The following is a 57,151-nucleotide window of genomic DNA, read 5'->3' as shown; positions in this document are numbered from 1 at the left end:
TTACGTTTCGGGCCGATTGAAGCGGACCATCTGCTGAACGATGTACTCGGGCTGGGCTTGGCCCCCAAGGACATTCAACTGTTGCACCGACGCACTGAAGGGTGGGTTGCCGGCCTCTACCTTGCCGCCCTCTCGCTTGCCGGGCGTGCTGATACCGCCACGTTCATCAGGACGTTCGCAGGCGATAACCGTCATATCGTTGATTACTTGATGGCCGAGGTGCTCGACGGTCAGCCACCGCAGCTGCGCAGCTTCCTGCTACATACGTCGGTCTTGGGACGACTATGCGGTGCGCTGTGCGACGCGGTGCTGCAAACGTCCGGCTCGACCTCGGTCTTGCAGAAGATAGAGCGCGAAAACCTGTTTGTGGTACCACTGGACACGTCGCGTCACTGGTATCGCTATCACCAGCTATTCGGAGAGTTGCTGCGCACCGAGCTGCGCCGCACCGAGCCCGATCTCGTCGCCGACCTGCACCGACGAGCCGCGACGTGGTTCGAGGCCGAGGGGCTCATCGATGAGGCGGTGCGTCACCTGCTCGCTGCCGGTGACATCGCGCGCAGTGCTGATCTGATCGCCGCGGACTGGGTCGACGAATTCAACGGGGGCGGCGTATCCACCATCTCCGGCTATCTCGATCTGCTTCCCGAGGAGACCGTTTTACAGGATCCGCGGCTGAGCGTGGCCCGGGCCTGGATCACCTTAAGCGTCGGTCAACTCGATGACACCGCCGAGTGGATCGAGGCAGTCGAGGCCCGATCCGAGACCGACACCGCAGAGGGTCGCGCTATCAGCGCTCAAGTCGTCGTGTTGCGCGCAATTCACTCGTTCAAGACGGCTGACGTCGCCGGGGCGCTTGAGACAGCGCGCCGGGCAATCACCCTCGATCTCGGCGAAGCGCCGCTCGGCCGATCCAGCGCCTACTGCATCTATGGTTCCGCACTGTACTTTTCGGGCAACACCGCCGAGGCGCAAGCCGCCTTCCGGCGCGCCGTAGAGCTGGCCGAAAAGGTGGACGATCGTCGCGCCCGCATCTACGCGTTAGGCCATCTGGCGCTGATTTCGGCCGAGCATGGCCAGCTCGCAGACGCCGAACGTCAAATCCGCCGGGCTTCCGGCAGCTCCCGGGATCTCGCGGATGCGGAACACCTCGTGGACGTGATGGTCTCGCTTACCACGGCCAAAGTCCTCCGTATGCGCGGTGACACGAACGCAGCGGCGTCTGCCGCCGACATGGCCGTCATGTCGGCGCGCCAAGGTGGAGCAATCCTCGAGGTGGCCAAAACGCTGTTGGTCAGAGCGGAGATCTTCGAGGACCTCGGCGACCACGAGAACGCAAAGGCGAGTCTCGCAGAGGTCGCGACGCTGGTACGCGGTTGCGCCGATGCCGGCATCGCCCCGACGCTCCTCGCTGCGGCGCAGCGGAGCGCAGGCGTCGCGGCGAGTTCGCGCAACGAGAGTTGCTTGGTCGGTGAGGAACTGACCCCCAAGGAGCTTGAGGTTCTTCGCCTGCTCGCCACCCGGTTGTCGCGACGTGAAATCGGTGAGCGGCTCTACGTCTCGCTCAATACGGTGAAGACCCACCAGCGCGCCGTGTACCGCAAGCTCCGCGTTGAGCACCGTGGCGCGGCGGTGAGCCGGGCGCGAGAACTCGGCCTTTTGTAGTTCGCATGCCTCGTGGCTGTCGGCACCCTTGCCAGGTGTTACCCGTCACGAATCATCGTGTCTGAGAATGCCTTCCATTGATCACCCGGGCGAACAGACGATCGGGGCGATGACGACTCACCCAACGGAGGCAGCCTTAGCTGCGCAGCAGCGTGCGGTTGTAGCAGCACGAAGGCAGGCTGGCAGGCCGAATAAAACCTTGCAGTTACGAAAGGGAGACGGCGCGATGGGGATTTCCGAATTCGATGATGTGCAGGCCCATCTGCTCGAACCAGAGGAAAGCCTGGACTCAGAACAGACTGGCATCGACCTGGACGAAGGCTACTCACCCCCGGAAAGTCCGCGGGAATTGCGGGCCTGGGGTCTCACTGCGAGGGAAGCGCATACGCATGAAAGTCTGGCGCGACGACTGGCCCGTGAGGTGCCCGACGTGACCGACCAGTGGGACGGCGACGGGATCGGTGACAGCGCCGATAGCGATGGCGAGCCAATCGACGACCAGGTCGGCGGCATGCGCGCGGGTCGGCTCGTCGCCGTCGACATCGACCCCACGGATCCAGGTACGGATTACCTCGCCCACGACATCGGCATTGATGGCGGCGCCGCCTCGGCTGAGGAGGCCGCCATGCATGTCGTCGTCGACGAAGACACTAGCGCCGGTGAGGGATGGCGCCTCTGGTGACCTCACCCGGGTGAATGGTGGTGAGGGTGATGACAGCTGAATCGGATTCGGGTCATGCTCAGAACATTGCTTGCCATCGACCTGCCGGGCATGAGTTACGGATCAACGCGGTTGCGCCCCGGGGCGGGTGAAAGCATCGCCCCTGCGAAGAACCCAATAACGGAGGACGTGTGATTACAAGGCAGTCCTTCACGGGACAACCGCGAGCCGGACCACTACAGGGAGCGCCAATGAGTAACGTCAGCAAGGACGTTCGCGGACACGTGGAAGCCATCGCCGCCATCAGGGGCGAAACACCAAACCCACCGGCAGGCAATGAGCACTGGCTGATCGGTGCAGAAGACGTCGATGACTTTTGGGTGCCACACCCACTGGGCGCAGACAACGCTAGGAGCCGAATGGTTGAGCATCGTCACGTTGAATGGGACGCCGACACGCGGCGCATCAGCACCCCCCGGCTGGCGTTGCGGCCATGGCGGCTCGATGACGATCTCGCCGCACATGGCATCTACGGTGCGCCCGAAGTGACGCGTTGGCTCTGTCCGGCTTTGTCCCCCATCGTCGATGGGGTCGAAATGCGACGCGTACTGGCGGCGTGGATCGCCGAAAGCGACCCGACCGGGCTGCCGTTGGGCCGATGGGCGATCACCGCCAGAGACTCCGGCGAGGTGATCGGGGGCGTGGCCCTGCTTCCATTGCCGCCGGGCGGCACGGATCTAGAAATCGGGTGGCAGCTGTCTCCGAAGGCCTGGGGCTACGGGTACGGCGCGGAAGCGGGTCACGCGGTCGCCCATCGGGCATTCGAAAACATCGGTGTCAGTGAGGTCTTCGCAGTCGTGCGACCGGACAATCGCCGTGGTGTGGCCACCGCCCGACGGGTGGGAATGGAATGGGTCGGCGAGACCGACAAGTACTACAACCTCACGCTACAGGTCTACCGTCTGACGAAGGCCGACCTGGACCTACCGGAGCCGGCGTGCGCGGGATGAACCCGGACGGAAGGGCGTCGTAGCGCACCCGTTGCCGGTCGGCGTCGCTGTCTGACTAACAGACGATTCCGACGCGATACGTGGTGACCAGGAGGTGTCACCTCCAGGGCCGAACGACGCTGCCGACAACGGCATATCGCCCTCTCACCCGGGTGAATTGCACCGGAGGATGAGGACAACTCACCCTCGGCGCAGAGATAGTGGTCGCTGACCTCAGCGGCAACCGAAACCGCCTGAATCACCGTGTCGATCAACTGCGCCGCCAACGAACGCCGCGCCGAGTCCGGCAGCAGCCACGCGGTGAAGCACATACACACAGAACGGAGACCACATGTCACAGAGTGAGGCCACCGCCGTGATCACCGATGGGCCAGGAAAGTCTCGAACGACCGACATTGCGCCTCTTGTCGCACGCTATGGTCTGGTTATAGTCCTGGCCTGGTTCGGTGCCATGAAGTTTACTCACTATGAATCCCACGGTATTTCGCATTGGGTGGCCAACAGCCCCTTCTTGGGTTGGGTCTACGAGAACATGTCCATCGATGCCTTTGGTCGATTGAACGGATCAATAGAATTGATCACCGCAGCACTGCTGGCGGTCAAGCCATGGTTTCCCAAGGCTTCCGTGGTGGGCGGCATATTCGCCTCGCTGTTCTTCGTGACCACGTTGAGTTTCATGATCACGACCCCCGGGGTCGGCGAGGCGTCTGCTGGTGGCTTCCCCGTTTTATCCGCCGACGGGGAGTTCTTGATGAAGGACATTGCGCTTATCGGCTTAGCGCTGTGGCTGCTGGCGGACGCGATCGACGCAACCCGCAGACAGGCGACGCTCGCCAAACGGACTGACACATCGCGCTGATGAAGTCGCGCGCGGCGAGGAGTCGACCCGATGCATTCGGAAAAGGGTGGCGATGACTGAGGCTTATGTTTTGGGTGGCGTACGAACCCCGTTCACCCGCTATGGCGGCCCACTGTCGGGTATTCGGGCCGATGACTTGCTGGGTATGACGATGAAGGGCGCGTGTGACCGGCTCGGTGTGCCGCTTGGTGCCGTGGAAGACATCCTGGCGGGTTGCGTGAACCCCGCTCACGAGGGCATGGGCGATGTCGCCCGCTGGGCGGCATTGGCTGCCGGATTTCCTGACACCGCGGCCGGGGCCACCGTGAACAGATTTTGCGGATCATCACTAACCGCGGCGGTGACCATTAGCCACGCGATCAAAGCCGGCGACCTCGGCCTGGGTATCGCCTGTGGAGTCGAGTCGATGTCGCGATCGGGGTGGGCGCTGATGAAGGGCGACGCCGCTTTCAGTCCCCGGGGTCCGGTCCTCATGCTCGACACCATGTGGAGCGGCGCTGGAGGACCGCCCAACCCGGTTCTGTTGGCCCGCAACGCTTACATCAGCATGATCGAGACCGCGCAAAATGTTGCCGACCGCTACTCACTGGACCGTGAAGAGATCGATGCTTTCGCACTCCGGTCCCAGCAACATGCTAAGTCTGCGCGTGATCGAGGTCGGCTAGCCAAAGAGATTATGCCCGTGCCGATTCCGGCGACAAAAAAGACACCTGCCAGGCTGGCAGAACATGACGAGTTCATCCGCGATGACACCACCGCCGAGGCGCTGGCGGCTTTACCGGCCCAGCCCGGAACGACTCAAATGACGGCGGCCAACTCCTCGCCTTTAAGTGATGGTGCCAGTGCCGTAGTCATCGCTTCCGGGGAGCGAGCCAGCGAGCTCGGCATCCAGCCGTTAGCCCGAGTGGTATCGAGTGCGGTCTATGGCATCGACCCCCTCATTATGGGCGTGGCCCCTGCATGGGCGATCCCGGCCGCGATCCGCCGGGCAGGACTCAGCCCCGAGCAGATCGACGTGTGGGAGGTGCACGAGGCATTCAGCGCCCAGGCGCTAGGCGTGCTACGGGAATTGCCGAACCAGCTCGACGGTTTCGTGGTGCCCGATGACAAGCTGACACCCAATGGTGGCGCCGTCGCGATCGGACATCCCTTCGGGGCTACGGGAACTCGCTATTTGTTGACGCTGGCGACCGAATTGCGTGAAAGAGCCGCCCATTATGGGGTGATTGGGGTCTGTATCGGCTCTGGTCAGGCAGTAGCAGTGGTTTTGGAAAACACTGGCGCAGAATAGAAGACGCGTACACCGCATGGCCCACAGCACGTTTTTGAGCTGGGTCTATCACATCATGTCGGCCAGTGCGTTCGGTCGATTGCTGGGACCGGCCCAACCTCTACAACACCGGAGGCAGGCACGCTTTGACGCACGACGCTCTAGACCGGGCCCACGCCGATTGACGCCGACACAAACCGGATTCGTGATGTCATCGTTGTCGGGTCAGGTCCAGCCGGATACACCGCGGCGATCTATTCGGCTCGGGCCGGACTGGACACCCTGGTCATCGAAGGCCACCAGCCCGGCGGTGCGCTCTTGGCTGCCGGGCAGGTAGACAACTACCCCGGTGTCGCACCATTCGTCGCGGGTCCCGCGCTGGCGGCCGCGATGCGACGGCAAGCTCAGCAGTTCGGCGCCGAGCTCCACCCCTGCTACGTCGACAGATTCGATCTCGCCGGCGCGCTCAAGACGGTCGGCGTGCGCGATACCCAATACCACGGCCGCGCAATCATTCTCGCGATGGGCTCAGCGGGCCGGCCCCTCAACGTGGCGGGCGAACGCGAGCTCCTCGGCCGCGGCGTGAGCACCAGCGCGAAACGCGACGGCGCACAGTTCGCCGGTCGTGACGTCGCCGTCATCGGCGGCGGCGACGGTGCCGTTGAAGAGGCGCTTCACCTTGTGCCGCTGGCCCGCCGCGTCACCCTCATCCACCATCGCCCCCGACTACGGGCATCAGCCATCGCCGTTGATCGCCTGCGTGCACATCCCAACGTCGCGATCCTGACAAACACCGAAGTGCTGGCCGTACACGGCGCCCAACATGTCACCGGGCTGCGCATACGCGACACGCGCAACGATTGCGATTCCACCATCGCGCTCGCAGCCGTCTTCGTCGCTGTCGGCCAGAAACCGTGCTCGGGTCTCTTGATCGGACTCGTCGACCTCGATGCCGGTGGCCACATCGTGACCAATGGCGATACGACCTCTACCTCCCTGGAGGGCGTATTCGCCGCCGGCGACCTGACCGACCGCCGCTACCGCCAAGCAGTCACTGCCGCAGCCAGCGGATGCGCGGCCGCACTCGATGCCCAGCGCTGGCTGAGCCAACCACACTGTCCCCTATTGGATTCCATTGCCAGGCAATCAGCGGAGTAAGTGGGATGCGGGCGCCGACCGAACTCGAGAACCCTGGCGATTCACCCGCTCCCATTCATTAACAGAACGGAAATCGCGCCTTTGGCTTCGAAGACCGCGAGGTGAATACGATCGGAGCTTTCGTGTCCGTGCTGTCGTAGCACAGCTTCGAGATCGGCAATGGTTAGTCCGCACCGACGCAGGTTGCGTCGGTCGACGTGTCCGTTGCGGATCAGCACTTTCAGAGGCGGATCGATGAAACGCCGAATCGCCGGAATGAACCGCAATCTGGCTAGTACCGCGTGGGTGACGAGAAGACAAATGAGCGCCGCGGTTGCGTTGAGCCACGAGGTATCGGTGGCGGTAGCAGCCCGACCGACGATGGCTCCGGCGGCGACCGCCGCGATCCAGTCGAAGGGAGCGAATTCGGCGAGGGTGCGGCGCTCCATGAAGCGAAAGAGCATCGCAGCCGTGAGGAACAGCGCCGAGGTTTTGATGGCGGCATCGACGGCACCGGTCGGGTCTCCGATCAGGACATGAAGTATTCGGTCCACGGGTGCCTCCGTTTCAGGGATGAGTCATCGACTTTTGCGGCCTTTTGCCGCCGTCCGGTCCGGTACGGGATCAGGTAATCATCATGTGTAGACGGCGATAACCATTGTCAATCAACCCAATTCACCTGAGAGGGGCGCGGCGGGGCAGCTTGGTCGGGCTTACTGGACGATGGCGACGACCTCGATCTCGATGCGCTGGCCCGGCAATGCGAGCGCCTCGACGCCCAACGCGGTCCATAGCGGCAGACTTTTGCCGAACCTCTTGCGGAACTGGTCCACCATCACCGACATGTGTTCATTACCAATGGAATCATCGGCCGTAGGGACGTGGTAGGAGTGGATGTTCACGACGTCGCGCCAGCCGGCGCCCGCCTCGGCGAGGGTCTTTTCCACGTTGTCGCACGCCTTGACGATCTCCTCCTCCAGGGATGTGGCCGTCAAGGTGAAGTCCGCGTCCCAGCCGCCTTGGCCGGAGATCTCGATGCGATCGCCCATGCGTAGGGCTTGCCGGTAGTTGTTGCGGGTGCGGGCGATCTCGCCGTATCCGGGGGTGTCGAAGAATTCGATCTTGTCCATGCGGGGGGTTCCTCTCGTCGTTGATTGTTAGACCATGGTTGTTGCGATTGATGCGTTGTCCGAGAAGCGCGGTCGCGGAGGGCGCAAAAGCTGGGTGCGCCAGCGGCAGGCCCGTCAGTTCTCATTGCCTCCCGGTGTGGTTGGGGTTTCGCCTCGGATGGTGGCTATGGCCTCCGCGTCCTCTACCGCGACTTGGTTGGCGGTGCGTAGTACGGCGCGCACGTCGCCCGCGGGTATGACGGCGGCGCCGGAGACGTCTGCGAAGACGTAGTCGCCGGGACGGACCGCCACCCCGGCGACCACGACCGGACGGTTCGCCTCGTACGGGGTGACGACGTCGCCGCCCCACCGCGTTGTTTCGCCTCGGCAATAGATGGCGAGATCGTAGAGTTCGAGCTCGGCGAAGTCACGCAGCCGCCCGTCCGCGAGAATGCCGGCGAGCCGATGGTTTCGGACACGCGACAGCTTTGTCGCACCGCCCAGTGACGCATCGGTATAGCCGTTGCTGGCCAAGACCAGCACGTGCCCGTCGGCGCCGCCTTCGATGGCGTCGTAGAACAACCTCTTGAAGTTGTAGCGCTCGGCGGGCAGAGCGGCCCGGCACGCCGGGAAATAGGAGATGGTCACGGCAGGGCCAAACAACCGGCGGCCGGGTGTCGGACTCACCAAGTCGAGGAGATGACACCGATGTTGGTGCCCTCGCCCCATGGCGTCCACGATGTCGGCGGTGCGTACGCGACCGGCGAGCGCGTCGAGGGACTCCATCAGCGGGCGGAGATCGGGACACGCCAGGACTGGGCGCCGCGGAAGTCGAGCCACACATCGGTGGGCGTGTGCACCAGCCGGGCCAGGACGTCTCCGCAGCACGCGCAGCGCACCACGATGCCGGGCCCGCGGTGATAGACGTGACTTTCGGCGAAAGCTCGGGCGCGACAACATTTCCCGCAGGTCAACATCGCGGTGGTCACATCGAATCCCAGCACTTCCGCGAAGGCACCGGCGGCCGCGTTACCGTCGACGTGCAGTGGTTCGCTCATCATTCCTCGTTCCTGGATTAGTTGCTCGGTCCGAACCGCTCGGTGCGGATGGCTGACGGCTGATGCCCCTGCTCGATCAGCTTCGCGGTCACCGATTCCACAAATCCTGTTGGACCGCAAACGTAGACGCGTGTGCGACGGTCGGGGATCCACCCGGTCGGCGCGAGGTCAGAGGAGCCGACCCGACCGGGCGGCCGAGCGGTTTGTGATGCGGCCGCGCGGGTGTAGACCAGCGCGACCTGCAGCCAGCCACATTCGCGCTCGAGCTCGCCCAACTCTTGGGCGTAATACACATCGGCGGGACTGCGCACCGAATAGACCAGCCGAAAGTCGGCGCTGCCCGCCACTATCCGCTGTCGCAGCATGGCCATCAACGGCACGATCCCCGACCCGCCGCCGACGAGCAGAACCCGAGCCTCCTCGTCCGGGCGCCAGACGAACCAGCCGCCGATGGGTCCGCGGAGTTCGATCTCGTCGCCGGCGGCAAGCCCGACGAGGTAGGGCGAGACCTCCCCGTCGTCGGTCCGCTGCACGGTGAGTTCTATGCGCTCGCCGTCGACCGGTCTGCCCAGTGAGTAGCTGCGTTGCGCGCTGTACCCGTCCTCAGCGGTCAGCTTGAGATCGATGTGCTGGCCGGCCAAGTGGCCGCCCCAGCCCGGCACGTTCAGCCCGATCGTTTGCGCAGACTCGGTCTCGGGTTCAGAGTCCACTACGCGCGCGACCCGCCAGCGCAACTTCGGTTCCATGTCGCAGCCGTCGTCAATCCCCGGCATAGCGTTGTTCTCGCCACGGGTCCCCGTAGTTGTGGTAGCCCAACCGTTCCCAGAATCCAGGTGCATCGCTGTCGCGTAGCTGAATGGATCTAACCCACTTCGCGGACTTCCAGAAATACAGGTGCGGCACCAGCAGCCGCGCCGGGCCGCCGTGCACCGCGGTAAGCGGTGCACCCTGGTACGCGTAGACGATCCAAGCCTTCCCACCGAGAAGGTCGCCCAACGGAAGATTGGTGGTGTAGCCGCCGTAAGAACCGACCAGTGCGAATCCGGCAGCGGTGTCGATCGATTCGAAAAGTGTGTCCAGAGAAACGCCTTCCCACTTGGTATTCAGCTTCGACCAGGTGGTGACGCAGTGAATGTCCACCTCGAGCCGCTCGCTGGGCAGGAGCTTGAGCTGGCTCCAGGTCCACTCGTGTTGGGTGCCGAGCTCGTCGTGAATGGTGAATCGCCAGTCATCGAGATCGATCCGCGGAGTCGGCCCTGCTTGCAGGACAGGGAAGTCCGCGGTCAGATGTTGACCGGGCGGCAGCTCGAGGGCCGATTCGACGCGGCGGCCCCGAAAGCCTTTGTTGACGATACTCATTCTGCCCCTGCCGCCTTTGGTAGCTGGAAGACTTCGCTGGCCGTGAATTGGGCGTGGGCACCGCAAACGAATCCCATTGACAACACCGTGCGGGGGAAGAAGACGTCGGTGAGATATGCAAGTGCGACCGCCCAGCGGTTGACGAGCCGGGGAAGCGCGTAGAGGTGGTAGGCGCGGGCGATGAGCTTCGCGGGATAGCCCGATAGGTGCACGCCTAGCGGGTTGGCGACGGCGTAGCGCGGACCCAAGTCGACGACCAAACCTTTGTCGCTGTGCCGGTAGTTTTTCCGCTCGCCGTACCCGAGACTTGCGGCGACGTTGCGGGCCAAAGTCTTACCTTGTCGGGTCGCGTGCTGGGCGGTGGGCGGTGCGATCTTGCCCGGCTGGGTTAGGTCCGGAACGGCGGCGGCGTCGCCCCCGGCGAACACTTCGGGGTGACCTGGCACCTGCAAATCGGCCTGTACCGTCAGCCGGCCCCGCTCTGTTTCCAATCCCAGTGTGGCGATCAGCGGTGACGGGGTCACGCCAGCCACCCACGCTACCGTGCAAGTGTCGATGCGCGAATCATCGGTGAGCACAACATGGTCGGCGTGAACCTCCTTCAGGGTGGTGCCCAACCGCACATCGATTCCGCGAGAGCGCAGCACACGCATCGCCGCGTCGCCGAGCCTCTGCCCCACCTCGGGCATGACGTGGTCGGCCAGGTCCAGCAGCACAAATCGCACCGAGGCCCGATCGAAGCCCATCTGCTTCGCCGCTGCGTCGGCGAGTGCGCGCAGCTGCGCGGTCAATTCGGAACCGGAATACGAGGCCCCGACAACGACAATCGTGCGCCGCGCGGCTGCGCGGGCCTCGTTTTCGTCGACGTGGGCCAGTTCGAACTGTTCGATCACATGATCACGCAGATACAGCGCCTCGGCGGTCGACTTCAGCCCGTGCGCGTGGGTGGCCAAACCGGGCGTATCGAACAGGCGGGTCACCGAGCCTGGTGTCAAGACCAGCCGATCCCACGATAGCGTCCCTACCCGACCCTCCGGATCGGTGAACGAGAGCCTCTGCCTATCGAAGTCAACCTGGTCGACTCGGCCGCGGACCGCCTGCACGCCCTTGAGCGTTCCGGCCAGCGGAACACAGACAAACCGCGGGTCGACCAGCCCACCGGCAACATCAGCCAGCAATGGCGAGTACTGCATGTAATCGACCGGCGAAACAATGGTCACCCTCACATCCGAGGCGCGCGCCCTGTTTAACCGTCTTGCCAGTCCGCGCGCGCATTCGAAAGCGGCGAACCCGCTCCCGACGATCACAACCGAGGTGGCCGGTTCCTCCTTCTCCGGTTGACGGTGAAGTGGGACCGCGTTCATATTTCTTCTCCTGTTTGGTATTCGGGTATCCACATGAGGTTCGCGGATTAATCGCACGAGGCCGTGGTGTTCATTGGTGACCACGGCGTCCTGGACTGCGGCGTGCTAGACGGCTGTAGCCAGCTCGGACATCGGGATCAGATAGTGAGCATCGCCCGACTCAGGTCCACCTGTCATCACCCCTCATCACGATTCACCCGGGTGATAACGCTCAAGCTGCGACCGCCGCCCCGGATGGACTGCCCGAGCAACTGACTGACGCGCTCACTTCAAGGAACCGCCGGCCCAATTAGTCCGTGCATCAGTTCAGATCATCGCGGGCTATGAGCCGGCGGGCCGCCTCGGTGACCGAACCGGACAGCGACGGATAGATCGCAAGCGTCTGCGCCAAATCGTCGACGGTGATCCTGTTTTGAACAGCCATCGCGATCGGGAGTATCAATTCCGAAGCGATCGGAGCGACCACCACGCCACCGATCACCACGCCGCTGTCCTGCCGGCAAAATAGTTTGACGAAACCCCGCGTCAGCTCCGACATCTTGGCCCGCGCATTGGTTTTCAGCGGAAGGATGATGACACGAGCCTGGACCGAGCCGTTGTCGATCGCGGTCTGCCCGATGCCGACCGCCGCAACCTCGGGGTGGGTGAACACCGTCGCCGCGACGGTGCGCAACTGAAGTGGATTAACGGCTTCACCCAGGGCGTGATACATCGCGATCCGGCCCTGCATCGCGGCAACCGAGGCTAACGGCAAAACACCGGTGCAGTCCCCCGCAGCGTATATGCCCGGAACCGATGTGCGTGAAACACGGTCGACAGCAATGTAGTTGCCACGTGCGAGGTCGATGCCCACGCGTTGTAGACCCAGGCCGCCGGTGTTGGGAACTGACCCAACTGTCATCAATGCGTGGCTGCCCTCGACGGTACGGCCGTCGGTCATTATCACCAGCACCCCGTCGTCGGTGCGCCTGACCGATTGTGCCCTGGCATTTTTGACCAGTTTGACCCCGCGTTCGGCGAAGGACTCTTCCAGCACCCACGCAGCATCGGCGTCCTCGTACGGCAACACCCGGTCGCGGCTGGCCACCACTGTTACCGCCGCACCCAGTTCCGTGTAAGCGTTAGCGAATTCGGCACCAGTCACACCGCTTCCCACCACAACAAGGTGCTCGGGCAGCGAGTTCAGTTCATAGAGCTGGCGCCAGGTCAGGATGCGCTGGCCGTCGGGGCGCGCCGACGGCAGGATCCGGGGGCTGGCCCCAGTGGCGATCAATACCACATCGGCCTCGCGCATCGTGGAGCTGCCGTCGCGTGCGGTCACCTTGACACAGTGACGTACCAGGCCGGGAGTCGTATCAACCAGTTCGCCCCGGCCCGCCACGAGCTCCACACCTGAGTCGAGCAGTTGCTCGGTGATATCGGCCGACTGCTCGCTAGCCAGCATCTTCACCCGCTGGTGGATTTCCGGAAGAGAGATCTTGGCGTCGTCGATGTCGATGTCGAAACCCAGGCGGGTTGCCCGTCGCAGTTCGGTGCGCAGCCCCGTGGAGGCGATAAAGGTTTTCGACGGCACGCAATCGCAGAGGACAGCAGCACCGCCGACCCCGCCGGAGTTGACCAGTGTGACCTGAGCCGCGGCGGGATCCCGTCCGGCGGCGACCAATGCTGCCTCATAACCGGCCGGACCGCCGCCGAGGATTACGATTCGGGTCGTCACGGAACTGCTTGCCTGCCTCAGCCGAGCGCCTCGACAAGGTCACGGCAGGCCCGTTCACAGCGACGGCAGACGTCGGCGCACACCCGGCAATGCTCGTGTTTCGGCGCATGTTTGTCGCACTCGTCTGCGCTTGTCTTACAGGCGGTGGCGCACGTTTGGAGCACCGTCCTAGTCAAGTTGGCGTCGTAGTCCGTGTGCCGGGACAAGACGCGGCCGGTCGTCGCGCAGACATCCGAGCAGTCAAGGCATGTGCGTATACATTTGGTTAAGTGATATACGTCGTCTTCACTCAGGCAGGCGTCTGCACATGCTGTGCAGGCTTGGTCGCATTCGATACAGGCGTCAATACATGCGACCAGCTTGGCTCTATCGATCCGACCTAGATCTCGTGGATAGGTCTCCAACATTTCCTTGGCGGCGCTCACTGTAGTAGTCCTCGTTCAGGGCGATGGCTGTCTCTTCTGTCCTAGCCTTCTCCACGCAAGGTAACGCTCGGGGCCGTGAATCTCTGCTGTGCTTCTTACACAACAGAACACGGCTGCGCGGGTGTAGACATTAAGAGCATCGCGCAAAGGGGGATGGACTGTCGTCACCCACCCACATCATTCACCCGGGTGATAGTTGAACACGAGCAGTGGTGCGCGGGCGACTGCCACAGCCCGAGCGGCCAACTTGAACACTGGTGGCGCGAGCCATCACCCGGATGAATTGCCTCGGCGGGTGATGACCACTCACCCCGCGGCGGTGGATGCTGGCCGAAGAATGGCAAGCGGAGGTTCGGTGAAGCAAGCAAATACCTCACCTATGGTATCGCTGCGTCAGGTGGCGACCCCCCTGGAAGGAATGCACTTGAACGGGCAGTCAATACTTTTCACGATGACAGGAACATAGCGTGGGTCGCGTGCGCGGGGAATGTACAAAGGTGCCAGACAACCTGTTGAGCGCTCAATTTGAAAGCGCCGTCATCCCGCTCCTTGAGCCTCTCTATCGGCAAGCTCTTCGGATGACCTCCAATCGAACGGACGCGGAGGATCTGGTGCAAGAAACCTTGCTCAACGCTTATGCCGGTCTCCGGGCATTCGAACCAGGAACGAATCTCAATGCATGGCTGCGGCGGATCATGACCAACACCTACATCAACACCTATCGGAGGCAAAAGCGCCGTCCCACCCAATATCCGACTGGTGAGATCACTGATCGACAGCTCGTCGCCGGTGCCCCACGCGAGCCCGGGGGCCTGCGGTCGGCCGAAGATCAGGCGCTCGAAATGCTGCCAAACCCCAACCTCAAGGCGGCGATGATGGGCCTGCCTGAGCAGTTTCGCATGGCCGTCTATTTTGCCGACATCGCGGGATACTCCTACAAGGAGATCGCAGCCATGATGGGCACCCAGCAAGGAACCGTCAGTTCGAGGATCAACCGCGGACGAAAACAGTTGCGCGATTTACTATTCGACCCGTCGGATAACCATGCCGCCCCCAGTCCGAGTCGCCAATTGTGCAACGCACCGACCTACGTCGGGGAAGGCGCGGGCGCGAGGCATCGAGTTCATCCGGTCCGGTCGGTAGGTCAGGCCTGATGAACGACGCGAGAGTCCAGCGCACGCATTCGGTTTCGCCGCCGTCACCCTGGAATGTCAGCCTGACGCTACCGGCGCTAGAACATCTGGCGTTCTATGCCGGCATCGGTGCAATGGCCGTACTAGGGATGATGGAATGGCCCGTCGTCGCAGCGTTGGTGGTGGGTCACACGCTTGTCAAAGCGCAGCACAACAAAATTCTTCAATCACTTGGCGAGGCATTGGAAGAAGCCTAGCGGCAACGTATTACGGACTGGCACTGTGCTGGCGACCACTCCAGTTGCGGACTCGGCAGTTATCGCGTGTTCGCTCGTGCCAGCGTGACGTGGGCTTCGCTGCGCATCCGTTCAATCATGTGCGGATAGTGCAGTTCGAAGGCGGGCCGCTCAGAGCGGATGCGTGGCAGTTCGGTGAAGTTGTGCCGTGGGGGTGGGCTGCTGGTGGCCCACTCCAGGGAGTTGCCATAGCCCCATGGATCGTCGACGGTGACTGGTTCGCCGTAGCGCCAACTACGGAACACGTTCCACACGAACGGCAGCACCGAAGCCCCGAGGATGAGTGCCCCGATCGTTGAGATGACGTTGAGTGTCGTGAACCCATCGGTGGGCAGGTAGTCGGCGTAGCGGCGCGGCATCCCCTTATTGCCAAGCCAGTGTTGCACCAAAAATGTTGTGTGAAACCCGATCAGCGTCAGCCAGAAGTGCAACTTGCCCAGCCGTTCGTCGAGTAGCCGCCCGGTCATCTTGGGAAACCAGAAATACACGCCGGCGTAGGTGGCGAACACGATGGTGCCGAACAGCACGTAGTGGAAGTGGGCGACCACGAAGTAGGTGTCGGTGACGTGGAAGTCGATTGGTGGGCTGGCCAGCAGCACGCCCGACAGGCCGCCGAGCAGAAAAGTCACCAAAAAGCCCACCGCGAAAAGCATCGGGGTTTCAAAAGTCAGTTGGCCCTTCCACATGGTGCCGATCCAATTGACGAATTTGATTCCGGTCGGAACCGCAATGAGGTAGGTGGCGAACGAAAAAAATGGCAGCAGCACCGCACCGGTGGCATAGAGATGATGGGCCCACACCGCGATCGACAGCGCCCCGATGGCGATGGTTGCGTAGACCATGGTGGTGTAGCCAAACAAGGGTTTGCGGGAAAACACGGGGATGACTTCGGTGATGATGCCGAAGAAGGGCAGCGCGATGATGTAGACCTCGGGATGGCCGAAGAACCAGAACATGTGCTGCCACAGCAGGACTCCGCCGTTGGCCGGGTCGAATACGTGCGCGCCAAGATGGCGGTCGGCGGACAGCCCGAACAACGCGGCCGTCAACAGCGGGAAGGCCACCAGCACCATGATGCTGGTGACCAGGATGTTCCAGGTGAAAACCGGCATCCGAAACATCGTCATGCCCGGCGCGCGCAGGCACACCACGGTCGTGATCATGTTGACCCCACCCAAGATGGTGCCCAATCCGCCCACGATCAGACCCAGGATCCACAAGTCGCCTCCTGGGCCCGGGGAGTGGACAGCGTCGGACAGTGGCGTGTACGCGGTCCACCCGAAAGCGGCCGGCCCACCGGGGGCGATGAAGCCTCCCAATGCGATCATCGCACCGAATATAAAGAGCCAGAACGATAACGCGTTGAGGCGCGGGAAGGCTACGTCGGGGGCGCCGATCTGCAGGGGCACCACTAGATTGGCGAACCCGAATACTACCGGGGTCGCGTAAAACAACAGCATGACCGTGCCGTGCATGGTGAAGAGCTGGTTGTATTGCTCGTTGGACAAGAACTGAAGCCCGGGCGCGGCCAGCTCGGTGCGCATCAGTAGCGCCATCAGCCCACCGATAAAGAAGAACGTAAAGCACGCGACGACATACATGATTCCGATCAGTTTGTGATCGGTCGTGGTGATGAGCCGGTAGATCAGGCTGCCCGTGGGGCCTATGCGCTCCGGGAATGGCCGACGGGCCGGCAGCTCTTCTAACTCGGGCACCGCGGTGGACAATTAAATCAGTCTCCTGAATAGGTGAATGATGTAGCGCCGCAGGGTATTTAGGGTCGAACGGACCGTAGCCACGACGCTGCGAACTTTCCCACCCCGTCATGTTCGAGCACGGCGAATACGTTGGGTAGATCGATACCGATCGCGCTCAGCCGGTCCAACACTTCCTCGGCCTGTGCCGCCTTGCCAGTGATGGTGTCACCCTTGATGACGCCGTGGTCGGCCACCGCCTCCAATGTCGCCGCAGGAATGGTGCTGACTGTGTTCGGCGCCACGAGTTCGGTGACGTACATCGTGTCCGGATACGCGGCGTTCTTTACCCCAGTGGAGGCCCACAGCGGACGCTGCACGCGAGCACCCGCGGCGCGCAACGCGGAGTAGCGCGGCTCGGCTTCGAAGACCTGGTGGTAGGCCGCATAGGCCAACCGCGCGTTGGCGATGCCTGCCTGCCCCCGCAGTGCGAGTGCCTCGGCGGTGCCGATTTGCTCAAGCCGCCTGTCGACCTCGGTGTCCACCCTGGAAACGAAAAGCGATGCCACCGAGTGGATCTGGGATAAATCGGCCCTTGCGCATTGTGCGGCTTCCATGCCGGCCAGATAGGCGTCCATCACGGCCCGATGCCGTTGCGCGGAAAAAATCAGCGTCACGTTGACCGAGACACCTTTAGCCAGTGCTGCAGTGATTGCAGGCAGCCCCGCGTCCGTGGCCGGAATCTTGATAAACACGTTGGGCCGGTCGACGGTTTTGGCCAACTGGATGGTCTCCATGAGTGTTCGATCCGTGTTGTCCGCATCCAGCGGATTGACTTCGACGGAGACTCTTCCGTCGACACCATCGGAGGCCTCCCACTGCGGGCGCAGCACATCGCACGCCGCACGGACGTCATCAGTGATCACCGTGCGGATCGCCGCGTCGATCGCGATGCCGCGCGCAGTCAACTTGGCGATCTGCTCGCGGTAGAGGCGGCTGTGGGTCAGTGCTCGCTCAAATGTCGACGGGTTGGTCGTGACACCGACGACACTTCTGGTATCGACGAGGCGCTGCAAGTTGCCCGATTCCAGCCAGTCGCGCGACAAGTCATCCAGCCAGACCGACACGCCCGCTGCCGACAGCGCCGCCAGGTTCGGGTTCTGAGTCATCGTGTCACCGCCGCTCGCCGATCTCCGTACAGGGGCAGCACCCATGCTGCGACACGTGCGGCCCCATAACCGATCACCGGCGCGTACGCGCTAAACAGCACCTGCCAATCACTCGCACTTGTCCACGCCTTGCCTATTGTTGCCGAACCCATATCGCTATTGAGCGGGCTCTGCATGTTCTGCCGTCACCGCCCGCGCGCCGGCGCTGCGAGTGTGGTTGGGCAGCGTCCATTCTGGGCGGATGTAGTGGCAGGTATACCCGGATGGATACTCCTGTAAGTAGTTCTGGTGTTCAGGTTCGGCTTCCCAAAACTCAGCGGCAGGAGTGACTTCAGTGACGATCCTGCCGGGCCATCTTCCTGAGGCCTCGACGTCGGCGATGGTGGCCAACGCGACTTGCTTCTGCTGGTCGCCGAGGTAGAAAATCGCCGACCGGTAACTGCTGCCGACATCATTGCCTTGACGGTTCGTGGTGGTCGGGTCGTGGATCTGGAAAAAGAATTCCAGCAACGCCCGGTAATCGGTCGCCTCTGGGTCGTAGGTGATCTCGAGTGCTTCGGCATGGCCGGGATGGTTGCGGTAGGTGGGATGCGCGTTACGGCCGCCGGTGTATCCCACACGGGTGGACACCACGCCCGGCAGCTTGCGAAACAGCTCCTCCATGCCCCAAAAGCACCCACCGGCGAGGACGGCGATCTCGTTGGAGTTGGTCATGACTGCTGCCCGCCTACGCTTTGGTGTTGCGCCGGTTCACCCTTCGTGAAAAGACCGAGGTATTCCCCATAACCCTGGGCTTCAAGGTCGTCGCGATGGATGAACCGCAGCGAGGCAGAGTTGATGCAGTAGCGCAACCCGCCGGCTTCCCTTGGCCCATCTGTGAATACGTGGCCCAGATGACTATCGGCGCGTGCTGACCGCACCTCGACCCGTTCCATGAAGTGGCTGCGGTCACGCTTTTCAACGATATTGTCCGCGTCGATGGGCTGGGTGAAGCTGGGCCAGCCAGTTCCACTGTCGAACTTATTCACCGAGGCGAAAAGCGGCTCACCAGAAACGATGTCAACATAAATGCCCGGCTCGTGGTTATCGCAGTATTCGCCGGTGAACGGAAGCTCGGTACCGGCCTCCTGGGTGATGTGGTATTGCTCAGGGGTTAACGCGTCTACCGCGTCAGGGCTCTTGCTGTATTGGCGTGGCATCCGATCTCCTTCGTTTATGCGCCGCTGATGTGATGAGGCGCTGAGTGTTTCAGTAGGTTTCGCCGCGTCGTCGGGTTAATTGCGGCCGGCCATGATGCCGCCGTCGACATTGAGAATCGCGCCGGTGACCCAACTGGCCTCATCAGAGAGCAGATACGTCACGGCGTTGGCCACGTCGGCCGGCGTGCCCACTCGTCCCAGCGGATGAAGCGGCGCGAATGTGTCAAGCGTGGCGTCGATCTCGTCTTTGGGGATGAACCCCTCGTAGAGCGGGGTCTTGACGACGGCCGGCGCCACCGCGTTGACCCGGATCTTGTGCCCGGCAAGCTCGATGGCCAAGTTATGGGTCAGGGCATGCAAGCCGGCCTTTTGCATCGAGTACGCCGACGACGGTGTCGCACCGATCGCCTGATGTGCCCACATGCTGCCGATGTTGACGATTGCCCCGCCCTCACCGCGGGCGATCATGCCCTCAACGACGGTCTGCGTCAGGAAGAACAAGGCATAGTTGAGCTCCATATACGAGTCATAGAACTGGGCGTCGTACTCGAGAAACGGCTTGGGGATGAAGAATCCGGCCGCATTGACCAACAATGTCGCGTCGGCGTGCTCCTCAGAAAGCGCACGCTGTACATCGGCGACCGCGCTGCGATCGGTCAACTCGGCAGTGATTCCCCAGGCTTGCCCAGCCCCGCTGGTCAATTCGGTCACGGTGTCGTCAACACGGTCTTTCGACCGGCCGACGATCACCGCACTGCCGCCGTGGCCCACGACATCAATGGCGACCTGCCGGCCCATACCGGCGCTGCCTCCGACGACGATGACCTTCTTGGAATCGAAGTGCATGGTGAGACCCTTCTTCTGATCTTCGCGACGACTGCCGCGCCGTTATCGGTTTGCCGGGAGAGGAAGGTTCGCGGCCTGGCGACGACGCCCGGCGCCCCGTATCTCGGCGGTGAACTGGCTTCAGTCTGCTGCGCGGCGGGGTGAGCCGTCATCACCCCAGCGTTGTTTCACCCGGGTGAGTTCTGCCGGGGTGCCGCGACCGACTGGCCTATTGGTGTCCGTTGTTGATCACGTTTTCGGCCCGGCATCCGCAAGCCGACGTTCGGCGCCGGGATGACACATCATGCCCCAGTCGACCGACCGCGCCGCGCCGCGAATCCCGATGTGGCAACTGCAGTTTGGCTAGTGCGGTGGCGGTGCACAGGCTGGCTCTGGCAGATCCAGATCGGCCTTGCTCAGGCGGTAGATCTCAAGGGTCAGGTTGTAGTACTTGTCGGTCTCACCGACCCATTCCATGCCCACTCGCCGCGCCGTAGCCACCCCGCGATGATTGCCCGGCCGCACGACGGCGAAGACCTCACTGACACCGACATTTGTGAATGCTTGATGGGCCACCGCATGGCCAGCCTCCGCGCCGTAGCCGTGACCCCACAGCTTCGGTGCAACCTGCCATCCGATCTCGAGATCGGTGCGACCGGGTGGAAGTGGTAGCAGTGCCACTCCCCCGATCAGGTCGCCAGAGGCTCTATCGGTGATCGCCCAGCGGCCCAGGGGCACGCCGGTCGCGTCGCTTTCGGCGACCCACGCGCCCAAGAGTTGGCGCATGTGCGCGGCGTCGGTGATCGACGGCAGCGCCGGACACAGCCAACGCGAAACCTCCGGCTCCCCGTATATCCCGTAGGCGAAGACGTCGTCGTCGAGTTGCCACGGGCGCAATAGCAGCCGGCTGGTCGCGATTCGTCGCGTGTCAGGGTCCCATTCGACGTGGCGATGCTCAACCATGTCGCCTCCTGGTTCGTGATCCACAAAATCACCTTGTGCAGGACATCGTCATCGTGCATTGCCCGGAGCCGCCGGGCTAGCGGGACTGGGCGGAGTCCCAGAACTCGTTGGGGTCGCAGGACGCGTTGTGGTCGCAGGACTGGTTGTGGTCGCAGGACTCGTGGGACTCGTTGAGGTCGCAGGACTCGTAGGACTCGTTGAGGTCGCAGGACTCGTCGGACTCGTAGGACTCGTGGGGGTGGTACTCGCAAGGCCTGGGCCTTCGCCACACCAGTCCGCCACATCCTTCGGGTACTGCTCGAGCGGCGGGGGACAACGCTGCCCCGGCGGGAAATTGGCGCCGGCGTTGAGCAGATCGCAGGGCACGTAGACCTGCTTGCCCTTGGGAGTGTTGGTCAGACACTTCGTCGGCGGCTCGCCATGGGCCTGGACGGGAATGATGGCCGCCGCTACCACCGCGGCGAACGGCCAAGCAAGACGGCGATACGTCATGAGAACTCCTGGTGATGCGGCCTTGGGCGTGCACAACGTGACATCGCCGTCATATGACGATTAAAGCCGCTCACCCCAGCCACAATCCAACCCATAGGTCTCTGGCGTAGTTGCGGCGCTTACCAATTTATCGCTTTGAACAGCACATCTCTGTGGAGCTGCCGGGAGTCGAACCCGTTACAAAAAGTGGCGTGACCTGCGAAAAGCACGAAATTTGACTACGCGAATCGAAGCGAAGAAATGCTGCGCGGCCTGCGGATACATCGAAAGGTGTTGACGCCGTCAACACGGGTCCGACAGTAAGCGGAACCTCTACAACGATCGTGAGGACTATGCAGGAGTCTCCGGGTTGCTGTGAAATATTTGTCGCGCACCTGCGGTCGGGTGTTCGCCTCGCAGCCGCGCTCACTACACGTCCTCTGCGGCGTCGAGCTCCGCCGCGTCGGCCGGGTTCGGACTCTTCCAATCCAAACGGAGGTCACGCCATTGACCGATGAAGGCATGGGCCGAACTCAGTCATGCGCTGTCTCTTCGGATCCCCCGCGACGATCCCGGGAAGCGTGGCGTGCGCCGCGTCTGCGGGCGTGGTGGCCGTCGTACCGCCATTAGCCGAGAAACTTATCATACACGTTGGACGGTAAGCGTATGATAAGGTAGCGTCGCTTGCCATGGGAGCAATATTCGATTCCGAGCACTTGCACTCGATCGCTAAGAACGCTGTCGGTCTGGACAGCAAGGATGCGGCTTTTGCGCAGATCATCGCCGAGCTGAAACGCGAGTATCCGGGTCACATCCGCGACGACATCCCCTGGGTGTTCAACAACGCCGGCGGCGCGATGGGGCAGATGAAGCTCCTGCACGCGTCGCTGTCGGAATACCTCATCTTTTTTGGCACCCCGATCGGCACCGAAGGCCACTCGGGCCGCTACGCCAGTGAGGTGTGGGACTTCATCATCGACGGCGAGGTGTGGTGCTACCAGGAGGGCGAATTCGAGCGCAGCGTCTACCGACCCGGCGACGTAACCTATCTGGCCGGCGGCCGGGCCAAGGGCTACGCCGTGCCTGACGCGGCGTTCATGCTGGAATACGCGCGCGGCCCGATACCCGGCATGATGCCCTTTGGCATCGCCGACGCCGTCTTCAGCACCCTCGACCCGCCGACGATCGGCAAGACTGCCTGGTACTACACCCGGCTTGTCGTCGGCGAGCTCCTCAAGGGCAAGATCTGAAGCCGCGGAACACGAAATGCACCATTCGAGGTCAACGCACCGCTAGCAGCTACTACTGTCCGCCGGCGGCAGCGACGGCGGGGGCGTGTGGCTGGGCCGAGATCGCGCCTCCCAGCCACCGTTTGATGAAGCGCCGCAGGTCATCTCGGCTGCGGCCGGGGTGGTTGGGCGCGACGAAGAACGACAGCATCGTGCGCAAGGTGAACTCCACCAGTTCGCGAAGCGCCGCCTGGTCGTAGCCGTAGTGCTCCCAGTCAACATCGAAGCGGGTGATCATCCGCATCCCGAACGCCTGGGCTTCATCGGAGGCCAGGCTTGGGGTATGAGCGTTGCGGTACGGTTCGGACAGCAGAATGCCCAGATGAGGTGTGCGCCTTACCTGTTCGAGGGCATATAACACCGCTTCTGTCATCGCTTCGGTTGGATCGGTGATGCCGCCGACCGCCTCGGCGAGCCGGTCGAGGAAGCCGTCGACGGAGGCCACCGCCGCTGCCTGCATCAAAGCCTCAGCGCTGGGAAAGTAGCGATACACCGTCTGTCTGATGACGCCCAGCGACTCGGCAACCTCAGCGATGCTGACATCGGAACCACTTTCGGCCATCAGCGTGACCGCAGTGGCCACGATGCGCCGCGAGGCTTCCTCATCGGTTGCCGGCGGATGCCCGTCCCAGCCCCGTCTACGCGCCACCGTCGACCTCCACAAGCAACAACACTCCCGCAGGATATCGACTGCGTACAGGCGCCTACGGAACTGCAGCCGACGTTGGCCAGAGCCGCCATGGCCATCGTCATACATCCAATACCACGAATGTATGATGATTGGCGCGCTGGCGTTGCGAAATAGCGCTAGGGTGTCCTCGGTCGGTGGCCTGGGACTATCAAAACTAATTATTGTTTGTGCTGGTCAATCAGTGGAGCTGCCGGGAATCGAAACCGATGCTCTACCTGGGCTTTTGCAACCTGAGCTGCAGTTTCGATACTTCTCATTCCCGTTGGGCCCCGCTCGTTACCTGCCGTTTTGTTTTCAGGTCTTGACGGCGTCAAGAGCAACACAGGGTGCGCTCTGTCCAGACACGGCGGTCGGCCCGCGCCGACCAATGCGAAAACCGGCCGATTTGATGGTCAACTCACTGGCGGCCCGCGATTGGCGTGGCGCCGAAGGCGTCTTCGCAGCCGATCGCGGCCATGCGAGACGAGAGTTGCTTGAGAAGGTCCCGGGCTGGGGTCTCGCAGTCGACGGAGTCGCGATAAGCGGCGACAGCAAGCACATGGAAGACGGAGTTCAGCTGATCGAACGAGTACCAGCGACGGCGATAGCAGCAAGCCGCGACGTCGATGACCATGCGGAACGTGAGGTATCGGTATCCGCCTGGTGAGCGCAACGGCTCTATGGCGGTGCCGTCAGTCTGTACAAATTCGCCGTGACGCAGCCGCAGATCGAGCCAGGAGTAGCTCCTCCCGAGGAGGACAGCAGCCTCTCGGACCGAGTATGTCGGCTCCAATCCGGTGATTTGTGTGATTAGGTTGGTCGACATAGTTCAGGCCTCCATTTGTGCGTTGGCAGCCGAAGCTGCGCAATACCGTCACAAATTCAGACGGAAACCGGGCCGAATCACAGGCCAAGGACAGTTAATGTCAAGGCCTGGTACGAACGCTCGGAACCTGTCGAACTGCCCAAAGGTTCGAGACGGAGGGACGTGAGCTGTGTTTTTGTCATGGAATGGTTCGTTCCTGCCCGATTAGGCTGCGTAAAACCTACGCAAAAAGTGGAACTGAGACGCGACAACCGTCGGTTGTCGTACTTGGATTTGCGAGCTGGCCCGTTTCCACATGATTCGGCGTGCTTTCCGGTCGCTAGGCCGACCAGAACTCAACCATCGGCTGACGAGTGCCGCACGCATCCCACATCGGGATGGCAGCGATCGGTGACAGCGACGAGGACGAGTGAATACGGCTACGTCACCGTCTTGGGTGGCGTCACGCCAACTGATCTTGTGGTATCGGTTCGGGCTGCATATTCGCTTTCGTGGTCATGTCTCGGCATTCGCCGTAGATGGTGATTGATCCTCCTGAGTTTTGGACTGGGGAGTAGGGATCGAAGACTGCCGTGACGCCCTGTTTGCTCAATGCAGAGGCGTGGGTGTGGAAGTCTCCTGGTGCTCCCCAGCCGTGTTGTTTGAGCGTCGCGATCATCTGCTGGATCTCGGCTCGGGACGCTTCCAGCGTAGGCGCGTGATCGTAGGCCAGCCCGACGATTCCCCGGAAAGGCGCGACAGCCTGGTCGTTACAAGAGTCACGGCTGAAATGACCCGAGACTCCTTTGAGTCCCAGAGTCGTGGCGATCTCTCGTGCTGCATCGACCACTTGGGCCTTGGATTGTTCAGGAGTCATCGGGTTAGACACCCCTCCGCTCAGATTCCTTATGCTGCTGCATGATTGAAGCGCGAGGGCGAGCGCCCCCGCTGCGGTGAGGACAACCACCGCATGCCACACGGTGTTGAGCCTCTTGAAGGTGTGCATCGATCTTTTCAATGGTAATGGCCTCCTGTCGGGCGTCGAAGCGCCTCTGGGTCGAATTCATCGGGGAGCCAATAGGTGCCGCGATGCTGTGCGGTCATGTTGTCGTGCGCCAATGCATCACCATGACCGGATGCAATATCGGCCATGCTGAACAACGATTCGTTCCCCGGTGTGAAGTAGGAACTGTGATCCTTCAGCGGGAACGTCAGGCCGGGTGCTTCGGCCTTGAATCGGGTCGAACCCCAGCCTTCGACGGCCGGGTCGCTACCGAGACCGACGGTGACTCCCGTTCCGGGCAGGTGTCCTTGTATGCCGCCAAGGTGAGTGATGGGGTCCGTAGTTGCGGCGCCGACATAGACGTGTCCGCCTTCGGGAAGGTGGAAGTCACCGGCGTTGTGGGCAAGGTCTGTTCCTGGGCACCCCACGAGCACAACGTCATTGGCGTGCATCCCGGAGCCCGCTGCGGCATCGGCCACAGTTGTGGACCCGTAGGAATGGCCCACTACGGTGACGTGTGAGTTTCCTGGTTGGTGAGTGACGCCGAGCGCGTTGACATCTCCTGCCAGCAGGCCCCCTCCGTTTCTGGCCAGCGTTGTCTGCCCTATCTGAGGGTCAATTGCGCTGTCGGGGGCGTGATATCCCATCCACACCAGAACCGAATTTGATTTGGTGGGATCGGCTCGTTGAGCTTCGTTGTAGATGTTGCGTCCATCCGTATGACTCAGATAGCCGTCGCGCACGCTGCTGCCCGTCCCCGGCACGAGCACGGTGGTGTTGTCGGATTTGTCGGGGTTGCCGATGGCGATGGCTTCTCTGCCTCGACCGTCGAACGCTTCGGGGTCGTAAGTCTGCAGGAATACCGGGTTTTTGCTGCCATCGGGGTTGGTGCCGTTCGTCTTGAGCCCATCCTGTGTCTTCAGTGCGTTGTTATAGCGGGTGATAGCCGAGGGGGTCAGGCCGTACTGCTCCGGATGTTGAGTCACCTGGTCGACGCCAACATGGGCTCGGTCAGCCGCGTTTTGCACGCGGGCGATGTCGTCGTTCATCACCGCCTGATTGACCGCGTCTCGGTTTTCGGTCTCAATGCCGTTGAGGTTTCCTAACCCTGGCGGATGGTGGGCGAGTAACTGATCACGTTGTTCCTGGCTAAGCGACTCCCACCACCGCTTGACGTCCTCGGGTTTGGTGTTCGGCGGCGGTAGTTCAATCTGTTCGGGTTTGTCCTGCGCATCCACCGGCGCAAGAGGCTTGGGGTCATATCCGTCAGCGCGCAAAGTGTCGAGAGAGTTTTGCAGCGTGGCCGAATAGCCATTGCGGGTCGAGTTCAGCTGGTTGAGAGCCTCTTTAGTGTCATTAACGGCAGCCGTTCTGAGGGCCTTGATTATCGAATGCAGCTCTTGCTGGCTCGCCGCGTCAGGATGGTCCCGCAGATCCTGCTCCGCTAAGTCGATCATGTGATCGAGCTGCTCCAACTGACCTTCCAAGGTGGCGATCTCTGCGGCACCGGCCTTTTGCGCGTCGGCCAACGCAGCGGCGATATTTTCCAAGTCAGCGCCGATCTTGGGTAACTGTTCAGACTGCGCGCCAAGCGATTTGACGGTGCGCTGCACTTCATCGGAGTTGTTGATCGGGTTGGGGCCGCCATCCTGGTGGTTCCAGGCGGCATTGAAGCGTTGCTGCGCCTGCGCGAATGCATGATCGGCCTCGGCGGTGTGGCGTCCCGCGCCGTGGAAGGCTTCCGCCAGACGCTCAATCTGGGCCGGGCTACCAGCCTGCAGAGTCCGATTGACCTCCCACGGATCGCCCCCAGCCCCGGCAACCAGCTCGGCGATGGTCAGATGCTTCAGCTGCATCGCATGCCCATACCGCGCCGCTGTGACTGGTCAACGATTCGCGTTGCACACCGGTCAACGCAGCAAGCCCCGGAGCGGCGCCGCCGACCTCTCCCGACAGCATCGCCATCCCTTCCGTGCACGGGAAAAGATTACCGCCGCGAGCTGGTCGATCAATTCACTTTCGGACTGTGGGTGGCGTGGTGCTCAAGCCCGATACTTCGCCGTCGAGTCAGCGAGATGCCAATTGAACGAGGGACTTGTTCGTTCGGAACCCCGGGGGTCTACGGTGCCATCGTCCTCGGCGATAGCGAGTTCTCGGAAAATGGTCTTCAGCTCATCAAATGAGTACCACCGGCGCCGGTAGCAATACGTTGCTACCTCCCACAGCATCTGAATACTGAAATATCTGTACCCATTGGCTGCTCGCAACGGCTCCAAGACGCTGCCGTCGGGCGCCGCAAATTCGCCTCCGCGTAACCGCTGATCGAGCCAGGAATAGCTCCGTCGGAGCAGGGCGGCAGCTTCTCGGGCCGAGTAGGTCGGCTCAAATCCGGCGATCCGGGTGGTGGCATTAGGTGGCATGATTCGGACCTCCGTCTGTGATTTGGCAGCTGAAGCTACGCATGAGTTAGCAAATCCAGATGCGAGTCGCGACGAATTACAGTCTGCGGATAAATAGATTCAAGTTAGATACGAGTTCTTGGACTTGTGCCCAGGCACCCAAAGGATTGAGATTGACCGAAGTGAGCTGCGGTTTTGCCTAACGCAACTGCATTGCTGCCCGATGAGGTTACGCAAAACCTTCGCAAAATACGGAATTGACCCACGACACCCGGCGCCTGTTGTACTCGTTGCGCGGGCCTAGGAGTTCGTTCGACCCGATGCGCGCCATCATTCCCCCGGCGCTGCGGCATGAATGCCATCGAGGCAGCCCGCGTTGAAGTCGGTCAGGTTGTACGGGTTCGGGTTCCATACGTTGGCCGCTTCCGTCTGCGCTTTGCATGCCTGGCTGGATGACACCCCGGCCCTCACCATCTTCAGCGCGAGGGTCTGGCCGACCTGATGGCCTGCGTCATACGACCGCGCATCACGGGCGGGTCCTGAGCTGCAGCCCGCAGTGCCGATGGCCACCGCGATCGCGATGAAGCCAGCGGGAGCAAATTTCTTGAGCTTCATGCCTGCTTGGACTTCCGGGCTATAGCCAGGTATCCGGCGCGGGGGCAGCCGACGCCTGCGGGCTGGTCTCGGACCATTTACTGTTCTGTCGCAAGGGTTTCATGGCTAGCACCTACGCGTTTGGGCACAGATCGCGGTTGGCGAGAACAACGAACTGGACGGCGTCGGGAAAGCTGACGTGAAAGGTGTTCATGGTGGCGTGCTCGAAGCTGTTCAATGCGGGATCGTTCCCCTGTGCCAGCACCCGACACGCCATCTGACCAACCTTTAGATACACAGCGGGCGGATATGTCGCATTCATGGGGAAGCTGCCTTCGTTCGCCACGTCGCTGATGAACGTCGACTGATCGGCATGAACGGCCGGGGCTAGCAACACCGTTGCGCCAACGGTGAGGGCAAGTGCCGCAGATGTTTTCACCATTAGGCCATCGTTACTGGCTAGACCGACATTGGTACTCACCCTGTTGATCAACCGAAGCTGGGCCCCCGTAACAAGGGTCGGCCCACGGCAGCGGTCGCGGGAGAACATTCGGGCAGTAATGATCAACCGCCTCTGAGACGAGTAATTGAAGGTGGTTTCGGTCCAGGTTTGGAAACGACCGGTTCATGTTGGTAACCAGTTCATTGGGGCTAGCCCCACCGCCCGCAGGACCCAGGTCGAGGCAAATGCGCTGAGCCAATCCGATCTCCGCTGCGGGGCTCGTCAGATTTAGAGTCGCGGGAGTCAGCCCGAGCGCGTTCAGCTCCTGTAGATACGCAACGTCATTCTGATCGGCTCGGGCTACGGGCGCCAAAATCAATGCGGCCAAGACGGCGGCTGTCATAGCGATGGTTCTCATGGCGTTCCGGATACCGATTGAGGCTCGTTTTTGAGTCATCGGATTCGGCCTCCTGCCATCGACGAGCAGCTCGAATATCCTAAATTGGGATAAATCTGCTCGCAAGGTGCGCTTTCCGGGTGGAGAAATCCATTTACTCGGAGCAGTACCAGCAGCTGTGTACGTTGCTGCGGCAGCTGCGCCGAGAAGCTGGACTCACCCAGGTGGACGTGGCTAAGCGGCTAGACGTTCCTCAATCGTTCGTCAGCAAGTACGAATCGGGCGAACGTCGACTGGATGTGATTGAACTCCGCCATGTTGCCGAGGCGATCGGAACCTCCCTGGACGTCGTAATCGCGCATCTGGCCTGACTCTTCGACGACCGCCAAGTCCAAAAGATTGACCCCGATTGCTCGCGGCGGCGTGGGGAATCGCGAAAACGAACAATGGTTGGGTCCGTGAGCACCTCCAAAATTCCCGAAGTCTCGTGATCACCGAAACAGAGAACCGATTCATCGGGACCGGCCGGGCGGTCCCTAACGCCGAAGGTGTGGCAGAGCGATGCTCGAACGTTGATTGCCACGAGTCCGCAAGGACGACCACCAAATCCCTTGATTACCGAACGCTCCGCGCCACGCGGCAACGACCCAGCAAGGTGGTCCCGGTCGTGGGTAATCTCCCCCGCGAAGCGGGTGCCGCGAGCCCAGCCCACACTTCGGCATTGCCGTAGCCGCATTCGTCGCATAAACACGAACCGATCTGTTGAAATCCGCTGCGGGACTATGCAGTGGTTGGCTAGCCTCTGAGTCGTGAGGGCGATCGTACTTGCAGCCGCTGCAGGGATGCTGTCGGTCTCGGCGGCCTGCTTTGCGTTGGTCTGTGGGCTGGTCCCTTCGGCTCTTGTCGACCCCGGACAATACGTCCGAACCCAGTCAGGGCAGGTGCGCTGCTTGGTGATGGTGAACGATCAAGGGCACGGAGGGGGCCCGGCGGTGGCTTGCGAACACGGACCCGGCTTCCCGCAAGCTCCTATGGGTCAATACGGCAATCACCTCGACCTCGCGGTCATCCATGCTTCAGGTGCCTTCAATTGGGATGACGGAAATATCGGCGGAGGAGGCGCGCCGCAAAACGACTTGGTGCTGGACTATGGCCAGACGTATCACCTCCAAAACTGGACGATCCTGCCGAACAGCGATGGCACCCGCTTCACCAACGACGCCACCGGGCACGGCATGTTTGTCAGCGTCGACAACGTCTCCTCGTTCTGAACGCCTGCGCTGCTTGCGACTTCGTCGCCGGATGCATCCAAAGACAATGCCAGCACACCGAATCCAACTGAACGAAACGGTCACGCCCACGGCCGCGCTCGGAGTTGCGGTTTGGCACGGTACGGGGCTGGGGGTTTGATGGGGACACTTAGCGATGGATGAGGTGGCGTTCGGGCGCTACCGACTGATGGAAGTGATCGGTCAGGGCGGCATGGGCAAGGTGTATCGAGCCCACGACACCGTCATTGACCGCCATGTCGCCGTGAAGGTGTTGTCCCCCGAGCTAGCGGCTGAACCCGGGTTTCGAGAGCGCTTTCGCCGCGAAGCCCACACGGCCGCTCGGCTTACCGAACCGCACATCATTCCCATCCACGACACCGGTGAAGTCGACGGCCGGTTGTATCTGGTCATGCCGATCATCAACGGCATCGATGTGGGCACCTTGCTCAAACGTGATGGCCCGATGAGCCCACAGCGAGCTGTAGTCGTGATTGAGCAACTGGCAGCCGCACTAGACGCCGCCCACGCCGCTGGACTTGTTCACCGAGATATCAAGCCTTCCAACGCATTAATGACCAATAGGGAATTCACCTACTTGATCGATTTTGGCATTGCTAACAACGTCGCAGCGACACGAGTGACCAAAACCGGTGCCATCATTGGCACTTTGGCGTACATGGCCCCCGAGCGTTTCACCGATGGCACCGCTGATGCGCGAGCCGACGTCTACTCCTTGGCTTGCCTGCTGCACGAATGCCTCACCGGCGCCCAGCCCTATCCCGGAGATAGCGCCGAACAGCAGATCACCGCTCATCTCACCCTCAACCCGCCAAAGCCCTCGATCCTCAACCCGGGTGTCCCGGCCGCCTTCGACGACGTCATTGCTCGCGGTATGGCAAAACAGCCAGCGGACCGTTTCGCTTCAGCAGGCGAACTCGCTAGGGCAGCAGCCGATGCGGAGGCGTTCTCCCAAGCACCAACCGCTTTCGCTTCCGTCCCTCGAAGGCCGGTGGGCACCCGTGAGTTCTCGGCCCGATGGCCCAATCCAGACGGCAGCGGATACACCCCGTATGCCGAACACCTTCACGCCCCTCCGCCACCGGAGCGCAAGTCTGGGCATGGGCGACTGGTATTGGTTGCCGGAGCCGTGGCTGCGTTCGTGGCTGCCGCACTGATAGCGGCACTACTGATCTTGCGAGACAACCACGAGTCGCCCCCGAGCGCTGCCGACTCAACGTCGTCGAGGGCACCGAGTACTAGCGAAACAACGGAGTCTTCGACCGTCCAACCATCATTTACGACGACGCCGAAGCCTCAAATCGCCTTGCCAGACACCGATGCCCAGGGGTTTGTGGGTTATCCCGCCGGTCGTTGCGATGCAGGCAGTACGCCAGCGCTAATGGCACGTACCACTCAGTCTTTGATCGTGGTTTGTGAGGCAGGGCCAGCGAATTATTACTATCGCGGCGTTCGTCTCAGCGACGGCGCCAGCATCGAACTGGCCAACGCGGTGCGATCTTCGGGTGGATTCGACGTCACCAATCCCGCCGATGGAACTCGCTATCAGGTGCGACCTACGGGCATCTCGATAACGTCTCCGAGCGGCCATGTGGACTCCGAACCAATGGTCGAGTACGCGGCAAGGTGATTCCGAGGGTGTGTCCATGCCTTTAACAACCGGTCAGCCCTTCGCCGGGTACACCATTGTTCGCAAGCTGGGGGCTGGCGGAATGGGCGAGGTTTATCTAGCCCAGCACCCACGGCTACCGCGCCGAGATGCCCTGAAATTGCTACCTCGCGAGTGGTCGGCCGACGAGGAGTTCCGGGCTCGGTTCAATCGGGAAGCCGATCTCGCTTCGACGCTTTGGCATCCCCACATCGTGGGTGTGCACGATCGAGGTGAAGAAGACGGGCAGCTGTGGCTCGCTATGGATTTCGTCGATGGGCTAGACGCAGCCCAGCTTCTGGCGGATCGGTATCCGGCCGGAATGCCGGTGGAGGAAGTCACACGCATTGTGACGGCGGTCGCCAGCGCGCTGGACTATGCCCACAAGCAAAAACTTCTTCATCGAGACGTTAAGCCCGCCAACATCATGCTGACCCATCTGGACGACGACGGTGAACAGCGAATTCTCCTGACCGACTTCGGAATAGCCCGCAACGTCAACGACATCAGCGGACTAACTAAGACGAACATGACTGTGGGCACCGTCGCCTACTCGGCGCCGGAACAACTGCTAGGCGAAGATCTCGATGGACGCGCTGACCAGTATTCGTTGGCGGCAACCGCATTTCATCTATTGACCGGTTCACAATTATTCCCGAACTCTAACCCCGCAGTGATGATCAGCCGACACCTCACCTCGCCACCGCCGGCACTAGCGGACCGCCGACCGGAACTTGCGAAACTCGATCCCGTCCTCGCCATCGGCCTTGCCAAGGACCCTAACGACCGATTTCAGCGTTGCTCTGATTTTGCACGTGCTTTGTCCGATGAGTCCTCTGAAGACGGAGCTGCGTCTGCGAACGCGACGACTCAGGCGGTAGGGCAATCACGCAGCAAGACCTCCAAACTGGCTGCCAGGCAGCCCAAACGACCCGCCGCTCGATCTCGGCTTGTCAGGGTAGTTCTGGGCGGATTCGCCGCGACCGTTCTGCTGATCGGCGTCATCGGGGTCGTCCGATGGCGGCCATGGCAGCACTCGCCATCGAGTAACGCTGTCATCTCATCGAGCACTGCACCGACCACACCCACAACGACCGCGACGGCAGCCGGACCTGCCCCTGTCCCGACTCGTGCTGCGCCGGAGCCGCCGCTTCCTACGAGTACGGTGGCGACACCGTCGGCGACGGTGCCAGCCCCTGCGTCCAACCCCAACGGACCCGGATGTTCACCGCAGCGACGGGACAAGTGTGGTCAGTGGACGCCGGAGGAGGCCGCATTCGCCTGCAGGGCAGTCTTGGGGGGAGCCGACTACACCACAGACCTCAAGCGCATGCTGATGAATCGCTACGGCCTGAGTGACGAGAGCGCCTTCTTCCTCGGCAAGGAGGCCATGTACAGCATTAATAGCGGCGGCTACATCAACACCGGGGGCAACGCCGACGGCCCGCATCCCTTGTGCAACGACTTCGTTCCTTGACAAGACGTCCGAGCCTACCGACGCCAACCGCGAGTCGATGGTTCGACCTGAGATCGAGTACCAGACATAGGAACCCATAGCCCTTGAACCTCTGAGAGCACGCGCCAGGTGCCACAGCTTTGAGGCGAGATCAGTTTCGCGGTTTAAACCGAGCGCGGTAGTCGGGGTCTGCTGATACGTCCGCCGGGAGCACCTTCAGGGCGTCTCGTTTCGGCAGGCGAGGGTACTCGGCCAGGTAGACCTCGCCCATCCCCCGGACCCGAGCAGGCGCAAGATCGTAAACCCGGCGAAGGTCTCTCCGATTCTCAGTGACATAGCCTGGAGCGCTGCATTATTCGCGGAAGAGGGGCATCTGGTGCTGCCGGTGATCGGCTGTGTACTTCCCCACGAGAACACCCGCCGCATCGAACGGTCGATTCGCGCCGGTCGGGCGCGAGTGCGAGTTGAACGACTCGATGTAGCCGTTGCGATTCGTCGCGCAGTAAAAGCGCTGTGTTGAGTTACGTTTCTGCTATGACCGAGCCGCCTCCCAGTGATGAAAAGCAAGGCGAGTGTCCCGACCAACCGCCGGTTAGCGAGCCATCAGAAACCCACGGGGAGTACGGGAACGACGCGCAGCCAGAGCCGGGCAGATCCGACCAAAACGAGCCGAGGATACTCGACCAACGCGACGTTGACCGACCGGACACAGTCCCGCTAGTCACCGGCGAACCGCCGTCGAACGCGCGCGAGCATCCGCCAGATGAAATGCCACAGGCGTCTGCCTCCGGGCATCTGCCGGTGATGTTCCCCTTGAGTTCCGTGCCACCTGAGGAATCCAAAACTTCACCATCAGAAGGGGGGCGCGGGAAGCGTGACAAGTTCGAACCGCGGCAATGGCACTGGTGGCTAAGTGTCGTCCTCGGCCCAATGGTTACCATCATCAGCGTTGTTGTCGCTGTCACGGCCCTACTCATCAATCACAGTGACAGCGAACGTGCCCTAGCAGCCACCAAGCTTCCTTCCGTAAATGGGTCACCAGGTCAGCCCATTGCTGATATAGCCGACCCGTGCTCGGAGTCTCCCAGCAATATCGCTGGGTGGGGACCCGATAGGCCCATGGTCGGCGGCGAAACATTTCTGCCGTGGGCCGGGTTCAACTCCAATCGCTTCAGCGCAGAGCTGGACGGCGACGAGCGAAATATGTTCGGAGGCCGGGAAGTCAACAGTAGCCAGCTCTGGAGCAACAACCTTCGCGTCGAGGCAAACAAGACGTACGTCCTGCGGATTTACATACACAACAGCGCCGCGGACACCTCTCAGACTGTCGCGAGGGGCACCCGCGTACGCATTCCGTTGCCATCCTGCAAGGGCAGGAAAATCGCCGTCAACGGCTTTATTTACTCGCCCGACGCGTTTCCGATTCAGATCTGGGGTGGCGTGAACTTGACAGCCGACAGCCCATTTCGAGTGAGTTATGTCGTCGATAGTGCGAAGTTGGAAGGCAACTTCACGTTGCACGGCGACGGTGATCGCGTTCTCGGCACCGATTTTCTTGGCGAACCGGGACAACTCGTCGGTCAGCCTCGGCGTGACGGCAACGTCCGTGGCGGTCTAGCCAACGTGATGTACTTCTCCATCCTTGTGCGGGTGTCGATGGACTGATCCCGTATCAGGCGAATCTCAAATGAGACCACATACAAGACACCGAGCGGCAGGTCCGACTCAGTCGCGTTCGCCGACGTCGGGTTGTCTCAAAACTTTGTCTTGGAAATAACTTTCGCAAATCTGCGATTTCCATACTTATGAGTCATGAGAACAGCAGCGGCCGAACCCCAGTCGGGCAGCTGGTCGGCTACACCCGGGTGAGCACCGTCGCCCAGACTCTCGATCAACAGAACGCCGCGCTCGAAGCGGCGGGTGTGGCGAAGACCTTCTCGGACATCATGTCCGGCGCCCGTGATGATCGCCCCGGTCTGGCCGCGCTGATGGAGTACGTCCGCGAAGGCGACACCGTGGTGGTGTGGAAGTTGGACCGACTCGGCAGGAATACATTGCACATTTTGGAGACCGTCAAGGCCCTGACGGATCGTGGTGTCACCCTGATATCGGTAACCGACGGTATCGATTCATCGACTGCGGTGGGCCGGATGATGATCGGGGTACTCGGGTCCCTAGCTGAGTACGAGCGGGAGTTGATGAAAGAACGCACCGCCCTCAAGCGGGCGACTTCGCGGGCGAACGGCACCAAGTTTGGTAGGCCCCGCAAGATTCGGGAAATCCAGGACCTCGCTACGGCCAAGCGCATGAAGCTCGACGGCCACACCGGGAAGGCGATCGCGAAGTACCTGGGCGTCAGTCGTGCCACCGTCTACAGGTACCTAGCCGATGCTTCGGCGATCATTTGACCCACCTATATGAACACACCATTTGGGGTGCTCAGGCGCTTCGTCACGTCGGTGACCGCATCGGTTTTTCGACATGAGTGTCGATAAGGAATCCCGCCACGGCGAACCCGGCATTGACAGCCAGCTTCGCGTGACGCGGAGCTGGCCGAACTGAAGCCTTTCCGCGCCCGTGCGAGTCGCTGAGGCTATTGCGCATCGCGGCCAAACCATTCACCACGGTGACTACCCCACTCAGAATCTGCTTGATGATCTGCTCGGAGTGTTGGTCCGGCGCGATGTCCATGGACGCCGCAGCCGCCTTGTACAACTTCGCAAGATCACCAGTTTCTTCGTACTCCGCGCCACGTTCGTCGCAGATGTGCTTGCAGACGCTTTCTAGCGTGGTCCTGGTTGCGGTGATCGCTCCCTCGGGGTCGCTGACAACTTTGGCGAGGGCGGCGTCCCATGTTCGCCGGACCGCTTCCCAGTCCTCAAGCTGGTCGAGTCGGTCCGAGGCGGCCATCGCTCCTGGGGCGCCGTCGTCGAGCAACAGGCCACGCAACTTTGCGATGTTCTCGTCTGACGGCATCGGATACTTGCTCCGGCCGTCGAAAGTGCACAGGTCGAGCAGGAAGCGCCGTTGGTCTTCGAGCGAAAGGGCGTTGAGCCCCGTTTGAAATAGCTCCCAGCGCGAGGGACCGCCCCCGCTCATGGTGTAAGAACCCAGCACATCGGTGTAGTCGGCGAGCAATCGATGAATCTCCGGGCCGCTGAACCCGGTATCGCGAGCGAACATGTCAGTTGCGAGATTGACTATGCGGTTCGACAGCGCGGTCTTTGGCTTCGGCACGATCAGATCCTTGCACCCGCAAGGCTCCGCTCTGCGGAGTTCCGACTGAGTGGTGGTCCAGTCGGTAAGTTCGCCATACCCGTCGCACGGCAGTCCCGGCGTCACTTTATGAGCACTCACCACCATGGCGCGTCCAGGCCCATTCACAGTCGGTATTGGTGCATAGGGCCGGTTCGGACCTGATTTCTCGCTCGTAGGAAGCCTGAGCACCTTGTGCTTTCGCGGCCGTCACGGGGATGTCAGGGTTGACGGTTCGGAACTTGGCTATCACCGTTTCCACGTAGTGCCGGGTTTCAGGCGTGAGGTTGTCGTCGAGCACGTAGCGGTAGTGATGGGCCTGGTTGTTTGCCGTCTCCCGACCGTCGTTCTTCTCGTTAACCACGACGCGGATAATCCCCTGCTTCATTTTTCGGGCGTGATTGAGCAGCCAGTCGGCGTAGTCGATTTTGATACCCAATCGCTCCGCGAGGAGATCCCGGTCAGTGCCACCCTCTTCTAAAAACCGGATGGCTTTACCGAACTGGTGATTACCTGCCATCTCGTGCTGGGCTAACTCAGCCCACACTCCCGGCGGGGGCGGGAAAACCTCATCGAGACCTGGATTCATGCGTTCTCCTCTAATCATTGGTCGGCATGTCTGTTCCAGAAGGTTTGGGCTTGCGCTCGTCACGCCCTCACGGCTGATATGCCGATCATGACGTCGTGGCGGAGAGCGGGATCGACGGCCAGGTGCATGCCTAGGGTGGTGATCCTGCCGTCGAGCGGATGCCATGCGCGGTCCGGGCGAGTACGCCCCAAGATTGGATCGAGGGAGTCAATCGTTGGCTTCCACAGGTTCAGCCAGTTTCTCCCGGATCCGACGAGGAAGGCGAGTTCGAGCTTGACAGGTCCGGGTGGAAGTTCTTCTGCGCCAGCGACAGCGGCATGGATCTGAGCTTGGGCGGCCTGAGCCTCCCACGACGCTGTCGTTGTTACCCGCAGTACGTCCGTCGACGGCGCGGGGATCTGGCAAGCAGCTTCGATGCGCACGAACGAATGCTCGCTATGGCGCTTCGTGCACCATACCGAGACCAGATCGCGATCCTTGAGGCGAGAAGCCAACGGGAGCGCGTAGTTATCGAGGTCCGCCATGTTGAGCAGGTCCCGTCCAGTTGGGAGCCCGACATCTAGCCGGAGTGCCCACGGGCCTTCGACCCGCGAGGCTGCGAGCAGTTCTTCGGTGTCGTCGAGAAACGCATGCAGCCGGACTTGATCTGGATCGTCGGCCTTATTCCAGGATGCCAGCCGAGGCGTGACTCTCAGTTGCTGTTTGTGACCTTCGGGGCGGGAGTACCACCGCATCGGCGCCACGGCCGTCTCTTGAGCTGGGACCAGAACTTGGGCCGCAAGGTTGGACGCGACTCCCCGGTCATTAGAGCAGTTTTCACCTTGGCGCCGTGACATGGACGACAGCATAAAGACGCGCTCTGACATCGCCGTGGTTAATGGACTGAGTGAAACCTGGCAGGTCAGTCTTGAGTCTCAGTGTGGCCTGAAGCGGTGTCCGTGAAAACCCGGTTGGGCGCGATGCCTGCGGCGCCGACGGCTTCGTGCTGCTGGTCGACAATGCTCATGTCTACAAAGAACAGCTGTTGTCCGACGATTCATCCGGTGTCAGATCCCGGGAAAACTCGGACTCTCCCGTGACACCAGGAAACCAGACTGCTCGGCCTCGTAGATTCTGGTGCCTGCGGTCTGGTGGGCCCGGATCCCAAATCTTCAGAAACGACACCTGTTCGGCGAACTCGCCTGCATCATGACAGTGCTGGGAACAACCTGAACGCTGCCCAGCGTCAGTGGGAAGTTGCAGACTTTATGCCTGCTGGGAACGGGCGGTGATCGAGCGATCGGGGGGAGCCGAAGTGGCGCGCACCTACAACATAGATAATCCCGGCGAGGCGGCCCGCTCAATTGAACGATGGTTCCCGAAAATGTTCGGCGTTGAGATCAGCGCCCGGCAGGTACAGGCCTACTTTGACTATCGCGAGGAGTTCGAGACCCAGCAGCGCCAGGCTGGTAGGAGGTTCAGGAACAACACGCGCCCCATTAACGATCCATCACCGGTGGCGATCGACTGTGCAAACTTCCTCACCACCAACAAGGGGGTCCCCGTAGATGCGTCGCAAATTCAGGCCCTCTGGAACCATCACCGGAGTTGGCAAAGCAGTCCGGAACGCTATGCGGAACGCGGGGAAGGGCAAGTTGACGCACTGAACAAACAGACGGCTGGCGCCGCATACTTTATCCTCAATCAGCGCGAGGTACGTGCCGATGACGATGGCTACAACGATGTGGAAGGACGAAGCTACCACTGGACTTCCCAGTCGTCCGGAGCATGGAAGCAGCTGTCGACCTCGTCGGGCGCCCGCTTTATCTACTACCGCCCCAGAACGGCGTCGGACGGAACAACGCAAAGCTACTTCGGAATGGGGGTGATCGGCCAGGTTTCAGAGCAAGCGCCTGGTGACTTCGTGGCGACCATCGAAGACTATGTGCGCTTTGAACGGCCGGTGCCGTCGGCGGACGGGCCCGTTGTCAACCATCAGACATCAATCCTGCCGATCACCAAAGAAGATTTCGACAAATTAATCAGGCTGGGCGAAGGCCACCCAAGGCCTAGGCAAAAGATTTGGATCTTCCAGGCCAACCCACACATGTTCGATCTGAGGGACTTTCTCACCCAGCCGTCAACTCAGATCGGCGACGTCGACAGCTGGCTCCTACGCCAGCACGCAAACGATGTCTCTGACGGCGACACCGTCCTGCTGTGGACGGCAGGGGAAAACGCAGGCATCTACGCGACCGGCACGATAATCGGCGAGAGCTTCACGAGGGACCGCGAGGAGTGGGAACCCACCGACGCACCGCCGGAGAGCCGCGCCATCCGCTACCGCCTGGAACGCATCCTCCTGGAAAAACCGGTACTGCGTCGAGACCTTATGGAGCACCCGGTCTTGAGGGATCTGTTGATCATCCGCCAACCCAACGGCACGAACTTCCCTGTCAGCGAACAACAGTGGGAAGCATTGCGCCCGTTGATCGAATTACCGAGCCGCACCCAGGCGACACCGCTGCCGCCTCCGCAGCGATTTGATGCATCGGACGATTTAGAATGGCTAATCCGCGAAACCTTATGGAGCAGAACCGAGGTCGAGGATGTCATCGACACGATCCGCACACGTCGGCCCCAGATCATCCTGGCGGGCCCCCCGGGCACCGGCAAGACCTGGGTCGCGGAGCGGATCGGGCGATTTCTCACCGGTGGCCAACCGGATGCTGTCCATGTCGTGCAGTTCCACCCGAGCTACGCCTACGAAGATTTTGTGGAGGGGTTGCGGCCTGTCGCACGCAACGGACAAGTGGCGTTCGAGGTGGTCTCCGGAGCACTGGTCAAAATCGCGGATCATGCCCGCCGGGTCGCTCATCCTGTTGTCCTCGTGATCGACGAGATGAACCGGGCGAACCTTCCCAGCGTCTTTGGTGAGCTGTTATACCTGCTCGAATATCGCGACAAGGAAATACGACTGCTTCACCGTGATCGTTTCTCACTGCCGCCGAATCTGTACGTAATCGGCACTATGAACACGGCGGATCGAAGCATCCGCAGCGTCGACACCGCCCTCAGAAGGCGATTCGACATCTTCGACTGCCCACCTCGGCCCGACATCCTCGATGCCTACTACCGCAGCGGGGGAAACAACTCCGAGGTCTCCGGACTGGTCGAGGGCCTACGGAAACTGAACGATATGTTGACCCAACATCTCGACCATCACCACACAATCGGCCACACCTTTTTCATGGCAAAACGCCTCAGCCACAAAGACATTCACCGCACATGGCGTCGGCAGATCCGGCCACTGATCGATGAGTATTTCTTTGACCAGCCTGATCTTGTCCAGCAGTTCGACCTCGCGATGTTCTGGCCGAGCCACCCCGCCCATGAAGACTGAGCGGCTCATCGAGTCGAAAACCACGACGGTGACGCTCACCGACAGCCAAGCCTATGAACTGCGCCGGATCGGCCGTGCCCTGGCATCCCGGAAACAATGGTGGGGAGCCAGCGACCACGCCGATGCCCGGGACCGCAGCGTTGTGCGATGCGAACGCCTCGCAGATGCCCGGCACACCGTCAGGGTGTCCGACGCGATCGGAGCCATCGGGCTGGGAGATCTGCAACTGATCATCGAACCGAAGATCCCGCTGCCGCACCTGCTATATCTGTTGGTCGAGTCGAACCAGGTCCCACGGTCGCTGTATGAGCGGTCGAGCCTCGGGGTCGACGATAATTTCTTTAGTGTCATCGCACGATGGTTCGTTCATACCTTTGAGGTGCTCCTGAGGCACGGACTGGCCAGTGACTATGGGAGGGTCACCGGCGACTTGCCGTGTGCGCGGGGACGCATCCACACAGTGAAGACCGCGCAGTCAGTCCTGGCGGGTCGTCCCGTAATCCGCTGTGAATTTGATCGATTCGGCGAAGACACCAGTTTGAACCGGGTTCTGAAAGCAGCGATTGTAAGGCTGCTCGGGTTGCCTGGCTTGCCGTTAGGCCTACGGCAGCGCTGCCGACGAATTCATCACCGGCTAAGCAACATTGGAGAACTCCGGCGGGCCGATGTCGGCGCCAGACCAGATGCCCTGAGCCGACGCTACCGCGATGCCCATCCACTGGCGCTGGCCATACTTGCGAGCACGGGCCTCAGCATGAAAGAGGGTGAAAAGTCAACCTGGACTTTCCTGTTCCGGACACCGGAGGCCGTCGAAGAAGGCTTGCGGAATTCGCTGCGTTCACATCTTGAGCCAGACTGGAAAATCCAGAAAACCGCCAAAATCCTGCTCGGCGACCGCAATAGAAGTCTCAATCCTGACCTTGTCTTCGGCCACAACCACGCCGTCGGTGACGTGAAGTACCGTCTCACTGACGGCGGAGAAATCAAACGGGGAGAGCTGAACCAGGTCACAACCTTCGCCACCGGATACCACGCGAAGAAGGCGACGGTCATCGGGTTCGGGCCGTGCGAGATAGGCGAGGAAGTGTTCGTCGGATCCGTCCAAGTGAACGGGTTCAACTGGAATTCCGACAAGGTGACACCGGAGCAAGCGGCCATGAGGCTCGCGGAGAAAGTCGGAAGCTGGCTCACCCAAGCTGCGACCGCGACGTGATGAACTGCGAGTAAAGTCCGCGCCAATGGCACCAAGTCGGGCGACCTCGCAGGACTGACGACAACGTGTTGACCACCCCAAGGCGCATGCGAAAGACGGGGATACAAGTAGAGATCTCGCTCGGTTCCTCGGCGTTTCTCGGACAACTGCATCTACATATCCGGCCGATGCTTCCGGGGTCGGCTAACCACTCGCAGGGGAAATTACGAGGGTGACGATTTTGTCGGCTGTTTGGGTCGCACCCTCGCGTCGCGCACCGCAAGTTATGACCTGACCATCGGTTTACCGCAGGTCGATACGAGACCAGATTCAATTCCCCCAGAGATTCGGCGGCGTCTCGGTGAGCCCGCTGTACCAAAGTGGGATTTGATCCCTCCTGCATGGGCCCATCACCCAACGGATGAGCGCGAGCGCACCGAGGAGCAACACATTAGCCCTGTCGGGGGCGGGATCCGTGACGCCAGCCGTGCGGCTGATGGCGATGAGTTTAAAGTTGCTGCCCAGAATTTCCTGAGCGAGCTTAACGACTGGTGAACACGGTTTACGTCATGGCTGGGGGATTCTGACATCACAAGATTTCGGGGGCTTGGACGGATAGCACGTCGCTCTGATCGCCGTAATTGGTGGTCCGATACGCGGCGGATGGACATAATCTGCAGCATGACCCATTCCAATGACTGGCTTTGACCCAGTGCTCTACGACGCGTTCATCTCCCATGCAAGTGAGGACAAGGACGACTTCGTTCGCCCGCTCGCCGAGAGGATGCGAGACCAGCACATCAAGGTCTGGTTCGACGAATTCAGCCTCCGTGTCGGCGATTCGCTCCGACGGTCGATCGACAAGGGCCTGAGGCAATCCCGGTTCGCCATCGTTGTCCTCAGCCCCAGATTCTTCGCCAAGGACTGGCCCGAATGGGAGCTCGACGGCTTGATCGCGCGAGAGATCGCAGAGCGCGGGATACTTCTGCCGGTCTGGCATGGGGTGACACGCGATGACGTCTTGAAATATTCACCACCCCTCGCGGACAAGCTGGCGGTGCCGAGCGCGGTCGGGATTGAAGAGGTGGTACGCCGACTCTGTGACGTCATGCGCCCTCAGGGCTCGACGCTGGTAGTCGCGCGCGATCACCTTATCGATCTGGGGTACGAGCCACCGGTTGTAACCGACGACTGGTGGCTTGATGTCGCGGCGGCATCGGAATCGAACGACATGGAGGGCGGCTGGCAATCCGCAATGGGCTGGGGTAGATGGGGATTCCCGCTACCCGCGCCCTCGCGAGAACCCACGGAGCGTGGACGTCGACTAGCCCGGGCTGCGATGCAGATGCAGTGGCAGAACGCCGCCGACGATATCCCGATTACCCAAGTGACGCACCCTGATCAAGTTCACGAGTTCATTGACTACACACCCGGCCTGGCCGACGTATGTCATGAATATCCGCACTACCTTGGCGTGTACGCGCCACAACTTACTATCCGTGGCTTCGGCGGCCAGTTCGAAGGCGAGTTTGAGGCGCTGTACGACCTATCGTGCAGCCGGAATCCTAAAGGTCGCTGCGATGAGCAGTACGTGCTGCGGGATCCAAATCTGGCCACTTACGATGCGAGCGGAATCGCGTGCGATTTTGTTCAGGGATACGGCGTAATAAGTGGTCCATCGGCCACCTACTACGCCGAGCCCGAATACATCGCGTGGCTATTGTCTGACCGCAGTAGATTCCTACCCGAAGAGATCAGATCAGTCCTCACGGTCGGCATGGCGGAATGGGGAGTGTGGCCCTGGACCGAGAGTCTTCATCGCCTGGACGACTTCGGATATGAGCAGGGCAAATTTGATGGCCAGCTCCAACAGGAGCTTCTTTCTGTCGAATCGATCGACATGTTCCACCCAAGTCGCCAGGCGATCGAGGACGCGGTGCATCGAATGAGCTTCAGCGCACGACTCCTGGCCTTGCCCGAGAGCGGCGACCAGCTGGCCGAGCGGCTGCTATCACCCCAATTCTTGGCCCCGTATTTCTCTCACCGAACTGCCCGGCGAGAGAACCGCTAAAAGATGCGGTCTCCGGGGGCCAGAGGTGTCCCACACCGGCAGCATCGTCCGCGTGAGTTTGGCCCCTCCATATGTTCGGGGCACTCATCAGGCTTCTTTGGCCAGTCGTCAAATTCCAGCTGCTGGCGGTGAAGTCGTTCAGCCAGAGCCTTTTCCTCGGGATCAGCGATTTCGTAGCCGTCCTCCACCCGGATCCACCGCCCCGCTACCACGAGCTCCATCGCAGTCAACGACGTCTCAGCACCGAGATAGCTATCGGAAATAAACCCGGGAGTGTCATGCCGAACGCTCGCCCCAATCGCAAACGCACTCAATTCAAATGCAGCGCGGGACAGCGTTACATTGCCGCCGCCCGAGCCCTGCTCTACGCGGAAGAACTCACGATGGTCATCGTCCTCGAAGTCGCCACTAGTCACCATGAGGACTTTCCTTTCGAATGCCTCACCCCGCGCCGCTGAGCCGGGGTGCTCATCGATTTATGCGTCGATCAGCTCATCGATGAGCTGTTCAGCAGCTTCGTCGAGTTCGACGTTCAGCCAGCCCTGCAGCCCTAGGACCGCCAATGCATCAACGATGGCAGCACGCTTCACAGGTGGCTTCCGGCGAATCTTCCACTCTTCGACAGCAGCAATCACTTCACTCGCGGTCGGACGAGCCTCACGCTCCTGCGCAAGTCGCAATGCTGCGTAGTGGACGGTTGCGGCGACCTCGGCTGTCGAAGTATTCATACGCGACATGAGGTCGGCTGTCCGCTCGACCGCAGGGCGCCATTGCTCCATCTTCTCGCGGTAGCTGTCCACAGCGTCGCCATATGTTGACCCGACCTTCACTTCAAACATTTTGCCCCGTTGACATTCCACAGCGAGACCGTTGTTCTGGAGCCGCGCAGTGTGCTGCTTCAGTGCATGGGCGAACGGGCCGTAGCTGTTGGCCTCAAAACGCAGTCCAGTCGGTATGCCAGCCTGGGTGGCGAAGTAAACCAGCTTCTGGAACATGACTCGACCGACCGGCCAGTGATACTGCTGCCGTTCTATCCGGTCGAGGATGGCGATAACCGCGACCCACTCTGGCGCTACGAATTGATCCGGCGGTGCATCCCCGCCGGGAGACGGGATGAGTTCCATCTGCTCGAAGGGGATTGCTTCACCCTGCGGTGCATATAACTGAACGGGAATGTCAAACCGAGCGAGATGCCTTGCGAGAGTGGGTCCCACCACCTTCCATTCGAGTTGGCCGTTTCCACACCCCAATGGTGGGACAGCTATCGATGTAATGCCCCATTCTTTATAGTGCTTTTCGAGATAGTTCAGCCCGTCGACGATGTCCTGCAGGCGGCTGACGGCTCGCCAGTGCTGCTTGGTTGGGAAGTTGACGATCAAGTGATCCTCTGCTTGGAAGACATACGGTTGGCCCAACCGAACCTCGTTTCGATCACAGCGCGCGACGTAGTCCCTGAACATCTCGGGGTAGCGACGCTTGAACGCCAGCGCAATTCCTTTACCCATAACTCCGACGCAGTTGACGGTGTTGACCAGTGTCTGAGCTCGCGATTCGAGTACATTGCCCGAAGTCAGTGTCACGTTGCGTCCTTCATTCGAAGAAGACATGCCGATACACCTTTCCTTCAATCTCGGGACAGAGTTGCTGGCATTGGGCAATCACCGCGTCGGAGTAGACGTAGCAGCCTATGAGGTGCACGACTGCTACGCCGTTAGGTACGAGAACTTCGGCGCATCGTTTCCTCTTCCACTCTCTATATGTCCACGGGTCAGAATGTGTCCACGAGTGCGCGTAGACGCGAGCTTCTTCCAGCCCCGCTATGCCGCCCGGCGACGGTCCGCACTTGGTCGACGGTGACGCGGCGTTGCCATCGGTGATGACCGTCCCCGGAATGTCCAACACCGCAGGGTGGACCCGGAGGACTGCAATCGACGTCTTTTGGTCGAGCCGCTTGTACATCATCGCGTTGCGCGCATCAAAGTAGAGATTGACGTAATCATGAAGGGCCAAACCGTTGGGCACCGTCAGACCGGCACGTATGTCTTGCGCCGATTGCAGAGCAATCGAGACATGTTGGAGCCGCTCGGCAGAATTATGGCTGAGAATGCCATGGGTGCCGATCGACGCCAAGTTGGCGATCGGGGTGATGTAGTGCAGCTCCTTGACTCGACTGCGGTCCACGCTTCAACCTCTGCCTCACTGTGCGGCACCGCTCTCACGGCGACGTCATCACACATGGCTGCACTGTACGACCGGCCGCCGACATCGCCGAGCAACGCGCCGCTCTGACGTGGCGTGTTACTCATTGCGGTGGCTCGGCCACAATGCTGCCATGGCGTCCGGCTGCGGGAACGATGTCGGTTGACAGATCGTTGTGCCACCGTAATGCAAATAGTGGTGTGAACTTGTGGTACTGGCTGGGACGTGAACTGGGTTTCGCAGCCCTAATAGTTGGTTTGCTACGGATGCGCCATCAAGCCCCCGGCTCGGCACACACCAACCCCACGCTCATGGGTGGTCCGAGTGATGAAGCGGTCGAGCCAAGCGGGTCGGCAACAGCGCCTCTCTGCGGAGGCCCGGAAAACACGGAGGCTCGATGTGGTCTCGACCGTCAAAAGGAGGCACCTATGAGTGCTGAGCGCGGCTGGATCGGTGAACCGCAGCCAACCAAGGAGTGGCACACACCAGGTTGGCTGAGCGAAAAGGGTACCGGCCATAGCCACTTCCACTCCGGCATCTCCACCCTGAACCTGACCGAGGAGCAAGGGGCCAAGAGCGCCGAATCCGAAATCGACCACGGTCACAACGGGCCCTGGGGATCGCCAAGCGGTACCGGTTAGGGCGTAATCATGGCTGAAGGGGCGAAGTCGCTGATGAACTTGGATTGGCCTAGGCCACAAGATTTTTGGAGGTCTTAATGAGTGCTGAGAGCGACTGGATCAGCAAGCCGTCGTCCACGATGGAGCAGATGCGCGAGCGGTGGATCGTCAGCCACCGGGGACAGGGTCATGAACCCTACGCGGCCCCCACCCAGGAGAACCCGGAGCGGTGGGAGTGCGAGTGTGACCCAGATGCAGTCTGGACTGCCGTCTGGCGCATCTTGACGCCCGATCAGATCAGGCAGAAGTTTGCGCACCTCAGCAAGCGGCCCGCCCTGGCGCCCAAAGTCCAGCGATCTGAACTACAGGCGCACATCGCCAAGATTGAGGCCGAGCAAGAGGCCGAGAACGCCGAGCTGCACAGGCTCGACGTCAGCCATATTCACTGCTTACGAGTCCGCGCCCGGTATTCAGCTGGGAGACCGAGGGTCACGTAGTACAGAGGGCTTCAGGGGAATGACTGCGCAACCACTGACCAAGATCGGCCCTCGGTTTTGTGTCCATGGCGTACTCGATTGTCGAGTTTTACAACGCCGTGTCTGCCAGCGCCATCTGCGCTTAATAGGCGACACGCCGAGCAGGCTAAGCGGGGTGTCCGAACAGTAGAACGCCCCCAGGCCGAGATCGACTTGGGGGCGTTCCCTCAATGAGCCGGGCGGCAAGTACACCGAGGCTGAGGTCGCGACGGCGGTGGCGGTGGCAAAGGAGTCACGACGACCGGCGACACGATCGTGTAACTCCTGACGGGCACATCACGACCGCCATTGTCGGTAGTACCGCCGTAGTTCGTATTACCGCTGTTGCTGGTATTACCGCTGTTGATGTTCACGCTGATCGAAGAGTTGAGGATCAAGGTGAAGGAAACCGCAAGCGTTAAACCGCTTCCCAACGCTGCTGCTGCCCACCTTTCCCGCTTGCTCATGTCTTACTCCGCTCGGGTTCTATGGCCATGCCATTGGCCATACGATGGCAAGTCGGGGACCGCCGGTGGTCCCGAACTGTGTCAAAGAAGCCGCGCTGCAAGTGGCCGCAGCTTCGGGCGAAGCGCCGGCAGAAGCCGACTGGTGGAATTGGCTGCAGCTCGCAAGCTTCAGCCGCGCTAGGGCGCGAAGCCCTTCATCGCGGGTACGGCATTCGAGGAGCGCGCGATCCTCGTTGCCACACCTCCGTCTCGGAAGTCCGCCATCTGACCCAACCAATTGTCGTGAGAACACCTAGACTACCTGCGGAAACGCTGCTCAATGTGGCCTGGACAACTTCTGTATCGAATAAGTGAGCTATCTAACGGTGATGCTCTGTTCATGTTCAGCGGTTGCCAGCATCCGCCGAAACCAATCTGCAGCGGATGGACCCGCTGCGTTCATCACAGGCGTAAGCCGTTGTGCGTCAACCAAAAACGTGCTCAGAGCGGCCAGGTAGTCGCTCAGACCGTTCGGGTAGTGCCAGCCGGTCGAACGACTGCAGTTCCTCCGGGAGATGGGCAGCCATGGCGGCGGGCTCGCTGGCACGGCGCCCGGCGACCGTGATGTCTTCCCCACGAACTCCTGCAGCAATCGCTGAGTTAATGAAGTACGGCCCCGCCCATCCGGGCAAGACGAGCCAGTGCCAAGCGGTTCACTACCCGTTTTGGGGTAGTTCCGTTGCCTTTGAATCGGACTCGAACTGGCACAGTGGGCCAAGCACGTCCAATGAGCGGCTCAGTCACAGCCACGGAGTAGTAGATACAAGAAATCAGCAACTCAGGTGGCCAGCCAGCGTCCGATCATCGATAGCTCTGACCGGACCATCCAGTCACCACGGCTGGATCGTCAGGGACATAGCCCTCGGCGCGGATCGCTGCGCGTTCGATGTCACCCATACAGCGGTGGACGCAAGCAGTTCGCCATCGGTTCCCACGAACCCCCGGGCGAAGACGGCGACGCGCTATCAGCTTGTGTGAGACAGGATCACCACCGCGCCCGGCGACCAGGCGGCCGGGTAGCTGCGGGCCCGTCATGGCACCGGCCCGTGGCGGGCCCCGTCGTATTTGCAGAGGTTTGATGAGGGGGTAGTCCAGGGGAAGGTAGGTAAAACCTTGTCTACCCCCTCCAACCCCTATATAGGGTTGGACGGGGTTGTAGGGAGTCTTCTTGGACGCGGTTTGGACAAGGTTGGACAAGGTACCGACCTGGTAGTTTGCTCATGGCTGACCTTGTCCAGACAAAGTCGGGTTGGACAAGGTCTCCTCGGCTGTCAGGTAATGACGTGTCGGCCTTCCCGGGCCCAATCGATCCAGACGGATCTTGCCCTTCTTCACCCCCAGTTCAATAGCAGCGCGGACATCGGCATCCTGGAAAGCGACTTCGAGCCCGCCGTTATTGCGCAGGGCTCGCATTGCCTTGCCGATGGCGGACCCGGACGCCCCCGGCTCCTTCCCGAGGTGCTGGCACACCGGGTTCAGCAACGCCGCAGCCTTGGCATCGCGCTTGGCCTCGGCCCGGCCGCCGCTCCCGGTCATGCCCAGCAGCCGGGTGGTCGGGTCATAGTGCAGTAGGTCCTCGTCCACCGACACATCCCTGCCCATCGCCCGCAGATACCGGGACTTCTGGTCGTCGCCGAAGGTCATAGTCACAATGGAGTCGGCCCAGTCCTCGATGGCTGAGCTGCCTCGGGCGCGCTCCCCGTTCCACCCGGCATGCACGGTAAGGATCACCTCGTTGGCCCCCACCTCGGAACGTGCGAAGACATCGAGGTCGGTTAGCCACGCCCCCACCTCAGCGGAGTCGTTCTGACTGGTGCCGGTGTAGGCCCTGCCGAAGGGATCCACGATGAGCGTCTCCACGTTGTGCTCCCGCAACTTCTCGGCCAGCTGGTCGCGATCCTCCTTGTGCAGCAACGGATTTCGCCTTCCCCGCAGATTCACCAGCAATAGCCGGTCACCGGGGATGTCCATCTGCTTCGCCCATCTGGCCACCTGGGGGCCCGAGACCTCGTAGTTGACGATGGCCACCCGTCCGGCTGCGAACTTGGTGGTGAACATGCCCAGAAATGGATCGCCGGTGATCAGGCTGTGAGCCAGGTTGAGTACCAACGTCGTCTTACCCGTCTTGCGCTGGGCCACGACCACCATGCCACCACCGGCGGGCAACAGACCCTCGATGCGGTACGGGGGCTCCGCGCAATCTTTGAAGTCATCTAGGAGGCCCCACTCGAAGGGTAGTGCCGGACCGGCCTTCTCGGCGGCCAGCCGCTTGCGGGCCTCCTCCCGCACCCGCAGCCTGTCCAGCTCGGCAATGACGGCCCGTTCACGCTCATCCTGATCAGGCGTGCCAGCGACTTCCCCGGTGACGGTGACCGGAACCACCTTATTTACGTCGGTCAGCATCACAGCCCCCCCGGAGAGCCCGGGCAGCGGCGGACAGATCCCCACCATGATTGAGCACCGCATGGGCCCGAAACTTCGTGTAGCCGTTTGGGCGCCCGGATTCGGTCACCTCAAAGGGGGTATTGGTGGAGTACACGAACAGGCATCCATGCCGGATCGTCGCCGAACAGGAGCTGGTCGCGTCGGGATGAAGCCAGCGGGCCCCATCGGCGTCAGGATCCGGGTCTAGACAATTCCAGCCGTGCGGCGCCAGCACGTCCTCCCAGGTCTTGCTGCTCTCGAAGGCATCGGCAGGTCCTCCGCCGGACCGGTATTCATGACTGCGCAAAGCCGGGGGTGCAGTGACCAGGGGTATGAACCAGCCCGCCGGCGCCGGGATCTCTCCATCAACGAGCACATAACGGTCGCCAGTATCGGGGTGGATAGATGGAGGCATGACGGTATAGCCAGTGGATGTCTTCAGGTCGATACCGGGTCCCAGCCGGGCACTGGTGAGCCGCCCGAGGGGCCGCCGGACAAAGCGGTGATGACCACCATCACCCCGGCCGGACAGCACCATCATGGAGTCAGGAAATGACCCGTACCGCTCTTCCAGGTCCGCCCAAGACTGGTCGCCACCGTGACGCGGATCGATGTCAATCACCAGCATTGCCTCGGGAACCCGGGCCCCGATATTGCACCCACGGTATGCGCCCGACCACCATTCGGTCACGGTGTGCACATCGTCGGTGGCGTCATAGAGGCCATGTCCTAGCCGCCCACATTCCCCTTTGCAGCCCCAGCGGGGATTGGGGTGATATTCAATGCCCTCGATGCACGGCCCAAACTGGATGCTAATGAAACGGAAATGCGCACCCGGAATTGCCGGTACTTTGCCGCTGAGGGGGAATATCTGCCAGCCGTGCTCGGCCAGCTCGACGGCCTCGGCCAATAAGTCGACCTCGTGCGCAAGCAATTTATTTCTGATAGAGTTAGACATACACAATTCCTGGTTGGTAAAAAAACGGCCCTCGTACTACGCTAGACGGGGGCCGTTTTCGTTGGGCGGTAGTTTCCGTAGACGACGCTCTGAAACTGGCCCAGAATTAACCTGAGCGGCTCCTGCACATAGGATCGTGAGTACGTAAGAACGGAACCAGCCGCCGCGGAAATGTCAGCATTTGCGTTACTCATGGGGTAACTCCTCTAATGCCTTAATTGCGCGCCAGGTCCGGTAATGACTGGCTAAATGATTGGGGATGTCTCGTGGTTCAAAGGATCCAAACAACATGTCCTCGATGGCATCGAATGTCATACCTTTTCCTTGGGCAAAGGCGACATCCAGCCCTGAGCGACTGCTCCCGTCACGCACGATAGCCCACATGCCCCTGCGGGTCCGCAGGGAACCGCCGGTCAGATTCCTGGCCATCCAGCGTGCACGTTCTATTCTCGCCATAGAAGGTGGCCTCGTCCGTTCATCGGCTCGCTGCCGCAGCCATTTCTCGGTCAGCCCAGATCGTGTGTAGAACTCAGCGAGGACCTCGGCGGCAGAGTCGATGCCCGTCGGCAATTCTGCCTGCCCGACAACTTCACCTCCCCGGTTACCTCGGCGAGCGTTATGCCGTGTGCCATTTGATCGCAGTCCGCCTTGTGTAGTTTGGATGCGCCTGTTGTTCTGATACGTCATTTCCCGCAGTCACCATCCACGCCCCGGTCGAGCCTTTGTTGAAGACGACGGGCGGTGGTGGGCGTCATTGAAGACGAAGCCGCACCGCAGGAACCGGCAGAGAATTCGGACGTGTGATTCACTGTACAGATTTCGAGAATGGTGACGATGTCTTCATCGGACAGCACCCATTTGCGCCCGATCTTCTTGCCTGGAAAGCGACCAGCCCGCAGCCCATCTGCAAGCCACCGCACGTTACCGTGCAGCTTAATAGCGGCTTCGCTCAGGTCATAGATATTCATTCCTCTGTCGGCCCCTTCGGTAGCGATGGCGATGACCGAATGCTATCGGGACAAAATTGAACAGGAAAATGACGAAACCGGCGCCGAGTGTTGAATTCTCAAAGCGGTGTAAAGGCCCTGTCAAGCAGGTATCAAACTCTTGTCAAATCACATTACAAACGCCCAGCTGAATTTCGAGCCAGCACCACGTTAGACGAGTGACGAAGATCACAAAGGCAAGTGAAGGTCAACCGTAGGAATCAGGCGTCGGCCGAACCGTTTTGCCGTTGCACGTACCTATTCGCCGCGAACGCCATGCCGACGACGTCCGCGACCACCGGCGACGACTTCCGGCGCCCTGGCGGTTGGGATAGTCCAAACAATCTCGTGGCCTGAGATGTCGTTAGATCATTGTCAGTGGGCATCTTCCAACGACGAGGCGTTGGCTTGTCTGAGGTGATGACGAAGGGTTAGCGCAGCAGATTGGCGATGGCGTCAGCTGCCGCCCGCCCGGCCGACCGGTCGAGGTGCCCATACACCCGGGCCGTCGTGGCAGCGTCCTCGTGACCCAAGTGGCCCGAGACAGTGATCAGTGGGACGCCAGCACCCAGCAGCCACGAGGCGCAGGTATGCCGGAGATCGTGGATACGCGGATGCTTTTTCAGCAGCATTTTTTCCGGGTTCTCGGGATCCCTGGTCTCCGCTTTGGTCCGGCTCGGCACCCAGACATTGGTGCGCCAGGAGTACAGCCGGATCGGCCCACCCTCGCTGTTGATGAATAGCCAGTCGTGGTTGAAGTCGAGCTTGTCCAGCACCGCGGTGGGCACGTTGATGGTCCGCACCGAACGCCTGCTTTTGGGTTGGCCCATCTCGTAGCCCGACTCCGTGCGCTTCCATGCCCTGGTAATCCTCACCGTGCCATTGGCGGCGTCGACGTCGGCCGGGGTCAGTGCTGTGGCCTCGGAGAACCGGCAGCCGCTGGCTACCAGGAAGTCAAGAAACGGGTGCCAACGCTCGGTGAAGTAGGCCTTCAGCAATTGGTATTCGTCAGGGGTCAGGAACACCATCTCGCGGCGGACGGTGCGAGAAATACGGACTCCGGCAGCGGGGTTGGCAGGGATCTCTCCCGCCTTCACGGCCAGATTCAGACAACCCGACAGGAAGCCGAGCTTGTTTTGGATGGTCTTGCCGCTGGCACCATCGGCCCGCAATTTGTTGACCCACTTGCTGATGTCGGTGCGGCTCAGCGTCGACAGCGGGATATGGCCGAGCATCGGCTCAACGTCGCGGGTCAGGTACCGGCGGTATTCGGTGACGGTCTTCTTCTCTACGCCAGAAAGCGTAGACAGGTGTTCGTTGACGTAGCTCTTGACCGTGTGGCCATTGCGGGGAGCTGTGGTCCTCCAGACCTTCAGAGCCTCGCCAGGTCCGAGCCGATTGCAGACGTCCTGGAACTTCAGGGCCTCTGCACGGTCGTTGAAAGACGACGAGGTTTGTTTGCCGTTATGGACGTACAGCACGGCCGTATAGCTGCTGCCATCCATGCGGGTCCGGGTCCGGATCGATGCCACGAACCCGCAGCCTACACCTCCGGTCTTGACGGGAATCTTGACGGGGAGTGGAAATACAACATACTTATGGATCTGAACAGCTAAAACTCGGTGGAGCTGCCGGGAATCGAACCCGGGTCCTACGGCATTCCCTCAAGACTTCTCCGTGCGCAGTTCGCTATGCCTCTACTCGGATCTCCTGATCACGCGAACAAGTCAGGATGACGATCCCAGTCGCTGTTGGTGTCCCGATAAGTCCCGCGACCGAACTCATCGGTGGATCCCTCTAGCTGACGCCAGGCTCCGGGTCGAGGGCTTTCCCGGTCTGACGGACTAGCTGTCGCTTAGGCAGCGAGAGCGTAGTCGCGCTGATGTGAATCGGCGCTTATCTGTTTGCAACGACGCTTACGGTGGTCAGTTGCCTGCACCGGCACGCTTCCCTTGATTCGATGCGCGAAGTCGAAACCGTTCAGCCCCTCGCACCCCGCCGACTTTCGGCAGGAATATCAATGATACCTGCCCATCAACCAGCGGCAACGGAATTATCTTCCCTGCCGGGCCGCGATCAGATCACAAAGTTGAGGCGCTCGACGACCTGTGCGGCCACGCCTTTGTCGCCGTCGAGGTCGACGTCCTGGGCCCGGGCGGGACACATCGGGCGGCCACCGGCGAGCCTGGTGAACTGCAGCCCGTCCAGCCGGATGGTCGCGGTCGGGTCCTGCCCGGCGAAGTCGTCGACCACCGCGGCCCGCCCGTCGACGCTGACCCGGATGGTGCGGGCCAGCGGTCCGGAGAGGTCGAACTGGACGCGGGAACCGTCGGGCGCCTTGGCCAGCTTGCCCACGACGTAGCCCATCGTCGCGGCGATCTCGTCGACGGCCAGCGACGCCGCGGGGCCGGCCAGCTCGTCATCGGACGGCGGCCGCTCCAACGCCACGCGGATGTCTTGTTCGTGCATCCAGCAGTCGAACACGCGGATCCGCATGAACCGGCCATAGGAATCCGGGCCCGTGGGCGTCATCGTCACCGCGTCCCACTCCTCACCGGACAGGCTCGTCAACGCCTCGCGCCGATCGGTGGTGATCGCCCTGAAGCTTTCCAGCACGTCGGCGTCGGCGTGCGCGCTCAGATGGCGAACCCAGCGCTCGTTCATCACGCCGACGTCGTTGCGCACATGCTCCAGCGTCGAGACGTCGATATCGGGCTGGGGCGCGGCGATGCCGGCGAGGAACGACTCGGTACCGATCATGTGCGCCACCAAGGCTTTGACGTCCCAGCCCGGCAGCGGGCTGGCCGCCCGCCATTGCGCTCCGGACAACCCGGCCAGCAGCGCGTCGATGTCATCCCACACCGCGAACAGACCGGTGAGCACGGCGGACTTGTCGAGTTTGGTGACGGGACGATCGGCCATGGTCAGGATCGTAGGCCGCTCAGGTTCTCCTCAACAGCAGGCGCCTCGGTGCGGTCAGGCGGACGCGATCATCGCCACGGAGCCCATGGCGAGCACCATGCCGATCCCCTGCAAGCGGGTCACCCGCTCACGCAGCACCACCATCGCCAGCACGACCGTCGCGGCCGGATACAGCGAGATCAGGATGCTGGCCAACGACAGCAGCCAGGTGTGCAGCGCCGCCAGCATGGTGATGTTGGCGAAGATATCGAGCACGGCGACGGCCACGGCCAATTTGAGTGGCCGTCCGCGCGGCATCTCCAGGTTCTGGCTGGTTTTGGCCATGGCGAACACCACCAGGCTGGCCGCGACCCGGGCGAAGACCAGGGGCCAGAGCTTGCACACGTGCGGCGCCTGGTGCAGGAACACCAGGTTCAACCCCATCGCCGAGCCCGCAACTACTGTGAGCCAGGCCACTTTTGGCGTGAAACGATACGGCGTGCCCTCGACGGGGGCCTCACGGCTGACCAGCATCACCGCGCCCAGCGCCAGCACGACGCCCACCAGGGCCGCCTGCCCGGGCCGCTCCCCCAGCGCCATACCCACGGCGACGGGCACCGCGGCGTTGAGCACGGCCGCCAACGGTGAGACGACGGAAATCGGCCCGGAGCCAAGGGCCGCGAAGAATGCCCACATACCGAACGCCATGCCGATGCCGTAGAGGCATCCCCACAGAACGGCGCCGACATGAATAGGTCCGCCGACGAAGATGGCCATCACGCCGAGTAACAGCGTCTCGATCGGGTAGGCGACGAGCATTACGCGCAGCGCGGCAACCCGCCGAGCTGCGACACCGCCCACGAAATCGCTGACTCCGTACGTAACGGCAGACAGCTGGGCGTACGCCGCCCCGATCAGGTCATGCCCTTTGCTCGACGTCCCATCTCACGAACCACCTCGCGCTGTGCATCGCGCTGCGCCATGTCCTGGCGCTTGTCGTAAGCCCTTTTACCGCGCGCAAGGGCAAGTTCGACCTTGACCTTGCCCTCGGAGAAATACAGAGACAACGGCATCAAGGCGAGGTTACCATCTCGTATCTTGCCGACCAGCCTGTCAATTTGTTGCCTATGCAACAACAACTTTCGGTTGCGCCGCGGCTCGTGATTGGTCCAGCTACCGTGCTGATACTCCGGAATGTACAAGTTACGCAACCAGACTTCGCCGTCGTCGATTGTTGCGAATGCGTCAGCTAACGATGCTTGGCCCTGGCGAAGGCTTTTGACCTCAGTGCCCTGCAAAGACACTCCGGCCTCGAACATCTCGATGATCGAATAGTTGTGCCGCGCTTTGCGATTGGTGGCGATGACTTGTTTGCTGCCACCTTTGCCGCCCGCCGCCTTGGCTCGGCCGGAACCCTTGGCCACAGCTACCGCCGTATATAGAGGCGTAAGGTCGCGTACCCCGTCACCGCCGCCATCGACACGCCGAGCAGGAACAGCCACGGCGAGATGTAGAGGATGTCGGCGTAGTCGACCTTGGCGATCAGATGTGCTTGATAGAACTGGCTCAGCGCGTTGTCCAGGAACAATGCCCGAACCAGCATGAGTCCGACGACCGCGATCGCCACACCGATGGACGCGGCCAGCATCGCCTCCACCAGGAAGGGCAGCTGGGTGTACCACCGGCTGGCCCCCACCAGCCGCATGATCCCGATCTCGGTGCGCCGGGTGTAAGCGGCGACCTGCACCATGTTGGCAATCAACAGGATTGCCCCGACGGCCTGCACCAGGGCGACGGCGAACGCGGCGTCGCGCAGGCCGTCCAGGACGGCGAACAACCGGTCGATGAGGTCCTTCTCGTTGAGGATGCTGCGCACCCCGGGCTGGCCCTGCATCGCGGCATCGAACTCCGCGTGTTGTTCGGGATTGTTGAGTTTGACGATGAACGACGCCGGAAACGAGTCCTTACCCGCCACGTCCTTGAACTCCGGGAACTTCTTGATGGCGTCGTTGTAGGCGTCCTGCCGGTTGACGAAGCGCACCGATTTCACGTCTTGCCGCGCATCGATCTTGTCGCGCAACCCCTTACAAGGCGGGGACGCACACGTCGTGTCGTTGGCCGAGATGTCGTCGGTCAAAAACACCTGCGTCTCGACGCGGTCGAGGTAGATCTCACGC

The 57,151-nt window shown here is 61.4% G+C and carries 58 protein-coding genes, 1 other RNA gene, 2 pseudogenes and 1 riboswitch (2 of these 62 running past the window's edge); of the genes and pseudogenes, 21 read left to right on the top strand and 40 right to left on the bottom strand.

The features are described from left to right. The 6 genes from A5760_RS21700 to A5760_RS21675 all read left to right on the top strand — a co-directional run. Window positions 1-1,665, top strand: partial view of a LuxR C-terminal-related transcriptional regulator gene (locus tag A5760_RS21700; RefSeq protein ID WP_064884677.1) — the 3' portion only. 612 nt of this gene lie to the left of the window's left edge; 1,665 of the gene's 2,277 nt are visible here — the last part of the coding sequence; its start codon lies off the left edge, out of view; it ends in the stop codon at window positions 1,663-1,665. 226 nt (window positions 1,666-1,891) lie between these two features. After that, the gene (locus tag A5760_RS21695; protein ID WP_064884582.1) at window positions 1,892-2,347 is read left to right on the top strand and encodes a DUF5709 domain-containing protein; all 456 of its coding nucleotides are present in this window, start codon (window positions 1,892-1,894) and stop codon (window positions 2,345-2,347) included. Window positions 2,348-2,745: 398 nt separating this feature from the next. After that, window positions 2,746-3,336, top strand: a complete 591-nt coding sequence (locus A5760_RS21690; RefSeq protein WP_064884580.1) for a GNAT family N-acetyltransferase — start codon at window positions 2,746-2,748, stop codon at window positions 3,334-3,336. 331 nt (window positions 3,337-3,667) lie between these two features. Next, window positions 3,668-4,195: a YkgB family protein gene (locus A5760_RS21685; protein ID WP_064884578.1), complete on the top strand. Its 528-nt coding sequence runs from the start codon at window positions 3,668-3,670 to the stop codon at window positions 4,193-4,195. 52 nt (window positions 4,196-4,247) lie between these two features. After that, window positions 4,248-5,486 (top strand): thiolase family protein, encoded by a 1,239-nt coding sequence (locus tag A5760_RS21680; RefSeq protein ID WP_064884675.1) that lies wholly within the window; start codon window positions 4,248-4,250, stop codon window positions 5,484-5,486. Between the two features lie 159 nt (window positions 5,487-5,645). After that, the gene (locus A5760_RS21675; protein WP_064884576.1) at window positions 5,646-6,623 is read left to right on the top strand and encodes an NAD(P)/FAD-dependent oxidoreductase; all 978 of its coding nucleotides are present in this window, start codon (window positions 5,646-5,648) and stop codon (window positions 6,621-6,623) included. Window positions 6,624-6,664: 41 nt separating this feature from the next. On the opposite strand, the gene A5760_RS21670 is transcribed toward A5760_RS21675, so the two are convergent. The 9 genes from A5760_RS21670 to A5760_RS26345 form a co-directional block, all read right to left on the bottom strand. Further along, window positions 6,665-7,156, bottom strand: coding sequence for a DUF421 domain-containing protein (locus tag A5760_RS21670; protein ID WP_064884574.1), 492 nt, complete (start codon window positions 7,154-7,156; stop codon window positions 6,665-6,667). Window positions 7,157-7,315: 159 nt separating this feature from the next. Beyond that, window positions 7,316-7,732 carry a Rid family hydrolase gene (locus A5760_RS21665; RefSeq protein ID WP_064884572.1) on the bottom strand — a complete coding sequence of 139 codons (417 nt, stop codon included), beginning with the start codon at window positions 7,730-7,732 and terminating at the stop codon, window positions 7,316-7,318. Between the two features lie 114 nt (window positions 7,733-7,846). After that, window positions 7,847-8,497, bottom strand: a complete 651-nt coding sequence (locus A5760_RS21660) for an RraA family protein (RefSeq protein WP_064884570.1) — start codon at window positions 8,495-8,497, stop codon at window positions 7,847-7,849. Beyond that, complete coding sequence (locus tag A5760_RS21655; RefSeq protein ID WP_064884568.1) at window positions 8,497-8,772, bottom strand: DUF6510 family protein; 276 nt, start codon at window positions 8,770-8,772, stop codon at window positions 8,497-8,499. Before A5760_RS21655 ends, A5760_RS21660 begins: the two co-directional genes overlap by 1 nt. Window positions 8,773-8,786: 14 nt before the next feature. Further along, window positions 8,787-9,542: a ferredoxin reductase gene (locus A5760_RS21650; RefSeq protein WP_064884567.1), complete on the bottom strand. Its 756-nt coding sequence runs from the start codon at window positions 9,540-9,542 to the stop codon at window positions 8,787-8,789. Further along, on the bottom strand, window positions 9,529-10,128 hold the full coding sequence (locus A5760_RS21645) for a sulfite oxidase-like oxidoreductase (RefSeq protein WP_064884565.1): 600 nt from the start codon (window positions 10,126-10,128) through the stop codon (window positions 9,529-9,531). The genes A5760_RS21650 and A5760_RS21645 overlap by 14 nt, the downstream gene beginning before the upstream one ends. Continuing rightward, on the bottom strand, window positions 10,125-11,492 hold the full coding sequence (locus A5760_RS21640) for an NAD(P)/FAD-dependent oxidoreductase (RefSeq protein ID WP_064884563.1): 1,368 nt from the start codon (window positions 11,490-11,492) through the stop codon (window positions 10,125-10,127). The genes A5760_RS21645 and A5760_RS21640 overlap by 4 nt, the downstream gene beginning before the upstream one ends. A 301-nt stretch (window positions 11,493-11,793) precedes the next feature. After that, the gene (locus tag A5760_RS21635; RefSeq protein WP_064884561.1) at window positions 11,794-13,209 is read right to left on the bottom strand and encodes an NAD(P)H-quinone dehydrogenase; all 1,416 of its coding nucleotides are present in this window, start codon (window positions 13,207-13,209) and stop codon (window positions 11,794-11,796) included. Window positions 13,210-13,226: 17 nt separating this feature from the next. After that, on the bottom strand, window positions 13,227-13,616 hold the full coding sequence (locus tag A5760_RS26345) for a four-helix bundle copper-binding protein (protein WP_196772166.1): 390 nt from the start codon (window positions 13,614-13,616) through the stop codon (window positions 13,227-13,229). Window positions 13,617-14,131: 515 nt separating this feature from the next. Between A5760_RS26345 and A5760_RS21630 the strand changes: the two genes are divergently transcribed. Both A5760_RS21630 and A5760_RS21625 read left to right on the top strand, forming a co-directional pair. Further along, on the top strand, window positions 14,132-14,788 hold the full coding sequence (locus A5760_RS21630; RefSeq protein WP_269199199.1) for a sigma-70 family RNA polymerase sigma factor: 657 nt from the start codon (window positions 14,132-14,134) through the stop codon (window positions 14,786-14,788). Continuing rightward, on the top strand, window positions 14,788-15,024 hold the full coding sequence (locus A5760_RS21625; RefSeq protein WP_064884557.1) for a hypothetical protein: 237 nt from the start codon (window positions 14,788-14,790) through the stop codon (window positions 15,022-15,024). The genes A5760_RS21630 and A5760_RS21625 overlap by 1 nt, the downstream gene beginning before the upstream one ends. A gap of 59 nt (window positions 15,025-15,083) precedes the next feature. Here the strand turns inward: A5760_RS21625 and ctaD are convergent, their stop codons facing one another. From ctaD to A5760_RS21590, 7 genes are all read right to left on the bottom strand, one after another. Further along, complete coding sequence (gene ctaD, locus A5760_RS21620; protein WP_064884555.1) at window positions 15,084-16,790, bottom strand: cytochrome c oxidase subunit I; 1,707 nt, start codon at window positions 16,788-16,790, stop codon at window positions 15,084-15,086. Window positions 16,791-16,837: 47 nt separating this feature from the next. Further along, the gene (tal, locus tag A5760_RS21615; protein ID WP_064884553.1) at window positions 16,838-17,926 is read right to left on the bottom strand and encodes a transaldolase; all 1,089 of its coding nucleotides are present in this window, start codon (window positions 17,924-17,926) and stop codon (window positions 16,838-16,840) included. A gap of 156 nt (window positions 17,927-18,082) precedes the next feature. Further along, window positions 18,083-18,640, bottom strand: coding sequence for a peptide-methionine (S)-S-oxide reductase MsrA (gene msrA, locus A5760_RS21610; RefSeq protein WP_064884551.1), 558 nt, complete (start codon window positions 18,638-18,640; stop codon window positions 18,083-18,085). Then, entirely contained in the window at window positions 18,637-19,125 is a 489-nt protein-coding gene (gene msrB / locus A5760_RS21605; protein WP_064884549.1) for a peptide-methionine (R)-S-oxide reductase MsrB, read from the bottom strand. Before msrB ends, msrA begins: the two co-directional genes overlap by 4 nt. A 75-nt stretch (window positions 19,126-19,200) precedes the next feature. Then, window positions 19,201-19,971, bottom strand: a complete 771-nt coding sequence (locus tag A5760_RS21600) for an SDR family NAD(P)-dependent oxidoreductase (protein WP_064884547.1) — start codon at window positions 19,969-19,971, stop codon at window positions 19,201-19,203. 342 nt (window positions 19,972-20,313) lie between these two features. Further along, window positions 20,314-20,913 carry a GNAT family N-acetyltransferase gene (locus tag A5760_RS21595; RefSeq protein WP_064884545.1) on the bottom strand — a complete coding sequence of 200 codons (600 nt, stop codon included), beginning with the start codon at window positions 20,911-20,913 and terminating at the stop codon, window positions 20,314-20,316. Window positions 20,914-20,989: 76 nt separating this feature from the next. After that, window positions 20,990-21,184 carry a hypothetical protein gene (locus A5760_RS21590; RefSeq protein ID WP_064884543.1) on the bottom strand — a complete coding sequence of 65 codons (195 nt, stop codon included), beginning with the start codon at window positions 21,182-21,184 and terminating at the stop codon, window positions 20,990-20,992. An 889-nt stretch (window positions 21,185-22,073) separates the two neighbouring features. Here A5760_RS21590 and A5760_RS21585 point away from each other — a divergent pair. Beyond that, window positions 22,074-22,634, top strand: coding sequence for an ERG2 family protein (locus A5760_RS21585; RefSeq protein WP_064884541.1), 561 nt, complete (start codon window positions 22,074-22,076; stop codon window positions 22,632-22,634). Between the two features lie 52 nt (window positions 22,635-22,686). On the opposite strand, the gene A5760_RS21580 is transcribed toward A5760_RS21585, so the two are convergent. From A5760_RS21580 to A5760_RS27825, 8 genes are all read right to left on the bottom strand, one after another. Then, window positions 22,687-23,322, bottom strand: a complete 636-nt coding sequence (locus A5760_RS21580; RefSeq protein ID WP_064884540.1) for a TetR/AcrR family transcriptional regulator — start codon at window positions 23,320-23,322, stop codon at window positions 22,687-22,689. Between the two features lie 439 nt (window positions 23,323-23,761). After that, the gene (locus A5760_RS27835; protein ID WP_064884538.1) at window positions 23,762-24,169 is read right to left on the bottom strand and encodes a hypothetical protein; all 408 of its coding nucleotides are present in this window, start codon (window positions 24,167-24,169) and stop codon (window positions 23,762-23,764) included. Between the two features lie 442 nt (window positions 24,170-24,611). After that, window positions 24,612-25,154: a hypothetical protein gene (locus tag A5760_RS21570; RefSeq protein WP_231122694.1), complete on the bottom strand. Its 543-nt coding sequence runs from the start codon at window positions 25,152-25,154 to the stop codon at window positions 24,612-24,614. Window positions 25,155-25,162: 8 nt separating this feature from the next. Continuing rightward, window positions 25,163-27,007, bottom strand: a complete 1,845-nt coding sequence (locus A5760_RS21565; protein WP_064884536.1) for an alpha/beta hydrolase — start codon at window positions 27,005-27,007, stop codon at window positions 25,163-25,165. A gap of 186 nt (window positions 27,008-27,193) precedes the next feature. Then, window positions 27,194-27,571 carry a hypothetical protein gene (locus tag A5760_RS27830; protein WP_419538266.1) on the bottom strand — a complete coding sequence of 126 codons (378 nt, stop codon included), beginning with the start codon at window positions 27,569-27,571 and terminating at the stop codon, window positions 27,194-27,196. A gap of 309 nt (window positions 27,572-27,880) precedes the next feature. After that, on the bottom strand, window positions 27,881-28,165 hold the full coding sequence (locus tag A5760_RS21560) for a hypothetical protein (protein ID WP_064884534.1): 285 nt from the start codon (window positions 28,163-28,165) through the stop codon (window positions 27,881-27,883). A 112-nt stretch (window positions 28,166-28,277) separates the two neighbouring features. Then, window positions 28,278-28,586, bottom strand: coding sequence for a DUF732 domain-containing protein (locus tag A5760_RS21555; RefSeq protein ID WP_196772160.1), 309 nt, complete (start codon window positions 28,584-28,586; stop codon window positions 28,278-28,280). Between the two features lie 10 nt (window positions 28,587-28,596). Continuing rightward, entirely contained in the window at window positions 28,597-28,989 is a 393-nt protein-coding gene (locus tag A5760_RS27825) for a DUF732 domain-containing protein (RefSeq protein WP_419538268.1), read from the bottom strand. A 134-nt stretch (window positions 28,990-29,123) separates the two neighbouring features. On the opposite strand from A5760_RS27825, the gene A5760_RS21550 reads away from it, so the two are divergent. From A5760_RS21550 to A5760_RS27605, 4 genes are all read left to right on the top strand, one after another. Continuing rightward, the gene (locus A5760_RS21550; RefSeq protein WP_064884530.1) at window positions 29,124-29,354 is read left to right on the top strand and encodes a helix-turn-helix domain-containing protein; all 231 of its coding nucleotides are present in this window, start codon (window positions 29,124-29,126) and stop codon (window positions 29,352-29,354) included. Window positions 29,355-29,792: 438 nt separating this feature from the next. Then, the gene (locus A5760_RS26790) at window positions 29,793-30,254 is read left to right on the top strand and encodes a hypothetical protein (RefSeq protein ID WP_155764412.1); all 462 of its coding nucleotides are present in this window, start codon (window positions 29,793-29,795) and stop codon (window positions 30,252-30,254) included. Window positions 30,255-30,408: 154 nt separating this feature from the next. After that, the gene (locus A5760_RS26335; RefSeq protein WP_082279559.1) at window positions 30,409-31,902 is read left to right on the top strand and encodes a serine/threonine-protein kinase; all 1,494 of its coding nucleotides are present in this window, start codon (window positions 30,409-30,411) and stop codon (window positions 31,900-31,902) included. Window positions 31,903-31,918: 16 nt separating this feature from the next. Beyond that, a complete protein-coding gene (locus A5760_RS27605; protein WP_082279558.1) occupies window positions 31,919-33,397 on the top strand; it encodes a serine/threonine-protein kinase in 1,479 nt (492 codons plus the stop codon). A 108-nt stretch (window positions 33,398-33,505) separates the two neighbouring features. Here A5760_RS27605 and A5760_RS26325 read toward each other — a convergent pair. Then, a pseudogene (locus tag A5760_RS26325) lies at window positions 33,506-33,712 on the bottom strand (serine/threonine protein kinase); the annotation flags it as partial. Window positions 33,713-33,746: 34 nt separating this feature from the next. Between A5760_RS26325 and A5760_RS27440 the strand changes: the two are divergent. From A5760_RS27440 to A5760_RS21525, 3 genes and pseudogenes are all read left to right on the top strand, one after another. Further along, window positions 33,747-33,875, top strand: a pseudogene (locus A5760_RS27440) (hypothetical protein); the annotation flags it as partial. A 35-nt stretch (window positions 33,876-33,910) separates the two neighbouring features. Next, a complete protein-coding gene (locus A5760_RS26780; protein ID WP_155764411.1) occupies window positions 33,911-35,041 on the top strand; it encodes a hypothetical protein in 1,131 nt (376 codons plus the stop codon). A gap of 140 nt (window positions 35,042-35,181) precedes the next feature. Then, window positions 35,182-35,784 (top strand): recombinase family protein, encoded by a 603-nt coding sequence (locus A5760_RS21525; protein ID WP_064884521.1) that lies wholly within the window; start codon window positions 35,182-35,184, stop codon window positions 35,782-35,784. Between the two features lie 43 nt (window positions 35,785-35,827). Here the strand turns inward: A5760_RS21525 and A5760_RS21520 are convergent, their stop codons facing one another. The 3 genes from A5760_RS21520 to A5760_RS21510 all read right to left on the bottom strand — a co-directional run bounded on the left by A5760_RS21520 (window position 35,828) and on the right by A5760_RS21510 (window position 38,086). Further along, entirely contained in the window at window positions 35,828-36,613 is a 786-nt protein-coding gene (locus A5760_RS21520; protein ID WP_231122693.1) for an abortive infection family protein, read from the bottom strand. Window positions 36,614-36,719: 106 nt separating this feature from the next. Beyond that, entirely contained in the window at window positions 36,720-37,220 is a 501-nt protein-coding gene (locus A5760_RS21515; RefSeq protein WP_155764410.1) for a hypothetical protein, read from the bottom strand. 59 nt (window positions 37,221-37,279) lie between these two features. Then, window positions 37,280-38,086: a hypothetical protein gene (locus tag A5760_RS21510; protein ID WP_231122692.1), complete on the bottom strand. Its 807-nt coding sequence runs from the start codon at window positions 38,084-38,086 to the stop codon at window positions 37,280-37,282. 428 nt (window positions 38,087-38,514) lie between these two features. On the opposite strand from A5760_RS21510, the gene A5760_RS21505 reads away from it, so the two are divergent. The 3 genes from A5760_RS21505 to A5760_RS21495 all read left to right on the top strand — a co-directional run bounded on the left by A5760_RS21505 (window position 38,515) and on the right by A5760_RS21495 (window position 43,865). Further along, a complete protein-coding gene (locus tag A5760_RS21505) occupies window positions 38,515-40,602 on the top strand; it encodes an McrB family protein (protein WP_155764409.1) in 2,088 nt (695 codons plus the stop codon). Continuing rightward, complete coding sequence (locus tag A5760_RS21500; RefSeq protein WP_064884513.1) at window positions 40,592-41,815, top strand: McrC family protein; 1,224 nt, start codon at window positions 40,592-40,594, stop codon at window positions 41,813-41,815. Before A5760_RS21505 ends, A5760_RS21500 begins: the two co-directional genes overlap by 11 nt. Before the next feature lie 691 nt (window positions 41,816-42,506). Then, on the top strand, window positions 42,507-43,865 hold the full coding sequence (locus A5760_RS21495; RefSeq protein ID WP_064884511.1) for a toll/interleukin-1 receptor domain-containing protein: 1,359 nt from the start codon (window positions 42,507-42,509) through the stop codon (window positions 43,863-43,865). On the opposite strand, the gene A5760_RS26775 is transcribed toward A5760_RS21495, so the two are convergent. The 3 genes from A5760_RS26775 to A5760_RS21480 are packed head-to-tail and all read right to left on the bottom strand — an operon-like array spanning window position 43,862 to window position 46,046. Beyond that, window positions 43,862-44,284: a hypothetical protein gene (locus tag A5760_RS26775; protein WP_155764408.1), complete on the bottom strand. Its 423-nt coding sequence runs from the start codon at window positions 44,282-44,284 to the stop codon at window positions 43,862-43,864. The genes A5760_RS21495 and A5760_RS26775 overlap by 4 nt on opposite strands. A 57-nt stretch (window positions 44,285-44,341) precedes the next feature. Beyond that, a complete protein-coding gene (locus tag A5760_RS21485) occupies window positions 44,342-45,472 on the bottom strand; it encodes a macro domain-containing protein (RefSeq protein WP_064884507.1) in 1,131 nt (376 codons plus the stop codon). Continuing rightward, window positions 45,456-46,046 (bottom strand): DUF4433 domain-containing protein, encoded by a 591-nt coding sequence (locus A5760_RS21480; RefSeq protein ID WP_064884506.1) that lies wholly within the window; start codon window positions 46,044-46,046, stop codon window positions 45,456-45,458. Before A5760_RS21480 ends, A5760_RS21485 begins: the two co-directional genes overlap by 17 nt. Window positions 46,047-46,321: 275 nt before the next feature. Then, window positions 46,322-46,430, top strand: a riboswitch (SAM riboswitch). A 62-nt stretch (window positions 46,431-46,492) separates the two neighbouring features. Between A5760_RS21480 and A5760_RS21475 the strand changes: the two genes are divergently transcribed. After that, complete coding sequence (locus tag A5760_RS21475) at window positions 46,493-46,705, top strand: hypothetical protein (RefSeq protein ID WP_064884504.1); 213 nt, start codon at window positions 46,493-46,495, stop codon at window positions 46,703-46,705. 77 nt (window positions 46,706-46,782) lie between these two features. Beyond that, window positions 46,783-47,181 (top strand): hypothetical protein, encoded by a 399-nt coding sequence (locus A5760_RS21470; protein ID WP_064884502.1) that lies wholly within the window; start codon window positions 46,783-46,785, stop codon window positions 47,179-47,181. Between the two features lie 1,742 nt (window positions 47,182-48,923). On the opposite strand, the gene A5760_RS21465 is transcribed toward A5760_RS21470, so the two are convergent. The 9 genes from A5760_RS21465 to ftsX form a co-directional block, all read right to left on the bottom strand. Next, window positions 48,924-50,108, bottom strand: coding sequence for an AAA family ATPase (locus A5760_RS21465; RefSeq protein ID WP_196772158.1), 1,185 nt, complete (start codon window positions 50,106-50,108; stop codon window positions 48,924-48,926). Further along, on the bottom strand, window positions 50,089-51,087 hold the full coding sequence (locus tag A5760_RS26320) for a bifunctional DNA primase/polymerase (RefSeq protein ID WP_082279554.1): 999 nt from the start codon (window positions 51,085-51,087) through the stop codon (window positions 50,089-50,091). Before A5760_RS26320 ends, A5760_RS21465 begins: the two co-directional genes overlap by 20 nt. Before the next feature lie 683 nt (window positions 51,088-51,770). Further along, on the bottom strand, window positions 51,771-52,055 hold the full coding sequence (locus A5760_RS26770; protein ID WP_155764407.1) for a DNA-binding protein: 285 nt from the start codon (window positions 52,053-52,055) through the stop codon (window positions 51,771-51,773). Between the two features lie 449 nt (window positions 52,056-52,504). Then, window positions 52,505-53,605 carry a tyrosine-type recombinase/integrase gene (locus A5760_RS21460; RefSeq protein ID WP_064884498.1) on the bottom strand — a complete coding sequence of 367 codons (1,101 nt, stop codon included), beginning with the start codon at window positions 53,603-53,605 and terminating at the stop codon, window positions 52,505-52,507. 88 nt (window positions 53,606-53,693) lie between these two features. Beyond that, window positions 53,694-54,061: a transfer-messenger RNA gene (gene ssrA, locus A5760_RS21455) on the bottom strand. A gap of 88 nt (window positions 54,062-54,149) precedes the next feature. Next, a complete protein-coding gene (locus tag A5760_RS21450; RefSeq protein WP_064884496.1) occupies window positions 54,150-54,995 on the bottom strand; it encodes a maleylpyruvate isomerase family mycothiol-dependent enzyme in 846 nt (281 codons plus the stop codon). Window positions 54,996-55,049: 54 nt separating this feature from the next. Beyond that, the gene (locus A5760_RS21445; RefSeq protein ID WP_155764406.1) at window positions 55,050-55,892 is read right to left on the bottom strand and encodes a DMT family transporter; all 843 of its coding nucleotides are present in this window, start codon (window positions 55,890-55,892) and stop codon (window positions 55,050-55,052) included. Further along, window positions 55,889-56,398, bottom strand: a complete 510-nt coding sequence (gene smpB, locus A5760_RS21440; protein WP_064884492.1) for an SsrA-binding protein SmpB — start codon at window positions 56,396-56,398, stop codon at window positions 55,889-55,891. The genes A5760_RS21445 and smpB overlap by 4 nt, the downstream gene beginning before the upstream one ends. A gap of 2 nt (window positions 56,399-56,400) precedes the next feature. Beyond that, window positions 56,401-57,151, bottom strand: partial view of a permease-like cell division protein FtsX gene (ftsX, locus tag A5760_RS21435; RefSeq protein WP_064884490.1) — the 3' portion only. 143 nt of this gene lie beyond the right edge of the window; the window shows 751 of its 894 coding nt (coding positions 144-894); the start codon falls outside the window, past its right edge; its stop codon occupies window positions 56,401-56,403.

Source organism: Mycobacterium colombiense (assembly GCF_001665835.1).
Lineage (GTDB): Bacteria > Actinomycetota > Actinomycetes > Mycobacteriales > Mycobacteriaceae > Mycobacterium > Mycobacterium colombiense_A.
The sequence above is the reverse complement of the archived record's forward strand: the minus strand, read 5'-3'. Positions and strand labels throughout refer to the sequence as shown.

Coding starts and splice junctions, on each gene's coding strand:
- A5760_RS21695 (WP_064884582.1), top strand. CDS start 1,892: ATGGGGATTTCCGAATTCGATGATGTGCAGGCCCATCTGCTCGAACCA.
- A5760_RS21690 (WP_064884580.1), top strand. CDS start 2,746: ATGGTTGAGCATCGTCACGTTGAATGGGACGCCGACACGCGGCGCATC.
- A5760_RS21685 (WP_064884578.1), top strand. CDS start 3,668: ATGTCACAGAGTGAGGCCACCGCCGTGATCACCGATGGGCCAGGAAAG.
- A5760_RS21680 (WP_064884675.1), top strand. CDS start 4,248: ATGACTGAGGCTTATGTTTTGGGTGGCGTACGAACCCCGTTCACCCGC.
- A5760_RS21665 (WP_064884572.1), bottom strand. CDS start 7,732: ATGGACAAGATCGAATTCTTCGACACCCCCGGATACGGCGAGATCGCC.
- A5760_RS21660 (WP_064884570.1), bottom strand. CDS start 8,497: ATGGAGTCCCTCGACGCGCTCGCCGGTCGCGTACGCACCGCCGACATC.
- A5760_RS21655 (WP_064884568.1), bottom strand. CDS start 8,772: ATGATGAGCGAACCACTGCACGTCGACGGTAACGCGGCCGCCGGTGCC.
- A5760_RS21650 (WP_064884567.1), bottom strand. CDS start 9,542: ATGCCGGGGATTGACGACGGCTGCGACATGGAACCGAAGTTGCGCTGG.
- A5760_RS21645 (WP_064884565.1), bottom strand. CDS start 10,128: ATGAGTATCGTCAACAAAGGCTTTCGGGGCCGCCGCGTCGAATCGGCC.
- A5760_RS21640 (WP_064884563.1), bottom strand. CDS start 11,492: ATGAACGCGGTCCCACTTCACCGTCAACCGGAGAAGGAGGAACCGGCC.
- A5760_RS26345 (WP_196772166.1), bottom strand. CDS start 13,616: ATGTTGGAGACCTATCCACGAGATCTAGGTCGGATCGATAGAGCCAAG.
- A5760_RS21625 (WP_064884557.1), top strand. CDS start 14,788: ATGAACGACGCGAGAGTCCAGCGCACGCATTCGGTTTCGCCGCCGTCA.
- tal (WP_064884553.1), bottom strand. CDS start 17,926: ATGACTCAGAACCCGAACCTGGCGGCGCTGTCGGCAGCGGGCGTGTCG.
- msrA (WP_064884551.1), bottom strand. CDS start 18,640: ATGACCAACTCCAACGAGATCGCCGTCCTCGCCGGTGGGTGCTTTTGG.
- msrB (WP_064884549.1), bottom strand. CDS start 19,125: ATGCCACGCCAATACAGCAAGAGCCCTGACGCGGTAGACGCGTTAACC.
- A5760_RS21600 (WP_064884547.1), bottom strand. CDS start 19,971: ATGCACTTCGATTCCAAGAAGGTCATCGTCGTCGGAGGCAGCGCCGGT.
- A5760_RS21595 (WP_064884545.1), bottom strand. CDS start 20,913: ATGGTTGAGCATCGCCACGTCGAATGGGACCCTGACACGCGACGAATC.
- A5760_RS21585 (WP_064884541.1), top strand. CDS start 22,074: ATGGGAGCAATATTCGATTCCGAGCACTTGCACTCGATCGCTAAGAAC.
- A5760_RS27835 (WP_064884538.1), bottom strand. CDS start 24,169: ATGTCGACCAACCTAATCACACAAATCACCGGATTGGAGCCGACATAC.
- A5760_RS21570 (WP_231122694.1), bottom strand. CDS start 25,154: ATGCACACCTTCAAGAGGCTCAACACCGTGTGGCATGCGGTGGTTGTC.
- A5760_RS21565 (WP_064884536.1), bottom strand. CDS start 27,007: ATGCAGCTGAAGCATCTGACCATCGCCGAGCTGGTTGCCGGGGCTGGG.
- A5760_RS27830 (WP_419538266.1), bottom strand. CDS start 27,571: ATGCCACCTAATGCCACCACCCGGATCGCCGGATTTGAGCCGACCTAC.
- A5760_RS21560 (WP_064884534.1), bottom strand. CDS start 28,165: ATGAAGCTCAAGAAATTTGCTCCCGCTGGCTTCATCGCGATCGCGGTG.
- A5760_RS21555 (WP_196772160.1), bottom strand. CDS start 28,586: ATGGTGAAAACATCTGCGGCACTTGCCCTCACCGTTGGCGCAACGGTG.
- A5760_RS27825 (WP_419538268.1), bottom strand. CDS start 28,989: ATGACAGCCGCCGTCTTGGCCGCATTGATTTTGGCGCCCGTAGCCCGA.
- A5760_RS26335 (WP_082279559.1), top strand. CDS start 30,409: ATGGATGAGGTGGCGTTCGGGCGCTACCGACTGATGGAAGTGATCGGT.
- A5760_RS27605 (WP_082279558.1), top strand. CDS start 31,919: ATGCCTTTAACAACCGGTCAGCCCTTCGCCGGGTACACCATTGTTCGC.
- A5760_RS26780 (WP_155764411.1), top strand. CDS start 33,911: ATGACCGAGCCGCCTCCCAGTGATGAAAAGCAAGGCGAGTGTCCCGAC.
- A5760_RS21525 (WP_064884521.1), top strand. CDS start 35,182: ATGAGTCATGAGAACAGCAGCGGCCGAACCCCAGTCGGGCAGCTGGTC.
- A5760_RS21515 (WP_155764410.1), bottom strand. CDS start 37,220: ATGAATCCAGGTCTCGATGAGGTTTTCCCGCCCCCGCCGGGAGTGTGG.
- A5760_RS21510 (WP_231122692.1), bottom strand. CDS start 38,086: ATGTCAGAGCGCGTCTTTATGCTGTCGTCCATGTCACGGCGCCAAGGT.
- A5760_RS21500 (WP_064884513.1), top strand. CDS start 40,592: ATGAAGACTGAGCGGCTCATCGAGTCGAAAACCACGACGGTGACGCTC.
- A5760_RS26775 (WP_155764408.1), bottom strand. CDS start 44,284: ATGGTGACTAGTGGCGACTTCGAGGACGATGACCATCGTGAGTTCTTC.
- A5760_RS21485 (WP_064884507.1), bottom strand. CDS start 45,472: ATGTCTTCTTCGAATGAAGGACGCAACGTGACACTGACTTCGGGCAAT.
- A5760_RS21475 (WP_064884504.1), top strand. CDS start 46,493: ATGAGTGCTGAGCGCGGCTGGATCGGTGAACCGCAGCCAACCAAGGAG.
- A5760_RS21470 (WP_064884502.1), top strand. CDS start 46,783: ATGAGTGCTGAGAGCGACTGGATCAGCAAGCCGTCGTCCACGATGGAG.
- A5760_RS21465 (WP_196772158.1), bottom strand. CDS start 50,108: ATGCTGACCGACGTAAATAAGGTGGTTCCGGTCACCGTCACCGGGGAA.
- A5760_RS26320 (WP_082279554.1), bottom strand. CDS start 51,087: ATGTCTAACTCTATCAGAAATAAATTGCTTGCGCACGAGGTCGACTTA.
- A5760_RS26770 (WP_155764407.1), bottom strand. CDS start 52,055: ATGAATATCTATGACCTGAGCGAAGCCGCTATTAAGCTGCACGGTAAC.
- A5760_RS21450 (WP_064884496.1), bottom strand. CDS start 54,995: ATGGCCGATCGTCCCGTCACCAAACTCGACAAGTCCGCCGTGCTCACC.